The sequence below is a fragment of the Bacillus sp. BK450 genome, assembly GCF_004364885.1.
GTDB classification, from domain to species: domain Bacteria; phylum Bacillota; class Bacilli; order Bacillales; family Bacillaceae; genus Bacillus; species Bacillus safensis.
The window spans coordinates 115,343-173,013 of record NZ_SOBQ01000005.1; the positions used below are offsets into that span (position 1 = coordinate 115,343).

A 57,671-nucleotide genomic window follows, 5' to 3' on the forward strand; every position below is an offset into this window, starting at 1 on the left:
GATTGAACATGAAGCAGTGCAAGATCCAGCATACTGGGCTGATCACTTGCGGCAAGCAGTTCGTTTCCGTGATGGAGCAGAGACATTATTAACGGAGCTTGATCCCATTTTTATTGAAGTTGGACCGGGGAATACGTTAAGCGCCTTTATTCGTCAAGTCTCAAAGGATCACCATCAGCAGCCGATTCCATTGATGCGTCACCCGAAAGAAGAGGCAGCAGATGACCGCTACCTGCTAGGAAGATTGGGTGACATCTGGCTTCAAGGAGTGCCTGTGGACTGGACAAAATTACGAAATCAGAAATCGAATCAAAAAGTATCCCTGCCAACTTATCCGTTTGAACGACAAAGATATTGGATTGAAAAGGTAGATACAGCTGCGTTATCCTCGTCTTCAGGTGTGCAAATGGTCGTGCCGAAGGAAAACAAAGGGCAGGAAATCGAAGAAAGCAATCAATATCAATCCACTGAGGCGAATGGTATAGAAGCAACATTACAGCGGATGTGGAAAGATATTTTAGGAATTGAAAAGGTGGGAAGAGACGATCACTTCTTTGAGCTTGGAGGACATTCGTTAAATGCGACCGGTCTTATTTCTCAAATTCACAAAGAGTTTGGTGTAGAACTAACGCTCACAGATATGTTCAACAATCCGACGATCGACAAGCTCCAAGCATTCATTGAAAAGGCAGAGAAGCATCAATATTTCAAAATTGAACAGGTGGAACAGAAAGACACGTACCCATTATCCGCCGCTCAAAGACGAACATTCCTCATTCATCAGCGTATTGGTCAAGTGACTTCATATAACATGCCAATGGCTCTGAGATGTAAAGGTGAAATCGACGTCGAGCGCTTTGAACAGACCTTTAAGCAATTGATTGATCGTCATGAAACCTTGCGAACGACCTTTGAGTTAAAGGATGGAGAACCTGTTCAGCGCGTCCATGATGATTTTCAATTTGCTGTTGAAATGACTGAGGCTGATGAACAAGAATTAGAAGCACAAATCGATGAATTCATTCGTCCATTTGACTTAAAGGCTGCACCATTGATTCGTGTGCGTTTTGTGAAAATTGTAGAAGATGATCATCTTTTATTAGTTGATATGCATAATATTGTCGCTGATGGAGCGAGCATGAACATCTTTATTAAAGAATTTACTGAGCTCTATCGCGGGGAAACCTTGCCGGAACTTACTGTGCAATATAAAGATTATGCAGTGTGGCAAGACAAATATTTCCGCAGCGAGATGTTTCAAAAGCAGCAGGATTATTGGAAGGAGCAAATGGGCTCAAATGTTCCGACTTTAACAATGCCATATGATTTTGAACGAAAGGAACAATCCTTTTTGGGAAGAGCGATCAAATTTAATATTGAACCGCACATCGTTGAGAAAATTGAACAGCTCGCTGAACGATATCAGCTGACCAATAACGTCATCTTGTTCCAGCTTTATGGCCTGCTGCTCTCACGTTATGCCGATCAGCAAGAACTGATTGTCGGTTCTCTTGTGGCTGGAAGACGTCATGCAGATATTGAGCATACGATCGGGATGTTTACGAACTTCCTGCCAATCAAACTAGACATGGCACAAGAAGCATCCTTTATAGAACAATTGGTACAGACAAAACAAGTACTACTCGATGCGTACGACCATCAAGAATACCCGTTTGACCAAATGGTCGAGCATTTGAATCCAAAAACAAGGCCGCATCGCAATCCATTCTTTGATACGATGCTTATCTATCACAATGAATACGATCCGAATATTAAAATTGAAGCTGATGGACTGACCTTTGAAACGCATGAGTTTGCAAAGGGAATTTCCAAACTCGATATGAAAATGGATGTTGTCAGAGAGGTAACGGGTGAGTTAAAGTGCGTTCTTCAATACAACCTTGCTCTGTTTAAACATGAGACGATGCAAGCTTTCGTCAAGCACTTCCAGCACTTGATCGAACAAGCTGTTCAAACACCAGATCAACTGCTCAAGGATTTCGCTGTGCTTTCACAGGAAGAAGAACAAGCAGCAAAAGAGAAAAGAGATCGTGCAGAGAAAAAAGAACCACTTGTGCTCACAATCAGCTCGACATTTACAGCAGATCCAGTTGCTCCTTACATTCAGTATTGGACCAAGCAGTTTGATGTGCAGTTCGATATTCAGTTTGCACCGTATGGGCAGGTGTATCAGGAGCTGTTAAATGAGCGCAGCCTTATCTCACAGAAGAAAAACGGTGCAAATCTTCTCCTCATTCGTCTAGAGGATATCGCTGGTCCAGCCCATCTCTCACTGGATGAAAAGAAAAAACTGGCTTCAGAGCATGCAGAAGAACTTGTAAACGTTCTGAAATCAAAAACAAAACATAACCTATATTTTGTTGGTATTCTGCCGATAAGTGCGGCTCTTAGGGACACGTTGCAGGACGTGGAACAAGAGTGGATTGCTCAGTTATCTAAGATAGGCGGTGTTCAGTTGATCGACTGTCGTCAGCTTGCTCAGCAATATCAGCTCGATGACATTTTTGATGAAAAAGGAGAGCAAGCCGCACATCTCCCATTCACTGAAGTCTTTTGCGGTGCCATCGGTACAAAAGTCGCGCGAGAGATTGTGGCATGGAAAGGTGCACCATTTAAGGTAGTGGCCATTGATTGTGATCATACGCTGTGGAGAGGTATTGTTTCAGAAGACGGTGTGGAAGGCATCGACATTACGCCAGAACATCAAATACTTCAGCGCTTCTTAAAGCAAAAACAACAAGAGGGAATGCTGCTTGTGCTAAGCAGCAGAAATAATGAAGAAGATGTGTGGCGTGTGTTTGAAAACCACCCAGATATGGTCTTACAAAAAGACGATATTGTCGACTGGCGGATCAATTGGGAAAGTAAACCGGGACATCTAAAAGAAATGGCAGATTCACTGAACCTTTCATTATCTCAGTTTATTTTCTTAGATGATGACCCAGCTCAGTGCTTGCGAATGAATGAAGAGCTGCCAGAAGTGATGACATTGCTCTTACCTGCCAATGAAAAAGCCATTCCATTATTTGTTGAGCATGCTTGGGCTTTTGACCGTTATGATGTGACGGATGAGGATAGAGGGCGAACCATGAGCTACAAGGCTGAAAAAGCTCGTCAAAAAGAGAAAGCAGAGTCGCCGTCAATGGAACAATTTTTACAAGATTTGAACTTGCACATGAGTATAACAGAGTGGGGAGAGCAGCACCTTGCGCGTGTGGCACAAATGAGCAGCCGTATTAACCAATTCCGCTTAAATGATCAGCACTTTGATGAACAGCAGCTGAGAGAGCGGATGGAAAATGAGCATGTTCAGGGCTGGCTCATTGAGGCAGCAGATCGCTTCAGTCATGAAGGGATTGTAGGAGCGATCTTGGCTCATCATGCAGACGACACGTTGAAAATTGATGCATGGATGCTAAGCTGCCGTGCTCTAGGGAAAGGGATTGAGCAAAAATGTCTGACATGGCTCGCCGAATACAGCCGTCAGCACCAGCTTTCTTCCATTGAATTTACGTTTGTATCGACCGGACGTAATGAACTATTCAAGTCATTTATGGAAGAGCACCAGATCCAGGAGATCGAGGGGCAGCAAACGTATCGTATAAAAGTGGGGGAAATCGGTTCATTGAGTGATCACATTCAAATAGCCGGTCACCTGTCACCTCCTCAGCACTCGACTGAAGAAAAAGAGGATCACAAGATGGAGGCAGCAAGTCATCTCGCTTCTAAAGGTTTTACATGGGAAACGGTTCAAACAGATCAAACGCTGCATAGCGGTTATGTAAAAGCCCTTGAGGTACATGATGAAGATAGTCTACGTTCATTATTAACGACAAAATTTACACAGGATCAAGGACTTTATGCACAGCCAACCAATGAACGTGAGGCATTACTTTTAGACGTTTGGTGTGACATTCTTCATGTGGAAAAAGTAGGAATTGACAACGACTTTTTCGATTTAGGAGGAAATTCTTTACTTGCTATCAAAATGGAAGTAGAGATTGAAAAGAAGGGTTGGTATGTTGATGATTTGAATTTTGCTGAAAAACACACTATTCGCGAATTAGCAAAATATATGAAGAGGGAGAATCAGCATGCATAAAGATGTAAAAGCCATATATGAAGAATCAAAAATTTTAGATGAGGCTACTCATTTATACGGGGTCAAGCGAAGTGATATCCACTTTATCGCAGATGCAGAAAACTATGTGTATGAACTAAAAAAAGATGGAGAGTCTTTCATTTTAAAAATTACTCATACCATCCGCAGATCACCTAATTATATTTTAGGTGAAATGGAATGGCTGCATCACTTAGCGAAGGGCGGACTTTCCGTTGCGAAACCAATTGCTTCATTAAATGGCCGTGATATCGAGCAAGTAGACGATGGGCAGGGCGGCGCATTTCTGCTTCGAGTCTATGAAAAAGCACCAGGTCGTAAAGTCGAAGAGGCGGACTGGAACGATGAATTATTTTATGCCCTTGGACAGTACACAGGTCGCATGCACAAACTGACAAAAAGCTATCATTTGTCAGACCCGCGTTATAAAAGACAAGAGTGGGATGAAGAGGAGCAGCTGAAACTGCGTAAATATGTACCGGCAGATCAGACCCTTGTTTTCGAACAAGCGGATCGGTTGATGGAAAAGCTGGCAAAGCTTCCGAAAAATCAAGATACGTACGGATTGGTTCATGCGGATCTTCATCACGGAAACTTCCACTGGGATCAAGGGAAAATTACGACCTTCGATTTCGATGATATTGGGTACAACTGGTTTATGAATGACATTAGTATTTTGCTATACAATGTCTTGTGGTACCCAGTAATTCCATACGAAGACAAAGCTGCTTTTGCAGGAAACTTTATGAAACAGTTCCTTAAAGGCTATCGTGAAGAGAATGAACTTGGAGATGAGTGGCTTGCCTATATTCCTGATTTCCTACGTTTACGTCACATGCTGATCTATGGCTTGCTGCATCAAGCATTTGATTTAGCTGACATCGGAGAAGAAGAAAAGGCGATGCTCGCCGGCTTCCGTTCCGACATTGAAGAAGCAGCACCTATAACGACGTTTGACTTTACAAAGCTAAGTCAATCTTAAAATAAACATCCCCGCCTATATGATGAGGCGGGGATTGTTTTTATGGACGATAGGTGGATGGTGATTCAATGATTTGAAACAGGTTCTTTCCTTGCTTTGTATTATCGATCCAGCCCTGGAAGGCTGTTTTTCCAGGTCCGTATGCATAGACAGGGACATCCTCACCTGTATGGGCAAAGGTTGTCCAGCCTGAGAAAGAACGCTGATCGAAAATATGTTGAATGCTGAGTTGGATCGTACTGGCCTTTCCTGACTGTGCTGCTTTTTCTACCTGTGATATTTCACCTTCTGTGAGAGAAACTTCAATATAGGTCTGAAGGACATCACGTACAGATTGTCCGTCTGCGATTTTCTTAGCCATATAAACAGGTGTTTTCTTAGCAGCTAAGATGGGCACTGGGTCCCATTTGTAGCCAGTCTCACTTGTCATCCCATCTGTGCCAAACGAAAAACCGCCAGTCGCATGGTCTGCCGTGATGACGACAAGTGTTTCTTGATCTTTTTTCGCGAACTGGAGAGCTGTTTGAACTGCTTTCTCAAAATCCTCCATCTCACTCATTGCGCCAACCACATCATTTTCATGTCCTGCAGAATCAATGGTACTGCCTTCAAGTAGCATGAAAAAACCATGCTGATTATCTTGATTCAATTGGGTGAGTGCTGCCTGCGTCATGTCTTTTAACTTAGGCACATGCTTCGGACGGTCGATGGCTCGATCCAGCTCGTCCTCCTGGAATAAGCCGAGCATTTTCGAAGATGATTGAGAGGTTAGATCATCTTTTGATCGCAGAATGGAATACCCGCTCTTCTTAAATTCTTGAACTAGATTACGGTCTTTTCGGTCAAAATATTGCATTCCGCCACCTAGAAGGATATCAACTTTGTGCTCTCCTCCTATTTTCTCATCAAAAAAGTGGTCTGCAATTTGTTCTTTATTTTTTCGGGAGACGTTATGTGTACCAAAAGCGGCAGGTGTTGCATCGGTGATGTCAGATGAGACAACAAAGGCTGTTTTCATTTTTGCTTCCTTCGCTGCTTCAACGACACTTCTAAGAGGTTGTTTTTCATGATTGACGGCGATGGCATCATTGTATGTCTTTTTTCCAGTCGCCATGGCTGTTGCTGCGGCAGCTGAGTCAGTAATATTATCTCGAGGATCATCTGGATGTGTGGTCTGCATCCCGACTAAATAAGGGTCCCAGACGGTTTTTCCTTTTACAGAAGCATGCTTTTCCTGCTTGAATGTACGGTAGGCTTTGATCATGGGCATCCCCATTCCATCACCAACGATAAAAATAATATTTTTTGGTGTTTTCGTTTGTTTCTTGTCTGCTGCATTCGTTGATACGGGAGTGACATAATGTGAGGTGAAAAGGACAGCTAATAAGAGTACTGCTAGAATTCCGCTGAAAAAAAATATACGTTTTTTACGATCCATAGAGCCCATGAAAAATCTCCTTTTATCATTTATTTCATAATTTGTATTTTATTTGAATGTTCAAAATGGTTCAACCCCTTATCCCATAAAAAAGGTGATGAGCCTTTTGTCTCATCACCTTTTATACCGTATCACACTTCACGCCAACGACGCCTTCTAGATCTTTAATATCAAAGTACACATCGGTTGTATAGCGGTCTTTATGCACACGTACGCGTACTTCCATGATCGGATAGTCCTTTTCTTTTAAATCATCAATTCGTACAGAATGAATGCGGATATTGAGGGCTTTCATTTCTTTTAAAATATCGGTCATGCGGTTTCGGTCAGAAAGAGACATTCTGATGCGGATTTCTTTTTCCTGCAGGCGAATCGGTCCGATCCGCTGGAAGAGCCATGGCAGGAATTCGACACTAATGAGAATAAAGAAAAGACTGAGGAAGGCTTCTTTATAAAACCCTGCACCTGTTGCAACCCCAAGCCCTGCTGCTCCCCAGATCATCGCAGAAGTCGTGAGACCTGAGATGACATCATTGCTTTTTCGAAGAATTACACCTGCTCCAATAAAACCAACACCAGATATAATTTGCGCCGGTAACCTGAGTGGGTCCATTTGAAGCTTAGAGACTCGAGGGAAATTGTAGGCTGCATCAATGCTGATGATGGTTAAGACGCAGGAGCTGACAGCAATGACAATACACGTTTTTAAGCCGAGGGGCTTTTTCTTCAGCTCCCGTTCAAGCCCGATAATCAGACCGATTAAGGTGGCCACGGCTAATTTTAAGACTGTATCCCATTCAATTGTCCAAAACATGCATATCGCTCCTTTCACTTCATGTACGTTTCACAACATGTATATGATCTTCTCACAGCCCATATGGCTGCTCAACTCTTATTTTATTCAGTTTCTGAAGAAAGAAAAGCTTTTTATTTTATTTAAAAAGAGAGTCATCCGCATAGGGCAGATGACTCTTCAATTCTTTATTTTGTTTCTTCTTCAAGATGATCTTCCATTTTGTTGAAAAGCTGTTTTGATGCTTTTGACGGCTTACTTGTCAATAAGCTCACAATAATGGCAGCTAATCCACTAAGCGTAAAGCCTGGAATCATTTCATAAATACCTGTGGCATGGTTGAGGCCTGTTGTAATCCATGTCAGAACCACAACTGCACCAACGATCATTCCAACTAGGGCACCGTGATGATTCATTCGTTTCCAGTATAGGCAAAGCAAGATGACTGGACCGAACGAAGAACCAAATCCTGCCCACGCATAACCGACAAGGTCAAGAATGGTGTCACTTGGGTTAAGTGAAAGGCAGAGAGCAATCACAGCGACAACGAGTACAGACATCCGGCCAATCATGACGAGCTCTTTGTCTGATGCTGTTTTTCTAAAGAACGTTCTGTATAAATCCTCTGTCATCGCACTTGCTGTGACAAGCAGCTGAGACGAAATTGAACTCATAATCGCAGCTAAAATGGCAGAAAGTAAAAATCCAGTGATATATGGATGGAACAATACTTTAGAAAATACGATAAAGATGGTTTCAGGGTCAGCCAGGTTCATACTCGTTTCATGAACATAGGCAACACCCACTAAACCGACAGACAGTGATCCAATCACTGAAATAATCATCCAGCTCATTCCGATTCGGCGTGCTGGTTTTAAATCTTTAACGGACGTAATGGCCATAAAGCGCACAATAATATGCGGCTGTCCAAAGTAACCTAGTCCCCAAGCAAGGAAGGAAATAATGCCAATGACGCTCGTTCCTCTAAAAATATCAAGCAATTTAGGGTCAATCTGTTGAATATCTTGGAATGTAGCAACAGGTCCGCCTAATTGTGTAAAGGCAACGATCGGCACGAGCACTAATGCTAAAAACATGATAGCTCCTTGGACAAAGTCCGTTAAGCTCACTGCCAAAAATCCGCCGAACAATGTATACAAAATGACAATACTTGACGTCAAAATCAGTCCAAACATGTAGTGAGCACCGAATGCAGACTCAAATAAACGTCCGCCTGATACCATCCCAGACGATGTATACAGCGTAAAGAAAATTAAAATGATGACGGCTGAAACAGCTTTTAATAAAGCAGATGAACCTTTGAAGCGTTTATCAAAGAAATCAGGAATCGTAATCGCATCATCCGCAATCTCTGTATAAGAACGTAAACGAGGTGCAAGAATGAGGTAGTTCAAGTAAGCACCAACGATTAAACCAATCGCAAGCCAGGCTGTCGATAAACCTGTTTTATACATTTCACCTGGCACACCCATCAGCATCCATCCGCTCATGTCCGCAGCACCTGCTGAAAGGGCTGTAACGAATGGGCCAAGCCCGCGTCCGCCAAGCATATAATCATTTAAATCATGTGTTTTCCTGAATGCATACCAACCAATGGCAAGCATCCCGATAAAATAAATAGATAAGGAAATTGTAACTTCAATACTCATTTTGTGTTCTCACCTTTTTCGTATTAATTTGACATCACCTCAATCAAAATATACAGAAGTGCGAAGGCAGCTTTTTTGCTTGACTGTCCCGCTCACTGCTATGGTTACTTAACCTAACAGAGTATTCCCAAGTGATCAACCTGCCTAAACCTCTTCATTTTGAAGAAAAAATGTACCGATCGATGATAAGAATCAATATGTAAGCGATTACAAAAATAAACAAAAGTAAAAATTTTCTGAAAAATAAAAGTCGCCTGATGAATATTTCCTTTATTGGTTTGATAAAAAGAGGTTTTCAAGAGAACGAACCTTTCACGGCACCTGCGTAAAGTTGCTTTAGAACAGTAAAATTTGATATGATAAAGTGTATATGACTTATGATCATGACCACGAGTACGCATCATTTTTGGAGGTGAACCTGCATGTCAAGAATTTCAATAGAAGAAGTCAAGCACGTTGCCCATTTAGCAAGGCTTGCGATTACAGAAGAAGAAGCTGAGATGTTTACAGAACAGCTTGATAGCATCATTTCATTTGCAGAGCAGTTAAACGAGGTAGATACGGAAAACGTTGAACCTACTACACACGTATTAAAAATGAAAAACGTCATGAGAGAAGATGTTCCGAATAAAGGTCTTTCCATTGAGGCAGTCGTCAAAAACGCGCCTGATCATAAAGACGGCTATATTCGTGTGCCATCAATTTTGGACTAAAGGAGGCCCGAGACATGTCACTGTTTGATCACAAAATTTCTGAATTAAAAGAGCTTTTACATAAAAAGGAACTGTCTGTTTCTGATTTAGTGGACGAGTCTTATAAACGAATCAATGAAGTAGACGGAAAAGTACAAGCATTCCTTGCACTGGACGAAGAGAAAGCACGTGCGTATGCAAAGGAATTGGACGAGGCAGTTGGTGAAAAGGACGAGCTTGGCCTATTGTTCGGTATGCCGATCGGTGTGAAAGATAACATTGTTACAAAGGATTTGCGTACTACAGCTTCAAGTAAAATCCTGCAAAACTTTGATCCAATTTATGATGCAACCGTTGTGAACCGCCTAAGAGACGCTGAAGCAGTCACAATTGGTAAATTAAATATGGACGAATTCGCAATGGGATCTTCTACGGAGAACTCAGGCTACAAAGCGACGAAAAACCCGTGGAATTTAAACACTGTTCCAGGCGGATCAAGCGGTGGATCAGCAGCTTCTGTTGCAGCAGGTGAAGTGCCGTTCTCACTTGGTTCAGATACAGGCGGTTCTATTCGTCAGCCGGCATCTTTCTGCGGGGTTGTCGGTCTTAAGCCGACATATGGCCGTGTATCCAGATACGGATTAATCGCATTTGCTTCATCATTAGACCAAATTGGTCCGATTACACGTAATGTAGAAGACAACGCATATGTTCTTCAAGCGATTGCAGGTGTCGATCAAATGGACGCAACAAGTGCAAATGTCGATGTCCCAGATTTTCTTTCTTCATTAACTGGCGACATCAAAGGCTTGAAAATTGCTGTGCCGAAAGAATACCTTGGCGAAGGCGTTGGCGAGGAAGCAAAAGAATCTGTTCTTCAAGCGTTAAAAGTATTAGAAGGACTTGGTGCTTCGTGGGAAGAAGTGTCTCTTCCGCATTCTAAATATGCGCTTGCGACTTACTACTTACTGTCTTCTTCAGAAGCATCTGCAAACCTTGCACGTTTTGACGGCATCCGCTATGGCTACCGTACAGATAATGCAGACAACCTGATTGATTTATACAAAAATACTCGTTCTGAAGGCTTTGGAGATGAAGTGAAGCGCCGCATCATGCTTGGTACATTCGCGCTAAGCTCAGGATATTACGATGCGTACTATAAAAAAGCACAAAAAGTCCGTACATTGATCAAAAAAGACTTTGAAGATGTTTTCGAAAAGTATGATGTCATTGTAGGACCAACAACACCAACTCCTGCATTTAACATTGGTGAAAAGACAAGCGACCCGCTAACCATGTATGCAAACGATATTTTAACGATCCCTGTTAACCTTGCAGGCGTTCCAGGAATCAGTGTGCCTTGTGGATTTGCAAATGGCCTTCCGTTAGGACTGCAAATCATCGGCAAGCACTTTGACGAAGGAACAGTGTACCGCGTGGCTCACGCTTTTGAGCAAGCAACAGATCATCATAAAGCAAAACCTGAACTGTAAGGGGTGAATCAGAATGAACTTTGAAACGGTAATTGGACTTGAAGTCCACGTAGAGCTAAAAACACAATCGAAAATTTTCTCAAGCTCGCCGACACCTTTTGGTGCAGCTGCCAACACGCAAACAAGTGTCATCGACCTTGGATATCCTGGCGTATTGCCTGTACTGAACAAAGAAGCGGTGAACTTTGCGATGAAAGCGGCCATGGCGCTGAACTGTGAAATCGCAACAGATACAAAATTTGACCGTAAAAACTACTTCTATCCTGATAACCCAAAGGCGTATCAAATTTCTCAATTTGATAAACCGATCGGTGAAAACGGCTGGATTGAAATTGAAGTAGAAGGCAAAACAAAACGAATCGGTATTACGCGTCTTCATTTGGAAGAGGATGCTGGGAAACTGACGCACACAGGCGACGGTTACTCACTCGTCGATTTCAACCGTCAAGGAACACCGCTAGTTGAAATCGTATCTGAGCCAGACATTCGCACGCCAGAAGAAGCGTATGCTTACTTAGAAAAATTAAAATCTATTATTCAATATACAGGCGTTTCTGACTGTAAGATGGAAGAAGGCTCACTTCGCTGTGATGCCAATATTTCTCTTCGCCCAATCGGCCGTGAAGAGTTTGGTACAAAGACAGAGCTCAAAAACTTGAACTCATTCGCTTTCGTACAAAAAGGCCTTGAATTCGAAGAGAAGCGTCAAGAGCAAGTATTGCTTTCTGGCGGCTTGATCGAACAGGAAACCCGCCGTTATGACGAAGCGTCTAAAAAGACGATCCTGATGCGTGTCAAAGAGGGATCTGATGATTACCGCTACTTCCCAGAACCAGATTTGGTGGAACTGTACATTGATGACGAGTGGAAAGAACGCGTAAGAGCATCGATTCCAGAGCTTCCAGACGAGCGCCGCAAACGCTATATCGATGAGCTTGGACTGCCTGCATACGATGCAATGGTACTCACGCTGACGAAAGAAATGTCTGATTTCTTTGAAGCGACCATTTCAGAAGGTGCAGAAGCGAAGCAAGCATCGAACTGGCTCATGGGTGAAGTGTCTGCTTACTTAAACTCTGCTCAAAAAGAGCTGAACGATACAAAGCTAACACCGCAAGGGCTTGCTGGCATGATCAAGCTCATTGAAAAAGGAACGATTTCCTCTAAGATTGCGAAAAAGGTATTCAAAGAGCTCATTGAAAATGGGGGAGATGCAGAAACAATCGTCAAAGAAAAAGGACTTGTTCAAATTTCTGACGAAGGTGCGCTGCTTAAACTCGTTACAGAAGCACTTGATAACAACCCGCAATCCATTGAAGACTTTAAAAATGGTAAAGACCGCGCGATTGGCTTCTTAGTCGGACAAATCATGAAAGCATCGAAGGGCCAAGCTAACCCGCCGATGGTGAACAAGATTCTCCTTGAAGAAATCAAAAAGCGCTAAATCGCAAAAAACCGCCTTATGTAATAGGCGGTTTTTTTTTGCTTGAAATGACAGGGTCTTATCATAGATTCAGACCACCGCCGTATATCAATTTAGAGAATCTTTTCTTATAATGAAGCATAAGCGAAAGTGCACATTCGAAGGGGAAAAGGTGAGCTAAATCGAAAACAGCACGTCATGTTACTGAAGAAACAGCTTCAATTGCTCAACTGCTCTAAGAACAGCAGGGTCCACACACTTTTCTAAATTCGTCAGCATCCCTTTGATGACTGGCTTACGAGGTTCAGCTTTTGCCAGCTCTTCTTCAATCACTTCAATGGATACAACGGTATCATCTGAAAGCAGATGCTCAAGCTTTAACGAACGAAGCTCCTCTTGAAGGGAAGCAGCACTCGGCGCTTCATCATCCCAAATGGTTTGCTTCAAAATCGGCTTCGTCTGAGAACGAAGCAAGCCGTGGACCAGATCATCAAACCGTTCGAGTATAAAGGATGAGAGCTCATCAAATGATAATTGCATTTGATCCTGTAAAAGCAGAACCTGCACATATGATTGGATAATTCCTTGGATCATGACTGACAGGTCAGTTACATATGGTTCGATCTCCTGTCCATAAGTGGTCAAGATGGAAATTTGAATTTCATCGTTCATTTGCTTTTTCACAGTTTTTGAATACTTTTTAATCTGCTGGTTTTCTGGAATAATGTTCTCGCTGAGGATCAGAATGATAAAATCCTTGTTCTCAGCAAAATGCTGGAACTGTTCAGCGATTTGTTTCTGAAAGATCTCTCTTGGCGCGAGATGCTGATTCTCTTTTCGAATCATTTCGATAGTTTGCATCGAAGTGTCGATATAATATTCAAACGCTCGGTTGAAAAGCTGTTCTTTTGATTTGAAATGTAAATAAAATGCGCCTTTTGATATTCCGCATTCATCTGCAATTTCCTGAATGGTCGTAGAAGAAAAACCCTTTTTCGCAAACAATTGGATGCTTGCTTTAATGATTTTTTCTTTTTTTTCGTTCATGAAATAAGGCCCCTTCAGCTTTAGAATGTTACGTCAAACGCAAGTGAAATGGTTGACGGCATTGTATATCACCGTTTATTATGATATAGAATGACCAGTCAGTCAATACATAAAGGAAAATGGAGGATATAATGAATTCGATCATCAATTTTGTATTAAAGAATAAGTTCGCTGTATGGCTCATGACGATTATCGTAACAGTTGCTGGTCTATATGCCGGATTGAATATGAAACAAGAATCAATCCCGAATATCAACACGCCAGTCATTACGGTTTCTACAACGTACCCTGGCGCAACGCCGGACGAAGTATCAGATAAGGTGACAGATCCAATTGAAAAATCGATTCAAAACCTCAATGGGGTCAGCGTGGTCACTTCTAATTCATTTGAAAATGCATCATCCATTCAAATCGAGTACGATTACAACAAAGACATGGATGAAGCAAAAAAGGAAATTGAAGATGCGATTAGCAATATCGATTTCCCTGAAAATGCAGAAAAACCTAAAATCGCACGCTTTAGTATTAATGCGATTCCAATCCTAGCCCTAAGTGTCTCTGGTGATAAAGAATCATTACAAGACCTTACACAAAAAGTAGAAAATGATCTCGTTCCTTCACTTCAAGGATTAGACGGTGTCTCTTCTGTCGAAACTTCAGGACAGCAAATCAAAGAAGTAGAATTTTCGTTTAAACAAAAGAAATTGAAAGAATACGGTCTAGATGAAGATACTGTCCAAAACATGATCAAAGGCTCTGATGTGAATGTACCACTAGGTCTATACACATTTGGCAACAAACAAAAATCAGTTGTCGTGGACGGCAATATTTTAAGCGTCAAAGATTTGAAAAACATGCGCATTCCAGTTACACCAAGTGCAGGCGGCAGTGCGGGAAGCGCTGGAGCTGGAGCACCTTCTAACGGTTCAGAAAACCAAGGTGCGCAAGGTACGGAGCAGCAGGCTGGAAGTGCAAGTCAGCAGCAAGCAGGTGGAGGTGCAGCAAGCAGTCAATCTGTAGAGCTGCCGACGATCAAGCTATCTGAGATAGCAGATATTAAAGTCGTAAAAAATGCAGAATCGATCTCTAGAACGAATGGAAAAGACAGTATCGGTCTGCAAATTGTTAAAGGCTCTGATGCCAACACAGTGAGTGTAGCAGAAGAAGTGACAAAAGAGCTTGAGAAATTCAAAAAAGACAACAAAGGTATTAAAGTAAGCACCACATATGATCAAGCAGAGCCGATTAAAGAGTCTGTCAGCACAATGCTGAACAAGGCGATCATCGGAGCGATCTTTGCGATCATTATCATTCTATTGTTCCTGAGAGATATCAAATCAACATTAATCTCGGTCATTTCCATACCGTTGTCTCTGTTGATTGCTGTTTTACTATTAAATCAGCTGGATATCACGTTAAATATTATGACACTTGGTGCCATGACCGTTGCCATCGGGCGTGTTGTCGATGACTCGATAGTGGTCATAGAAAACATCTATCGACGAATGGCGTTAAAGGATGAACCGTTAAAAGGCAAGGCACTCGTCAGAGAAGCCACAAAAGAAATGTTTATCCCAATCATGTCTTCGACGATTGTGACAATTGCGGTATTCTTACCGTTAGCATTAGTAGGTGGAATGATTGGTGAACTATTCATCCCATTTGCCTTAACGATTGTGTTTGCGTTACTTGCTTCACTGCTTGTCGCTATTACAATTGTTCCAATGATGGCACACACTCTATTTAAAAAGAACTTGTACGGCACAGCGAAAAAGGTAAAAGAACATAAACCAAGCAAGCTTGCTGGCGGTTATAGACGTGTACTTAATTGGACACTCAACCATAAATGGATTACATCAGGGATTGCCATTCTTATGCTTGTCGGAAGCTTATTCTTAGCACCACTTGTCGGTGTCAGCTTCTTACCACAGGAAGCAGAGAAAACGGCCATGGTGACATATACACCTGAACCTGGACAAACGAGAGAGCAAGCAATTGATGAAACGAAAAAAGCTGAAGAATATTTGATGAAACGTGACCATGTCAATACAGTTCAGTATTCACTAGGCTCTTCAAATGCTATGACCGCAAGTGTTGGCGGTAACTCTAACGGTGCGTTATTCTTCGTACAATATGATGATGACACGCCAAACTTTGATAAAGAAAAAGACCGCGTGGTCAAAGCCCTTCAAGACAAAGCGTCTAAAGGGGAATGGAAATCACAAAACTTCTCATCTGCTGGTGCAAATAATACCGTGACATACTATGTGTACGGGGACAAAGCAAGTGATATTGAAGGCACAGTAAAAGATGTTGAGAACATCTTAAAAGATGAGAAAAACCTGAAAAATGTCAGCACAAGCTTATCTGAGAAATACGACGAATATACGTTTAATGCAGATCAAGGAAAACTGGCGAAACTAGGTCTAACTGCTTCACAAATCGCTCAAGCGATTGCACCTCAAAATAGTGAAACAACACTGACGAAAGTCACAGAGGACGGCAAAGAACTTGATGTGAAGCTTCAAACGGAAAAAGATGAATATAAGAGTAAAAAAGATTTAGAAAACAAAAAGATCACCACACCAACAGGGCAAGAAGTCCGAATTGGTGATGTCGTCAAAGTAAAAGATGGTACGACAGCAAATACGGTGACAAAACGTGATGGAAAGATCTACGCAGAAGTGTCTGGTGACATGACAACAGACGACGTCTCAAGTGTAACGCAGGATGTTCAGAAGAAAGTCGACAAGCTTGACCTAAAATCTGGCGTAACGATTGACACAGGCGGCGTAAGTGCGGATATCCAAGAATCCTTTACACAGCTTGGCCTTGCAATGCTAGCAGCGATTGCCATTGTGTATCTCGTTCTCGTCATCACATTTGGCGGAGGTCTTGCACCATTTGCGATTCTTTTCTCACTGCCATTTACGATTATTGGTGCGCTCGCTGGATTGTTTATAGCAAAAGAAACCATCAGCTTAAATGCCATGATTGGATTGCTCATGCTGATCGGTATCGTTGTAACTAATGCCATTGTCTTGATTGACCGAGTGATTCATAAAGAACAAGAAGGTCTCTCAACAAGAGAAGCGTTACTTGAAGCAGGTACAACAAGATTACGTCCAATCTTAATGACGGCACTTGCGACAATTGGTGCACTGCTGCCACTCGCATTAGGATTTGAAGGCGGAAGCCAAATCGTATCAAAAGGACTTGGTGTTACCGTCATTGGCGGTTTAACAAGTTCTACACTTCTCACATTGGTTATCGTTCCAATCGTGTATGAAATGTTAAGCAAGTTTAGACGTAAGAAAAAGTACGCAGAAGAAGAGTAAGAGGAAGCCCCGCCAATGAGCGGGGCTTTTTTTATTTTGAAATCTGACAAACAGCTTTTCTCATAAGCACTTCAAATGCGTGGAAAAAGGCATCACGATCGACATGGTCAATCACTTGAATTGATTTTCCATCTGGATGCTCTTCAGTGCGACCTTGTCTAGGCGTTTCGGTATAAACGATTGCGTTCACTTCTTTTGAGCGAGTAAATGAAGAGGAAGCAAGAGTGATCGTTGTCAGCACGTCCCATAAGTAGTAAGTCGAGTTCGTTTCATGATGAATGAGCGGCGGACAAAAGGCGTAGCACTGTCCGATAAAATCTATTCCAATATGAGAACGAAGAGAAGCCCAGCGCTGACGTACATCAAGTGTAAGCGGGACTTGATTTGTACTTTCAAGCGCGACCATTTCAATAGGAAACGGTTCCTGAAAGACAGTGCTGACAGCATAAGGGTCCCAAAAGGCATTCCATTCTGCTGTCCCATCATGCTCGGGTTCTTCAACATTGCCTTTTTCAAGGAACGTGCCACCCATCCACACCAATTTCTCAATTTTATTAGAGATCGCAGGATCTTCTTCTAAAGCGCGTGCAAGATCTGTGAGCGGACCAGTAAAGAGCAGGGTGACAGGTTCTTTTGCTTTCTTAACCGTTTCAATCAGGTGAAGGTGTGCTGGCAGCTTGGACACTTTTGTATCAACAGTACCTTTTTCATTTAAAATTGGCAGAGCATCTACATAAAAAGCATGCATACGCCACTCCTTTGGAAATGGATTGACGCCTCTAGAAGTTGAAGCAGCAACTTCAATTTCATAAGGACTAAAGCGATCAATGATTTTTTGAGATGCACTGAGAGCAGGCTCTAAATAACAATCAGCAGGAATCACAGACATTCCGATGACTTTCACATGTTCCATTTGAAGGAGAAGAAATAAAGAGACGAGGTCATCAACACCGCCGTCATGATTAAAATAGACAGGCTTTTTCATCGCATATCATCCTTTACAGCGTTTTCTTTTATCTTATCAGAATGCTTTCTTGCTGAGGGAGATTGGCTAGGAGATTTCACATAATTAGGTGGTTGTTTTGTTGCCATTTTCAAATCTCATAGTATAATTAAAGGTTGTTAGTGGTGAAAATAGATTGCATAATGAATATAGGATGATGATGAATGAAACGTGCTCGAATTATATACAATCCGACATCTGGGCGTGAACTCTTCAAGAAGAATTTACCGCAGGTTTTGCAAAAATTTGAACAAGCTGGCTATGAAACTTCTTGTCATGCGACGACATGTGCAGGAGATGCCACGCAAGCAGCAGAAAAAGCCGCACAGAGAGATTTTGATTTAATTGTAGCAGCAGGTGGAGACGGCACGATCAATGAAGTCGTCAACGGACTAGCACCGCTTGAAAAAAGACCAAAACTAGGAATTATTCCAGTTGGAACAACAAATGACTTCGCAAGAGCACTTGGCATTCCACGAGAAGGTGTTTTGAAAGCGACAGATGCCATTATTGAGGGTGTAGCGAAGCCGCTTGATATCGGTAAAGTCAATGGCCATTATTTTATTAATATTGCTGGCGGCGGCCGGTTAACAGAGCTCACCTATGAGGTGCCTAGTAAACTGAAGACCATGCTTGGACAGCTTGCTTATTATTTAAAAGGCATGGAGATGCTTCCTTCTATCCGCCCGACAGAAGTCGAAATTGAATATGACGGCAAATTGTTTCATGGAGAAATCATGCTGTTTCTTGTTTCACTCACAAACTCAGTAGGCGGCTTTGAAAAACTAGCGCCAGATTCCATTTTAGATGATGGGATGTTTGACCTGATTATTTTAAAGAAGGTCAATCTAGCAGAAGCCATCCGAGTGGTCAGCCTTGCACTCAGAGGCGAGCATATTCATGATAACAATGTCATCTACGCAAAAGCGAATCGCGTGAAGGTAGATGTAAAAGATAAAATGCAATTAAATTTAGATGGTGAATACGGCGGCATGCTGCCAGGTGAATTTGAAAACCTGTATCGCCATATTGAATTTATTGTGCCAAAAGCAACAGCTGAAAAAATAGGGTGAAGACTGAACTTGGTTCCTTATGGCGGCCAAGTTTTTCTTTGCAAATGAGGTGATAAAGTTGGTGAAAATGAAACCGCCTGTTGAAAAGAATGAATACTACAATGTAACCTTCGAAGACTTAACGCATGAAGGTGCAGGTGTAGCAAAAATTGAAGGATTCCCTGTCTTTGTACCGAATGCCCTTCCTGACGAACAAGGGAAAATCAAAGTCACACGAGTCAAAAAAGGATTTGCTTTTGGACGACTCATGGAGCTGACAAAGGAAAGTCAGCACAGGCAAGATGCGCCATGTCCCATTTACAAACAGTGCGGCGGCTGTCAAATTCAGCATATGAGCTATGAAGGCCAGCTGCTATTTAAACAGAAACAAGTAAAGGACGTTTTAGAGCGGATCGGCAAGCTTGATATGAGCCGTGTAAAAGTTCATCCTGTACTCGGCATGGAAGACCCTTGGAATTACCGAAACAAAGCACAAGTTCCAGTTGGCGAACGAGAAGGCGGACTTGTTGCAGGTTTTTATCAGCAGCGTACCCATGAAATCATTGATATGGAAAAATGTTTGATTCAACAGTCAGAAAACGACGAAGTGGTACAGGCAGTAAAAGACATATGCAATGCGTTTGGCATCAAAGCATATAACGAAGAGCGGCACAAAGGATGGCTGCGTCATGTGATGGTTCGCTACGGAATGGCAACAGGTGAAATGATGGTTGTGTTTGTTACTAGAACGGCTGACTTTCCGCAAAAGCAGCAGGTGATTGAGCAGATTATAGCACGCTTCCCACATGTTCGGTCAATTGTGCAAAACGTGAATTCAAAGAAAACAAATGTCATTTTCGGAGACGAAACAACCGTTTTATGGGGCGAAGAATACATTTATGACATGATTGGCGACATCAAATTTGCCATTTCGGCCCGCTCATTTTATCAAGTGAACCCAGCCCAAACAAAGGTACTTTACGACAAAGCGCTTGAATATGCAGAGCTGCAAGGCGAAGAAACCGTCATCGATGCCTATTGCGGAATCGGTACGATTTCCTTATTTCTCGCACAAAAAGCAGGCAGAGTTTATGGGGTTGAAATTGTTCCAGAAGCAATTGAAGATGCAAAACGCAATGCTGCCTTAAACGGAATCAATAATGTTGAATTTGCAGTCGGTGAAGCAGAAACCGTCATCCCAAAATGGTACAAAGAAGGCATCAAAGCAGATACCCTCGTCGTCGATCCGCCAAGAAAAGGCTGCGACGAAGCACTGCTTGACACCATTTTAAAGATGAAACCAAACCGAGTTGTTTATGTTTCCTGTAATCCTGGGACGCTTGCTCGTGATTTGAGAATTCTTGAAGATGGCGGGTATGTGACAGAGGAAGTGCAGCCTGTGGATATGTTTCCGCATACCTCACATGTGGAATGTGTAGCAAGTCTTGTGATTAATCAGTAATTTATTGTGACATCCCGATTCTGTGAAAAACATTGATATCGGGATGTTTTTATTTTTGTATGTTCAATCGGCCTAAAAAATGATATTTGGAAGTGGAATTAATATTTTTATCCCGCAATTCATCTCCAAATGTCCTTTTTTGCAATTTTGCCCGGTTCATATTAAAGTATATAATGATAAAAATTGCTGAAAGACTTTATAGAAGGACATGCCCTAAAAGGCGCTATGTCATGAGAGGAATTGGATGAAAGATGAGTAAAAATTTCTGGCGTGATTTACCGCGGCCATTTTTTATATTAGCACCAATGGAAGAAGTGACAGATGTTGTGTTTCGTCATGTTGTGAGTGAGGCGGCGAGACCGGATGTGTTTTTTACAGAGTTTACGAACAGTGAGAGCTATTGCCATCCTGATGGTATTCAAAGTGTGAAGGGGCGTTTAACGTTTACAGAGGATGAGCAGCCGATTGTTGCTCATATTTGGGGAGACAAGCCTGAGAACTTTAGACAAATGAGCATTGGAATGGCGGAAATGGGATTTCAGGGGCTTGATATTAATATGGGCTGTCCTGTCCCGAATGTCACCCAAAACGGAAAGGGCAGCGGCTTGATTCTTCGTCCAGACGTTGCGGCAGAGCTGATTCAAGCGGCAAAAGCAGGGGGATTACCTGTCAGTGTGAAAACAAGACTTGGTTTTACTGAGGTCGATGAATGGCGCGGGTGGCTTAGACATATTTTGGAGCAAGATATTGTGAATTTATCAATCCATCTTCGTACAAGAAAGGAAATGAGCCAGGTGGATGCGCATTGGGAGCTCATTCCTGAGATTAAGAAACTTCGTGATGAAGTAGCACCTGATACTCTTTTGACGATCAATGGTGATATTCCTGATCGTCAAACAGGCTTAAAGCTCGCTGAACAGTATGGAGTAGACGGCGTGATGATTGGGCGCGGAATTTTCCATAACCCATTTGCTTTTGAAAAAGAGCCGAGGGAGCATACAAGTGATGAACTGCTTGGTCTTTTAAGGTTACATCTTGATCTCCATGATCAATACTCATCACTAGGTTTGCGTCCATTCAAGGCACTGCACCGTTTCTTTAAGATTTATGTAAAAGGATTCAGAGGAGCGAGTTTCTTAAGAAATCAATTAATGAACACATCATCAACAGATGAAGTGCGTGCCATGTTGGATGAATTTGAAGCGAGAAATCAAGAACAATCATGACCAACAAGAGGAGGAGGGGGAACCCTTCTCTTTTTTATTAAACAGGACTATTAAACTAGTTCTCTTAAATGGTAAAATAATATAGAAATAACAATTGGAGGTATTTTATTTGAAACCATTTTGGGATAAAGATAGAGAAAGCGAAGAAACATTTAAGAAAATCAATGAGAAAGGCATTGCAAAAGCGGAAAAGAAGCTAGGCGTTATCCTGCCTGATACATATAAGCAACTGATCCTCGAACAAAATGGCGGGTATACATTGCATAATGCTTTTCCAACGGATCAGCCGAATGGATGGGCAGAGGATCATGTGTCATTTGATCATTTAAGAGGAATTGCCAAAGATGAAGGCATTATGGATAGTGATTATTTAATAGAAGAATGGGAATTGCCTGAGGGACTTGTGCTCATTTGTGGGGATGGTCATACGTGGATTGCATTGGATTACAGAGAAACAAAGGAGCATCCGCCGGTTCATTACTTTGATCTAGAAGATGAGACGGATTTCAAATTAGCGGATTCGTTTGATGAACTGATTGCTGGGCATTATACCGCTGAATAGCATGAATAGGAAAAGGCAGCAGCAAGTAGATATATTTCATTAAAACCGTTGTTATACAGTGTTTTTTGAGAGAGACAAAAGAGTCTCTCTTTTTTTTGCGAAGCAACATTGAATCTCTCTCCAAAACTGTATCTGTTATGTTTAAGTCTTATTATTCAATTGGTTCACTTTCCACTCACTAAATTTTCTGACGATAATATCTGCCACAATGTAAAATGGCAGAAAGCTGGAGTTGTCCACTTTGTTATATAAGTGAAACGGGGTGCTGCTTACATAGATGTTAAACATGGCATTTTGTGCAAGGAGGTTATTCCTTAATGTGGTCATGCTGATAAATTTGATATGTCTCGTTTTCACCAATTGAATGATTTCATCTAAATTCTTCGATTCACCCGATAAAGAAATGATAAATAAAAGGTCATCCTCACCAAATTCAATGATTCCATCTGTTAAATCCCGCTTGCTTCGTAATACTTGAGATTTCTTATGCAGTGACCATAGCTGCCGCTGTATATCATTTGCTAAATCAAGCTGTGCAGTTCCTGTCCCATAAATATAAATATACGGTGCACGATCAATCAGTTGATTTAATTGATGAAAGTCCAGCTGCTCCATATATTTTCTTGTCTGCCGGATGTCTTGATCAAGCAGCTGCATTAAATCCTGTGTGGTCTCTTCAGTGAAAGCATTTAATTTCACATAAGACTTTAAGTCACTGTAGCCGTCGAACCCTATTTTCTTGGCAAGCCGATGGATGGATGAGATGGAAGTATGAGCATATCGGGCAAGGTCCTGAATTTTCATTGTCTTCATTTCTTCAAGATGATCATGGATCGTTTTAATAATGTGCAGGTCATTCTTATTTAAATCTTCGAAGTGTTTATTAACCAGCTTGTCCAGTATCATGCGATGTGCCCTCCAACATGAAAATATTTTCTTCCTGTGAAAATATAATCTAATGTTACAACTTGATTTCTAAATACGTCAAACCTATTGGTTTTTGTAAGCGCTACCTTTACAGTGATGATATGGATCAAGCAAAGGGGTTATGCTTATGAATGCAATCAAGCGGTTTGGCAGTGCTATGGTAGTTCCTGTACTTTTATTCGCGTTTTTTGGTATTGTTGTCGGCCTCGCGACTTTATGTAAGAATCCAGCGATTATGGGAGAAATGGCTGGAGAAGGTACGATGTGGTACAAGGTTTGGTCACTGATTGAAAGCGGGGGATGGGCGATTTTCAATCATATGGAATTAGCCTTTGTGATTGGATTGCCCATCTCACTTGCAAAAAAAGCGCAAGCACGTGCGACGCTCGCAGCTTTGATGATTTATCTTGTATTTAACAATTATATTCATGCTATTTTGACACTTTGGCCGTCTACTTTTGGCGTTGATTTATCGCAAGGTGTCGAGAACGTAGCGGGTGTAAAAGAAATTGCGGGTATACCTACGCTGGATACAAGTATCATTGGTGCGGTGATGATATCTGGAATCGTCATTTGGATCCATAATCGTTTTTATGATCAAAAGCTGCCTGAAATGCTTGGGATTTTCCAGGGGCTTGTATTTGTTGTCATCATCGGATTCTTTGTGATGATTCCTATTGCTTTTATCGTTGCTTTTGTATGGCCCTATGTTCAGCAGGGGATTCAATCTCTCCAAGGGTTCATGGCACAGTCTGGTTATATTGGTGTCTGGCTGTTTCATTTCTTGGAAAGGGTGTTAATTCCAACAGGACTTCACCATTTTATTTATACACCTTTTGAGTTTGGTCCAGCGGCTGTAAATGGGGGGTTAAAACCATATTGGATTGCTCACTTAAATGAATTTGCGTCCTCCACTTCTGATTTGAAGGATCTTTATCCATACGGATTTTTATTGCATGGGAATATTAAGATGTTTGGCTGTTTAGGGATAGCTTTAGCCATGTATTTTTCAACACCGAAAGAAAACAGAAAAAAGGTTTTGGCATTGGTATTACCCGCCACATTAACAGCGGTATTTGCCGGAATTACAGAACCGCTTGAATTTACATTCCTATTCCTCGCGCCTTATTTATTTGTAATACATGCACTTCTTGGTGCGACCATGGTGACAATCATGAATATGTTTGGTGTTGTCGGAATGATGGGTTCCGGGCTTATTGAAATAGCTGCATTGAACTGGATTCCGCTCTCTTCAAATCATGGAGGGACTTATCTGATCCAAGCGATGATTGGACTTCTTTTTACAGCCGTGTATTTTGTCATATTTAGATGGATGATTGTGAAATTCGATATTCCATTACCAGGACGAAAACATGAGGAGGAGACGAGGCTATATACAAAACAGGATTATGAGAATGCTCATAAAAAAGGTCATGACCAAAAAGAAGCGCCCGTTTATGCATCTGAGTATGAAGAGAAAGCCGTGTATTTCTTAGAAGGCCTTGGCGGTAAAGAAAACATTAAAGATGTGACAAACTGTGCCACACGTCTGCGTATTACAGTGATTGACCCTAGCTTGGTGAAAGATAGGGACTACTTTACAAAAAATAAACTGGCCCACGGCATGGCGAAGAGTGGTCAAAGCATTCAAATCATTGTTGGCTTAAGTGTACCGCAAGTAAGAGAGTCCTTTGAGACAAAACTTTCATTAGATTAAAAAAGGAGCTGGATATCATGAAAAAATTTAATATTACCATCGCTGGAGGCGGAAGTACATTTACACCGGGGATCATTTTGATGCTGTTAGACTATCTAGATGAGTTCCCAATTCATACAATTAAACTCTATGATAATGATGAAGCTAGACAAAAGACGATTGCAGATGCATGTGAGATTATGTTAAAAGAACGGGCACCAGAAGTGCGATTACTGGCAAGCACGGATCCAGAAGAAGCCTTTACTCAAGTCGATTTTGTGATGGCACATATTCGTGTCGGGAAATATGCAATGCGAGAATTAGATGAGAAAATTCCATTGAAGCATGGAGTCGTCGGACAGGAAACATGCGGCCCAGGCGGGATAGCTTACGGAATGCGGTCCATTCCAGGTGTATTAGAACTTGTCGATTATATGGAAAAATACTCACCTGAAGCTTGGATGTTAAACTATTCGAACCCTGCAGCGATAGTCGCAGAGGCAACACGTAAGCTAAGACCGAATGCCAAAATTTTAAACATATGCGATATGCCAATTGGCATTGAAGAATTAATTGCAAAAAATTTAGGCTTATCTTCGCGGAAAGAACTAGAAGTCGATTACTATGGTTTGAATCATTTTGGCTGGTGGACAGATATTCGAGATAAAGCAGGAAATAGCTTAATGCCTGAGGTAATTAAGCATGTAAGCCAGCATGGTTATGCAACAGATGGAACATCTGAGCTAGAACAGCAGAAGAGCTGGAACAGCACATTAAAAAAGGCCAAAGATATTCAAGCGCTTGATCCAAAAACGATACCGAATACGTATTTGAAATACTATCTATTTCCAGATGAAGAAGTGGCACATTCAAATATCGAGTTCACGCGTGCCAATGAAGTGATGGAGGGGCGGGAAGCTTTTGTTTTTAGTGAATGTCAGGCCATCATTGATAAAGGAACTGCAAAGGAAACAAAGCTGACCATTGATGAACACGCTTCCTATATCGTTGATTTGGCACGAGCCATTGCTTTTAATAAAAAGGAACGGATGCTGATGATCGTAGAGAACAATGGCGCTATTAGGAACTTTGATCCAACAGCCATGGTCGAAATTCCTTGTATTGTTGGCAGCAATGGTCCAGAAAAATTAGTAGTTGGAGAGATTCCTAGATTTCAAAAAAGTCTTATGGAGCAGCAAGTTGGCGTAGAAAAACTAGTAGTAGAAGCATTTGAAGAAGGGTCCTATCAAAAATTATGGCAGGCCATCACATTATCGAAAACGGTGCCGAGTGCTAAAGTAGCAAAAGATATTTTAGACGACTTAATTGTGGCAAATCAAGCATTTTGGCCAGAGTTAACATAACACGAGAATAAGCAATATGGGCGTGACAGCGCTCATATTGCTTATTTGTTTTTTCAACCGATGTATTGTAAAAAGCCTCCTTACCAAAAGGGGGCCGCCATTCCTTACTCTGCGGTCTCCTCAACCTCACGGCTATCCTCTGTTTCACCAATATAAATAGGGCCGTTTGCGTGGTCGATTCGGATTGGCCACTCGTACGGAATTTGAAGACGTCTAGCAATGGCTCTCCAGAATTTTGTGGAATCCATTTCGAATTCTTGAAAGTCTTTTAATAAGTCTTTGTAAGACGAGCCATCAAATTGAATGAACATATCTTGAAGGCGCATGAACGCGACATGTCTCACTTCAAGTGCTGCTGCGGCATCCATTTCTTCTTCTGTTGCTTCTCCGATGATTGTACCTGCGGGCGGAAGCATGTCGTATACGTTAAATTCCTCTTCTTCTTCGTGTGCTGCATTGTGCTGTTGATCTGACATTTTTCTTCACTCCTTCTAGTTCTCAATCAAAACTTTATTTCGTGCTTACTTCTATTATCGGAAGGAAATGTGAAATGTGGAATGAAAAGTGGAGCAGATTCACAACTCTTGCTTTTTTCTCTTGAATCATCTATGATCAATTACAGATATAAAAGGTCTATAATAGATAGAAAGGGGTTTCCTTATGAAATATTCTAAAGCAACCAACTATGCGCTGCATACGATGGTGTTTTTAACTCTTGCGTCAAAGGGTAAAGCGATTGGCGTTGAGCCTCTTGCTAAGATGCAAGACCTTTCACCAACCTATTTATCAAAAATTTTAACAAAGCTTGTGAAGGCGGGATTGATTGAATCAACTCCTGGTGCAAAGGGAGGTTATACCCTTATCAAACGAAAGGAGGACATTTCGTTTTTAGATGTCATTCAGGCTGTAGAAGGACAAACAAATTTATTTCGCTGCTCCTTAGAGCATGACTCCTTTATGCCTCATGATGGCTGTTTGATTGAACAAGTTATGCAGGATGTTGAAACGAAAATGCAGGAGACATTAAGTAAAAAACGGTTAATTGATATTGCGAGCCAAATTGAACAGACAGAAAAAAATCCATTTTTCAACATGTGATTTTTTTGAACTAATTATAGATATTAAGAGTCTTTAAAGTCTTGGATAGAAAAGGAGAGATTGATATGTTATTAGATTGTGCCATTATCGGAGGCGGGCCAGCCGGATTAAGTGCAGCACTTGTTGTAGGGAGAGGCAGAAAGCAAGTCATTGTATTTGATGATGAGCTGCCAAGAAATCGAGTGACGCAGGAATCACATGGATTTATTACAAACGATGGAATGACACCGATTGAGATCAGACGAGCGGGAGAGGCAGATCTTCAAAAATACCCTAATATCAAAATCAAACGAAGTCGAATTGTTGATATACAAAAGAAAGAGGAAAGCTTTACGTTACTGACACACGAGGGGGATACATTCGAAGCGAAAAAAATCATTTTAGCAACAGGACTTCAGGATATTCTCCCAGAGATCGAAGGAATTCATGATGTGTACGGAAAAACGTTGTTTAGCTGTCCTTTCTGTGATGGATGGGAATTAAAGGACAAAGCACTTGCCCTCATTGCAGAGAATCAGCGAGCCTTGCATATGGCTAAGCTTCTTTCCAATTGGACAAAGGATTTGATCGTGTTTACGAATGGGCACGTGTTGGCTGAAGAGGACAAGGTACTTCTGACCGCACATTCTATTCAAATCATTGATGTGCCAATTGTGTCGATTGATCATGACAATGGGCAGCTGCGCTCTCTCCAGCTTGCAAATGGGGAGACAGTGAAAAGGGAAGGCGGTTTTGTCGCAAGTGAATTCAAGCAGTCAGCCCCATTTGCCGAAAAGCTTGGCTGTCAAATGACGAAGAATGCGGGTATTGAAACAGATATCCTTGGACGTACAACCGTCAGTGGTGTCTTTGCATGTGGTGATAATCTAGGCGGTCCTGCTCAGTTAGTTCTCGCAGCAGCAGCTGGAAGCCAGGCAGGAATGGGTGTCATTCATGAACTTGTGCAAGAAGAGTTTCAAGATAAAACATCTCTATGAAAAGAGATGTTCAGCGATGAACGGTTTTCCGTTTTGCTAAGACGTGAGCTGTCCATTCAAAAAGTGCGTAGATGACAAAGAAGATCAGGATCCAGCTGCTGACATCGACTCATACATTGGTGATCTGAATGACGTTCGCCTGATCAAGTCCAGCCTGTATCCACATGGTGATCAGTGCTGTAAGGAACACTTGTAAAAACCATTTTGATGTTTTCAATTGACCACACCTCCATCTCTTTCTATCATATAAGAAATGACAGTTTATTTCCAATTTGTTTCCCTATATGTTTCAACGGTAAAATGAAAAATAAAACGAGTGAAAGGAAAGCAAATGAGTGATCAAACAAATAGATTTTTAAAAAATCATTTTCCTCATCTTATCCTCACGCCGCCTCTTTTTTATGAATGGCCTATTGGGCTTCGGTTTGAAGTGGCAGATTGGTCATTAGGAAAAGAATCGATTGTATTAGAAAAAGCGGGAGATCGTGCTTTAGAGATTGTGAAATATGCTTTTGATCCAGAAGACGAGATGCTGCTTGTGACGGATGTGTATACAGATCATGAACATAAATTAACGAAGCGTAAGCTCCTTGTCTATCAAAAATATGTGCATCGGCAAGTAAGGAACAGATTGCGCCACGAGCTTTTGACTTATGTACGTCCAGAAATAGAAGATTCACTGACATTAGAGAGATTTACACTCAAATGCCAGCTGCAAGACATTCGATTGCGTCCGCTTCTCCATGCGATGTGCCAGGAGGACTTCTATACGCCGAATCAAATCTTGAAGGGAAAACTAGGGTATGAAATTTACCTAATGAATCTCTCAAAAAAAATGATTTTTCACTTATATGATGATCGAGGCTGTGATCTCATTGCGGCAGATGCTGAGCGTCTACGCCCAGTCTATGAAGGCTTACAGCACTGGCTATTAGACTATGATCGTCCTAAGATGGACCGGCTGTTTGCAGCCAAATAAAAAAACCGCACTTTCGACAAGTGCGGCTTCTTTTTATGCTTCTACTTTATTGAAGAACTGTGGCAAATATTCTTTGTGTGCTTCGAGCATTTCATCGAGGATGCTTTTTGCAATGGCATCTGATGGAACAAGCGGGTTGATGGTCATTGCGACAAGTGCTGTGTTGTAATCGCCTGTCACGGCAGCTTCAGCAGCTACACGTTCAAAGGATTTAATTTGAGAAATAAGTCCTTTGACAGCGACCGGCATTTCACCAACAGCGATTGGTTTAGGACCGTCTTTTGTGATCACGCAGTTGAGTTCAACCGCAGAATCATTTGGAATGTCACTAATAGCCCCATTATTAATGGTGTTTACAGGCTGAATGTCATGCTTGTCGTTATAAATGGATGCAATCAAGTTACAAGCCGCATCACTGTAGTAGGCACCGCCTCGTTTTTCAAGCTGTGGCGGCTTGATGTCGAGATCAGGGTCTTTGTAAAGCTCGAACAAATCATTTTCTAATGCGCGAACGACTTCAGCACGAGTTCCTTCATTTGCTGCTGCTTTCTTTTCCTCAGCCAGCATATCACTTGTTTTGTAGTAGTAACGGTGATAAGGACAAGGAATGACGCCAAGCCCTTTTAAGAAATCAGCATCCCACGGAATCGCTTGAATGTTGTTCATCGACATGCTGGAGTTTGGATCAGCCATGTCTTCAATGACTTGATCCATGATGCTTTTGCCATCTAAGAATACATTGAGCCCAAAGACCATATGGTTTAATCCAGCAAAGCTGACTTCGACTCTGCTTGCGTCGACACCAAGCCCTTTGGCGATTCCCATGCGAATGCCGATCGGCACGTTACATAAACCAACGACTTTACGATGGTTTGAATAACGAAGAACGGCTTCAGTGACCATACCAGCTGGATTTGTGAAATTCACAAGCCATGCATTCGGGCAAAGCTCTTCAATATCTTTGACAATATCAAGAATGACAGGAATGGTGCGAAGTCCTTTGAATAGACCTCCTGGACCATTTGTTTCTTGACCTATGACATCATATTTTAAAGGAATGCGTTCATCCTTCATACGTGCTTCAAGAAGTCCGACACGGAATTGTGTTGTGACAAAATCAGCATCTACAAGTGCTTTCCTGCGATCTAATGTTAAATGAACCTCGATTGGAAGCCCTGCTTTTTTGACCATGCGTTTTGCAAGATTTCCGACGATCTCAAGCTTTTCTTTTCCCGCTTCAATATCAACGAGCCACAGCTCGCTAATCGGAAATTCATCGTATCGTTTAATAAATCCTTCTACAAGCTCTGGTGTATAGCTTGATCCTCCGCCAATTGTGACAACCTTTAATCCTTTTGCCATGTTCTGCACCTCCGAATAATGTAACGCGCAATGTTATAATAGAGAAAAGTCTTTTTTCTTGTTTGTACATCTATAGCTTATCGTGAGAGCATCATGTGCGTAAATGACTTCAGCGTCTTTAGGCAAGGGTGCCCTATTTAGAGATTTGTTACATAAAAGAAACACATTGTGACATGTAGTTGGAGAAAGGGGAAGTCAGATGTTTTCAAGTGAGGTCATTTCCAGCTTTAATGAACTAGAAAGCGCTTTATACCGATATATCATGGAAAACAGTGAAAAGGTCGTGTACATGAGAATTCGAGATCTTGCAGATGCTGCACATATTTCCACCTCGTCTGTCCTTCGCTTTTGCCGAAAAGTAAATTGTGAAGGCTTTTCAGAGTTTAAAGTGAAGCTCAAAATGTATTTAGAATCAGAGCAGACACCTTCTTTAAAAAGCACACAGCACTTTCTATATGAATTTATTGAACGAACATTGAAGGGAGACTTTGAGGGGAAAATTAAGGAGGCCGCGAAGCTCATTGCTGAGGCAAAAAATGTGCTGTTTATCGGAACTGGCAGTTCTGGCATTTTGGCGCAGTATGGGGCGAGGTACTTTTCCAGTCTTGAGAAATTTTCATTTTACATCAACGATCCGTTTTTCCCGATGAATATGCAGTATTTAGACAATAGTGTCACCATTGTGCTGTCTGTATCAGGGGAGAACAGTATTACGATTGATCATATTTCGAAGTTAAAAAGAGAAGGCAGCAAGATCATTAGTATTACGAATAACCAGCACTGCACGATTTCGCGCATTTCAGATTTAAATATTGCCTACTACGTCACAGATGAGCGGGTCCACAGAGCGAATATCACCACACAGACGCCAGTTGTGTATATTTTAGAAGCCATGGCCCGTGACATGTTTGCGATGTTAAAAGAAAAGTAAAAGAGCCGCTGCATACATCAGCTGCTCTCTTTTTTCTGCTTCATAAAAGCAAGGATGGCAATGCCGGAACAAACGAGCACAAATAGACCGCCCAGCAAATACACAGACCTCGCCCCGTATACATCTGCAATCAATCCAACAAAGAAAATAGATAAACCGACCGATACTGAAGAAAGGACGTAGTGAGCCGAATACACCTTTGATAAATCATCTACTGGCGTTTCCGTTTGAAGAATGGTTTGCTGCGAAACATCTCGGATTTGGTAGGCAGGCCCCATCAAAATACAAAGCACCAAAGCAAGCCACGGAAGGCTGTTCAGTGAATAGACAATGGTCAGCACTGCATAAATGAATGAACCAGCTGCCATATAGAGGAGAAGCTGTTTTTGAATAAACTGACTCATCCATGCAGCTAAGAGCCCGCCTATGATGGCACCTGTATAATAAGCGGCATTGATAAATCCCCACCATTCCTCACCTTGCTTTAAATCATGGCTGACAAAGGCAAGCGTAATCGCCCCGATCCACACAGCACCCGCAATATTTTCACAAACATCCATAAAGGTCAGGGTGCGCACCGTTTTATTTCTCCAAATGATCGTCCAACCATCTTTGAAGCTGTTCATCTTATTTGCTTTTCGAACCGTCTCTTCTTGCTTGAGAAGAGGAAAGACAGGGATGAATAATAGATAAGACAACACAATCATGACACAGGTGATCCACATTAAATAAAATGGCCCGATCCATAGGACGAGCATTCCAGTGAACGAATAACCGGCGATTTGAACCATTTGATGAAAAATGGAGGCTGTACTGTTTGCTTTCACAAGCTGATTTGCTGGTACAAGCATCGGCATGATGGCCTGCATTAAAGGACTGATGAACCCGCCTGTGAGGGAAATCAAAATAAGCGCACTAAACAACCAGACCATATGCTGCTGAAAGAAATGAAATTGGGCTGTAAACACGATGAGCATCCCAAGACGTAAAAGCGGGACCCATTTCAATAGCCGGCCAGCTTGAAAGTAATCGGTTAAAACAGGAGAGAAGAGCCCAGCCAATAGCTGGCATATTGTTCTAATCAGCGGAAATACAGCCGCATAGGCAACAGATTGTGTATCTTGATAAATGACAAACGTGATCGTCATCACAAATAAAATATCACTCAGCATGAGAAGGCTTTTACTGCTTGTATAACACCAAAACTTGTTTCCCATATCAAACCGGCTCCTTTTCAAAAACAAGTTCAGTATAGCATGGTGATGGTGTGTCCAGAGGCTTTTCATTGAAAAATACATCTTAAGGATGAGAAGATTGTGATAAGCTAAATGAAGGACATTGTAAGGAAAGGGGTTCAATCGATTGAAAAAATTACCGGCACATGACTTTTTGGACAAACATGGCATCCCATATGAGGTCAAAACATTTTCTGCCGAAACAGAAAAGGGAGCAGCAAATGTAGCAGCAGCTCTTGGTTTTCGTGAAAGACAAATGATTAAAACATTGATTTTTGAAACAGGAGAAGGAGAGCAGCTGCTTGTGATGGTTGGCGCTGACCAGCATATTAAGTCAGGGAAACTCAAGAAAGCAGCCGGCTCCCGTAATATTAAAATGGCTTCACCGGAGAAGGTTCTTGAAGTGACGGGCTATCGAATTGGTTCGATTCCGCCGTTTTGCTGGCAGCCAGAAGGATTCCGCACCATTATTGAGGCTTCGTTATTAGAAGAGGAAATATTAGGTGTTGGGGCAGGCGAATGGGGAAATGAAATCCTCATCAACCCAGAACAATTGGTGAAAGCCTCAAAAGCTGTACCGTTTGACATCGTGCAGCCAGCTGAATAGAGAAAAAAAGTGCCTGTTTCAGAAGCAGGCACTTTTTTAATTGGCAGCAGGCGTAGTAAATGGACCGATACCTTTCATTTGCAGGAAGGCATCCACGGTTCTATTTTCTTCAAGATCATTCGCCCGTTTGCACACAACAACCGGTCTGACGATCTCAATGCCTTCAATGTACACGCGCCCAATTTCTTGCCGCTTGAGACTGCCATGAACCGCATCACGGGGAACAAGTGTGATGCCATATCCAGCTTTGATCATTTGAATCGCTTCATGAACACCGCTGAATTGTAAATCAACGGTCGGTTTTTTGATTCCTTTCGAGGTAAAAAGAGAAAAGAGCTTATCTCTTGTGGAACTGCCTTCTTCCCGCATCAAAAAAGGCTCCTGACTCAGGCGCTCCAGCGGGACCGTTTTTCCGTTCAACGGATGGTCAGCCGGCACAATAAAATCATAGCTTAAATTCGTTAAATGAGAAGTGAGGATCTCCTCATGGTGCAGATCCTCGATCACAGCGATGGCCACATCTGATTCATATTGAAGCAGGCTCTCTAAAACTTGAGCGGAGTTTCCGCTTTTTAATTCAATTTCTGTCTGTGGTGAAGATGTTTTAAAAGCAGCAAGCCAATCTGGCAGTAAAAAGTTGAGTGGTACATAGGTAGAAGCGATGCGGAGCCGCCCCTTTTTTCCGTTTTGTAAAAGTGTGATCTGATATTCTACTTCTTTTTCAGCCTCGAACACTTGCCGGGCATAAGGGTATAGAATTTTTCCCATTTCCGTAAGTGTAATGCCTCTGCCATTTCGTTTAAAAAGACGGAAACCGATCTCACTTTCAATGCTTCTAAGCTGAGCCGTCACAGCTGGCTGTGTCAAAGATAGCACGTCTGCTGTTTGTGTAACGCTTTTTGTCTCTGCGACCTTTGCAAAAATCCGAAGGGCATGTAAATTCAACTTTGCACCACCTATTAATTATTTTGATGGTTTAATCAAAAACATTCATTAGATTTATTATAAGGCATCCCTTATTGTAAAGATAGCGAAGGGGGAAGGAAAAATGGATCATCGTCAAAAGCAAGTGGTGTCAATATCGCTTATCACAGCATTTGCACTGATTGGGGATTCAATGCTTTATATTGTTCTTCCGATCTATTGGAAAGAGGTTGGTTTATCATCTATTTGGGAGGTCGGGCTGCTGCTGTCCATTAACCGATTCATCCGCATCCCGCTAACACCTGTCGTTTGGTGGCTCTATCGGTTTGTCCCAATGAAGACCGGTGTATTGATCGCTATTTTGATTGCATCAGTGACCACAGTGCTATATGGTGTGAGCGGTTTTTGGCTCCTGCTGATCTGCCGCTGCGCTTGGGGGCTGGCATGGACGTTATTGCGTATGAGTGGAATGAGATTAATTGCTGAGATGGAGGAAAGCTCTCAAGGGCATTATACGGGCATTTATAATGGCCTTTACCGGCTTGGCAGTTTATTCGGCATGTTATGTGGCGGAATATTCGCCAGCCTGATCGGCTTCCAGTTCATGACGCTTGTTTTTGGTTTACTCTCATTACTAGGAATCATTTTTTATGTCTCTTTGGATGAGATTGAAAAGGGAGAAGAGGGGCAGGTGTATCAAGTCATCAAACAGAGGTGGCTTGCACGAGATGTTGTAAAAGTATTAATGACAGGTATGCTGATCGCACTTGTGATCCAAGGGTTATTCGCATCAACCCTCAGTCATGTCATTGAAGCAAGGATCGGTCATGGTGAATTTGCTCTGTTCGGCTTTGTTATCGGAGCTTCGGCTTTAAGTGGAATCATTCAAGCGCTCAGATGGGGGTGGGAACCATTTGTAGCACCGAAAACGGGCAGATGGTTTGATGGGCTTGTAATGAAGGAACGAACGCTTTGCTGGATGTTTCTTTCATTTGGAGGTCTCAGTTTTCTGGCGGTCATGCTGAAGGTAAGCGGCTGGTTTCTTGTGATGCTGCTTTTGATCCAGCTGCTCTCAACAATCTTAACGACATTAACGGATACGCTTGCTTTTCAAAAAGCGTCTGCTCAAACAGATAAAAACCGCTTCCTCGCAAGCTATTCCTTTGTTCAAGATATGGGAGCGGCTCTAGGACCCTTGTGCGGATATACGATGATTCAGTTTTTTGGGTCAAGCAGCGTCTTTTGGCTGATGCTCATCATAAGCTTATTGCTTGTCAGCATGTGGGCAAGAGGCAGGGAGCTGAATGTTTCTTCTGATCCAGCGTAATAAATCAAGCGTTATACAAAAAAACTGCCTCATGCGCTGAATGCAAGAGGCAGTCGTGTGTTTTTATTCTAGATCTGAATCATAGGCTTTTTGCGTCAGCTGGCTGACCACCTCTTTTAACCCATTTGGTTTATGAAACTCAACAGGTGTGCTTCCTTTTTCGAAGACGATTTGATCTGCTTCAACGAGCACGACATATCGATTGTTGAGCTTTGCAATATGGATCGAGTGGCCAAAGTCTGCTAGAAGACCTTTGATTTCCGTTTCGCCTAGACGCATTTTCATTGTGATATCAGGGGTTTGTTCAACAATATGGGAGGCCGCTTGTGTGACCTGCTCTGTATCGAGTGTTTCTCTAATTTCTCGCTTTTCACTCGCTTCCCATATTTCAAGATCCTCTTCAAACTGCTTTAATTCTTCACTTTCATCCTGTAATGTTTCAAAAACCTGTTCCTGTACCATATTCATAACCTGTGATTTCATAATTTCAGGCATGGATTCACCGTATTCGACGAATTTCAAAAAGTCCTCAAAATAACGAGCGTGTGAAGATTGGTGAATTTTCACTTCAGCTTCCTCAGTCATTCCCTCTTCTGGCATAAACGGGTATTGAATCGATTTCATGTTTTTTGTCGTAATAGCCATTTCGACTTTTCTAATCAAGGTAGATGTATCAGCGATAGAAGCCACTTTTTGTTCGAAATCGCATTTCATAATAAAGACAAAGGAATCATCGAAATACTTTTTAGGAACAGCAGAAGCAACTAAAAAAACGCCGCCTCTGACAGCACTTGTATCTAAATATGTGCGAACAAACTGTTCACTGCATTCATTAAACAATTCTTTTGTATCTGCAAATCTCGTTTGATGAAATAGGTTGTAGTTTGGGTTTGAATCGAGCTCATGACCGGGTTCTACAATAAATCGGCCAATTTTGGTCGGTACTTGTTCAGATTTAGGGTGTCTGTCCACTTTTCGTTTGACGATTTTTTTCAGTTCACCGTCTAAAAAGTCCTTCAGCTCACTTTGTTCAAATTCTTCTTGATCTAGTGTTTGATAATGTTTAAATCGTTTATTTGCTTGTTCATCTTTGCCTTCGACTTCCACGACAAAGAATGATAGAAAACGTATCGTAAAATCCATTGATTGGTCACCACTTTTTCTTCTTCGGATATGTTGAGTATAGAAAAAGGAGTGAAAATCGTCAACGAATGGAGAAATATCGTGTCATTATTTCCCGAGAAATGTTTATTGAAAAACACTTGATAATAATTATCATTCTTGATAGAATGGTAAAAGAAAAGAAGGAACCTGCCAGTTCCTTCATCTCAGAGAAAAATATTATTTTGTTTCAAATGTTTCGCAATCAGTTTCAGCATTGCGAGTCACTTCAGTCATCGTGTTTTTACCGATTTTAATGGTAGAAGCGGTACAGCTGTTTTCAGCCCAAAAACGGCAAGAGTTCACTTCACAAAGAACGTTTTGTGCCAAGGGAATTCACCTCCGTAATTCATATTGAGAATGAAACAAGCTGCCACTTGAATTCATTCAATCTAGTAGTCTCTTTGTAGAAAGAGGCTGTTTGTGCTGGTTATGCACATGTTTATCATACCATCTACCCTGAAAATATACAATTTAAACTTTGGAAGAGCGAGAATATGAATCTCGCTCTTTTTTTATTTGTAAAAATAGTTAAATGCTAGGTGGCACACTCTCTCATTTCGACATATGAATAGAGTAGATTCAAAACCTGATGTCGGACAAAGTATGGGGGTACATGTACTGACTTTCCGCATAAAGATAGGGTTTTTAATCAAAAATCTTCATAGAGAGATGAGGGGAGAAGATGAAAGCAGTCATTCTCTGCGGAGGAAAGGGAACGAGAATGAGTGAGGTCACACAAGCGCTTCCTAAACCACTTGCTATGATCGGAGATCGGCCTATTCTATGGCATATTATGAAAATCTATCAGTATTATGGTGTAGACGAATTTATCCTATTGCTTGGATATAAAGGAGAGAAGATCAAAGAGTACTTTCTGAACTACGACTGGCAGCATCACAGCATTCAGCTCGATATGGCGACAGGAGAAATGAAGCTTTTAGGGAAAAAGGAGAACTGGAAAATCACCTTTTTAGATACAGGTGAAGATACGATGACAGGCGGACGTTTAAAGCAGGCACAGGATTACATTGGTGATGAGACCTTTATGATGACGTATGGTGATGGACTGGCCAATATCAATATGTTTCATTTGCTGAAACGTCATCAGGATCTTGGAGCAGCTGCGACTGTCACAGGCATTGAAAAGAAGTCCCAGTACGGGACACTGAAGGTGTATAACGGGATGGCACAATCCTTCTCTGAGAAGACAGACAGTATCGGGATGATCAATGGAGGATTTTTTGTGTTGTCTCCAAAGGTATTTGATTATTTGACAGATGATGATCAATGCGTGTTTGAAGCGGAGCCTCTTCAAAACTTGGCGGATGATGGAGAGCTTGCCGTTTATGAGCATCACGGATTTTGGACAGCAATTGATACGTATAAAAACCTGAAGGAAATCAACGACATGTGGACAGATGGAAAACAACCATGGAAGGTTTGGTGACAGCATGAGCGGATTTTGGAATGGAAAGAACGTATTTGTAACTGGATGTACAGGGCTGTTAGGGAGCTATCTCGTTAAGGAATTGATTGATCAAGGGGCAAACGTGACTGGACTTGTGCGTGATCAGGTGCCTCGATCGAATTTATATCAAGGCAGTCAATTTGAAAAAATGAATGTGGTGCAAGGTGCATTAGAGGATATGCAGACGATTGAACGTGCGTTAGGAGAATATGAAATTGACACCGTCTTCCATTTGGCTGCCCAAGCCATTGTTGGGGTCGCAAATAGACATCCTGTTTCTACATTTGAAGCGAATATTTTAGGGACATGGAATGTACTGGAGGCATGCAGAAGACAGCCGCTGATCAAACGAGTGATCGTGGCATCAAGTGACAAAGCCTACGGTGATCAAGAGCAGCTGCCATACGATGAAGACATGCCGTTAAACGGGAAACACCCGTATGATGTCTCGAAGAGCTGTGCAGATCTCATTTCTCATACGTACTACAACACATATGGTCTTCCAGTTTGTATTACACGCTGCGGTAATTTATATGGAGGCGGAGATTTGAATTTCAACAGAATCATTCCGCAAACCATTCAGCTTGTGTTAGAAGGAAAGGCGCCGGAAATTAGAAGTGATGGGACATTTATTCGTGATTATTTCTACATTGAAGATGCAGTGAAGGCTTATTTACTGCTAGCTGAGAAGATGGAGGAAAAAGGGCTGGCGGGAGAAGCCTTTAACTTTAGTAACGAGATTCAGCTGACAGTGCTAGAGCTTGTGGATAAGATTTTAAAGGCAATGGGAAGTGAACTGAAGCCTCGTATTCTCAACCAAGGAACACATGAAATTAAGCATCAATATTTGTCAGCAGAGAAAGCGAGAAAGCTGCTTGATTGGAAGCCTGATTACTCCATTGATGAAGGCTTAGAGAAGACGATTGAATGGTACCGCGAATTCTTTCAAAAATAGAGGTGTAAAAAGATGAACAGCATATATTGTACGGTTCTTTCAAGTGGAAGACTTTATCAAGCCATTGCGTTTTTCTTATCGTTGAAGCAAGTAGAAGATGATGCTGTCATCAAGACGTTATGCATGGATGATGCTGCATTTGATTTGCTTCATCAAATGAATTTTCCGCATGTGGATCTTGTTCATGTACGGGAGATCGAAACACCAGAGCTGCTGGAGAAAAAAGAGGAACGGGATGCATCGGAATATTGCTGGACCTTAAAGCCGATTTGGATTGAGTGGTTATTTGAACAGGAGCAGGCAGAGAGCGTGACCTATCTTGATGCGGATTTGTTCTTTTATGAGAGCCCTCAGGTGATTTTTCAACATCAGCCGAATGCTTCTGTTTTAATTTCGAGAGGGGATATTGTCATTCCAAGCTTTGATGCAGAGGAAGTGAGGATGCTTCAGAAGCTTTTAGGACGCTATAACTCAGGCTTTCTGCATTTTAAAGGAGATGAAGCCGGACGAAAATGCCTCAGCTGGTGGAAAGAAGAATGCTTAAAAGAATGTAAAAATGCACCGGGAGAAGGCAAGTTTGGCGATCAAGGATATCTAGATCATATGCCGAGGCTGTTTGACAAAGTAGAAGATATTGAGACAAAAGGCGTGAATATTGGTCATTGGAACTATGGGCAGCATTCTTATCGGGAAGAGAATGGACGTATTCTTCTGGAGGATGGGCACCCGCTCATTTGCTATCATTACAGCGGCTTTCGGATTGTGAGCAAGGATGAGATGCAGCAAATTCATGAAAAAGGACGAAATGACCTGCCGTTCTTTCAAGAAGCCTATCGGCAAGTGCTTCGCCATGTGATTGAATCTGTGGAGCAGGTCGATCCGCTGTTTAACGGCTATGCCAAAAGGGAGGAGGATGACGCATGAACGAAAAACCAAAGGTAAGCGTCATTATTCCAAGCTATAATGCCAAAGAGCGTTTAGAAGGAAGCCTTTTTTCCTTAACGCTTCAGGAAACAGATATTCCATTTGAGGTCATTGTTGCCGATAATGGCTCAACGGATGGCACGATGGAAATGCTCGAGAATATTGAGGTGAACTTCCCATTTAAAAAGGTGCGTATTCCTGTCAATCAAGGGATTGCAAAGGGGCGTAATCATGCCATTCGCGAGGCGGAGGGCGATCTGCTCATTTTTCATGACAGTGATATGCTGGCAGAACCGAGATTTATTCAAAAGCATGCAGAGGCTCATGCTGACAGGGAGGATCTTGTCATTTGCGGTGTGTGCTGGAAGCGGATTTATCGCTATTTTTACAAAGCGTTTGATAAGGATCATATGAAGCGGTTGAAAAAGCAAGGACTGTATAAACGGAAAATGGAGGACAAAACGCCTCTTTTATCATTGGAAGAAGTCGAAAATGGTGCATTTTTAGAGAAAAGCTTCGATTTGCAGTCTGAGTTTATTGATATTCTGAAAGACATTTTGGAAACGTACCACTATGATTTAGGTTCTTATGAGCTGCCATGGCGATTTTTTATTACAAATAACTCCTCTGTTAAACGTAAGCATGTCATGGCATTAGGGATGTTTGATGAAAATATCGTTCGGTACGGATTTGAGGATTATGATTTAGGGATTCGATTGAATCAGCTTGGTCTCTCCTTTGAATTGCGAGAGGATATCATGAGTGTGCATCAAGAGCATCCAAGTAATTTAACGTCATTTGATGACATCAAATACAACATTTTGTATATGTGTGAGAAGTATAACAATATTGATTCCATTGATGTCCACTTGGCTTTCTCTGGTCCGTTTTCTCACACTGTGACAAATGATATTGTGAAAGAAGTTCGGCAGCTGCGTGAGAAGCCAGCATTTGATGACCTGTTATCCTATTTTTTAGAGCTGCTTCATTTGATCACAGAACGGAATGTAGGGATCAAGCGGGATAAAAAAGATATGCTGACAGCCAAGCATGTTCCTTTGAAAAAGCTGGCAGAAGCGGCGCAGCTTGCACGTGAGGAGTATGGCTGCATGGTGCTAGTAGAAGCCATTCAAGGGCTGACGAAAGAGCTGTTGCGCGTTGATTTGTTCCAAGTGGATGTGTTGTAAATGGCGTCTTATCACTTTACAACCATTGTGTCGAATACCCATGTTTTTAAGCTTTTGGCGCTGATTCATTCGCTTGAACAAAACGCGCATGCCTTCAAGCTGTCCGTTTTATGTGCAGACCCTTTGGCTTATAAGGTATTAAAGGAGTTCCCTCACCCGCATGTTCAATATGAACAGCTTGAGGATATTGAAGATGATACGCTGCGGAAGGCAAAAGAAGATCGAACGTTTCATGAGTATTGCTGGACCTTAAAGCCTGCTTTTCTGCTCAAAATTCTTGAGTCCTCAGATGCAGATTATCTGGCCCATCTGGATACGGATTTGTATTTTTATCATGATCCGGAGGCGATTTTTGCAGAAAATCCAAGCGCTCATTTATTTTTGACGGATCATATGAATTCCAAGCGGTTCTATCATTTTTATGAGCTGTCTGGCCGCTTTAATACAGGGTTTGTAGGCTGCCGTAACACAGATGTTGCCAAACAGGCAGTCACGCAATGGAAAGAAAACTGTCTTGCCCATTGTACAGTAGAAATGGATACAGAAAAAAAGACGTACGGAGATCAGCGGTATGTGGAAAGATGGGTTGATGATTTTGAAGGGGTTCATATCGTTGCATCTAAAGGAGCCAATGCGGCGATTTGGAACATTGAAAACTACAAGCTTTCAGTTGTAAAAGGAGATATGTATCTCGACGAATGTCCACTCTTGTTCTATCATTTTTCTGCCTTTACGATCATTGACGAGAATACCTTTAACCTTAATTGGTATTATTATATGAAAGAACAGAAGCTTGTGGATCATTTGTATATTCCGTATGCCGACTTGGTTCATCAAAAGATTAAGCAGGTACAAAAGGTATTTCCAGAATTTAAGCAAGGATTTATTGCGAAGAAGCATGTTCCTGACACGCATTTTTATGAGAGATGAAAAAACCGCTCATTATTGAGCGGTTTTCTTTTTATGATTCATTCCATTTGGAGATGGTTTGGTCGCTAGGAAGTAAGAAGGCTAGGATGCCTAATATCGGTAAAAAGGCAACACCGATCATGGTAGGTGTTAAGCCGAAGGCATCAATGAATGAGCCGAGGGCAACCGATCCGATTGCACCCATACCAAACGCCAGCCCAACAGTTAAACCAGACATTGTGCCAATTTTCCCGGGAAATAGTTCTTGGGCATAAACCACGGTGACAGAGAAGCTTGATGTCAAAATGAGCCCAATCAGCCCGAGTAAAACATAAGCAAAAACGGGTCCGGCAAATGGCAGCAGCAGGGCAAGTGGGAAGGATGCCAATAAGGAAACTAAAATGACGTTTTTCTTGCCAAAGCGGTCTGCAAGCGGCCCGCCTAAAAATGTCCCAATTGCACCTAGAATGAGAAATAAGAAAATATAAGTCTGTGATTCTTTAATCGTCAAACCATATTGTTCAATGGCATAAAACGCATAGAAATTCGAAATGGCATTTCCATACCAAGAGCGAGCAAAGATGAGAAAGACGATAATGCCAAGTGCAATGAGTGCTGATTTACGATGAATATCAGATCTGACAGCTTTTGCAGGAGCTTTTTTCGCTTCGGCCCGAATGGTTTGAAGCCTTCCTGCGTACCATCTTGAAATATAAAGAAGAAAACCGACCGCCATCATTCCAACAATCGTAAACCAAGCCACGCCTGTCTGACCGAGCGGGACGAGCATTAATGCAGCGATAAGCGGAGCAAAGGCTTGACCTGTATTCCCGCCTACTTGATAGATGGACTGTGCAAGTCCTCGTCTTGGACCAGCTGCCATGTTGGCAACACGGGAGCCCTCTGGATGGAAGATCGCAGAGCCAAGTCCGATAAAGACAACGCAAAGCAGAATGGTGGCAAAGGATGGAGCAAACGCGAGTCCGAATATACCGACAGCACTTGAAAATAAAGCAATCGGAAGTGCATAAGGCATCGGCCGTTTATCTGTGTACCACCCAATTGCAGGCTGCATCACGGAGGAGACCATATTTAATGTAAAGGCAATCAGCCCTAATTGTGTAAAGGTCAGCCCCATTGATCGTTCTAAAATAGGGAACATCGCAGGAATAACGGCTTGCAATGTGTCGTTCAGCATATGACAAATACCAATAATCAGTAAGATGGGATAAACCGTTGAGCCGGTAACAGAATGTTGAGGTTTATCCTTTGTACGAGCAGCAATGGCCAATGAGACTTCCTCCCTTCATTTATCTGTTTTCTGTTTTTTGCATTCTTCTCATTTTATTCATAAGGTGAACTATAAAACAATAGCAAATTGTCATGATTTAGAAAAAAAGAGACACAAGCGCTTGATGAAGCGTGTGTCTCTAAAGGGTTATTTATAAAAAGAAGCGATTACAGGCTTCATTTTTTGAACGACGAGTCCACTGCCGCCCCGGTTTTTCACACCTTCAATCATGCCGACGAGGACGTAATCTTCTTTTTTAGGATTAAACGCAAGTAAAAATCCATTTTCAGTGCCGTCTGTTGCACCTTGTTTGCTTTTTAATTCTGCCGTTCCCGTTTTAGCGGCAATATCCGCTCCTTCGATTTGTAAGGAGTGGGCTGTTCCGTTTGGACTGGTCACGACCTTAGTCAATGCGTCTTTCACTGTGTTTGCCGAACCTTCTTTGATGATTTGTTTTGGTGATGCTGTTTTTTCATCTTGAATCACCCGTGGGTAGACAAGCTTGCCTCCAGTAGCAAATGGAGAATAGGCATGTACTTGTTCAATCGGTGACATGAGTAATTCGCCTTGCCCATACGCCGAGTCAGCCAGTAAGATATCCGATTGAATACCATCGTTCGATACTTGTGCAGGCTTCATTGTAAATGGCATGTGTAAGTCTTCGCCAAATCCAAATGCTTTTACTTTTTTCTCGTAGGTGTCTTTGCCGATTTCGAGTGCTTCCTGTCCAAAATAAATATTGTCTGAGTACACAAGGGCATCGACCATATTTACTTTTTCTTTATCGTGAACCCGTGTGATGCGATAATTTCCCCAAGATTGATCCTTTTGCCATTTCAGTCCGTGAATGGTGCGCACTTTGTCAGGCTTTGTGACACCTGTTTCCAGCCCAATCGCTGCTGTAATGGTTTTGAATGTGGACCCTGGTGCATACCGGCTCGCATATCGAGCTTGGAATGGAAGGTCTGGATTTTCACTGTATGCCTGATATTGCTTAGGTGTAATCCCGTTTGTCATGAGATTGACATCGTAGGAAGGGGCGCTGACAAGCGCTAATAGATCACCTGTTGATGGATTCATGATTGTGACGGCCCCTTTTTCACCTTTCAGCTGATCATAGGCTTTTTTCTGTAAAGAAGCATCAATCGTCAGCTTCACTGTTTTTCCATCTTTTCGAGCTGATTTTTGTAATGTTTCTTCAATGCCTGTTTCATCATGGACGATGAGAATGCTTCCGCCATCTTGTCCGCGTAAGTTTTTGTCAAATGTGAATTCAAGGCCGGTTTTGCCGATGATTTGATCTGCCTTTAATGCTGGATTTCTTTTGATATCATCCGCATTTGCTTTTCCGACATATCCGGTGAGATGAGCGGCGGCTTTGTTATATGGATAGTAGCGCATTTCCTTCGTTTGATAGGTAACGCCATTTACGTCCTTTGGAATTGGCTTTTGTTTTAACATCGATTTGAGCGGGACAAACGTGTCGTCTGTGACCCATGCTTGTTTCAGCTGATTGTTGATTAGTTCTTCCTCTATATCAAAAGCTTTGCTGATCTTTTTGATATTGCGTTCTTTTTCTTCTCCTGTTCCGAGCTTACCTGGGATGATGCCAAGTGCGTTTCCACCAGTTGTTTCTGCGAGCGTACGTCCTTTTCGGTCGACAATGTTTCCGCGGACAGCAGGGTCAGATTTGACCTTGATGGTATCTCCTTTTTCCATTTGCGGGAAGATGAGATTTGGTTTCCAGTTCACTTTCCACTTGTCATCTTCTTCGGTGAGAATGCCCTTGTAAGACAGCTTATGCAGCTTGCCAAGAGACGTTTTCATCGTTACATCATAGGAGAATTGATACCCATCTCCTTTGTCCTGTTTTTCAACGTTGAGCTTTGAAATGTTCAGATCATAAGCACCAATGCCGTTGAAAATATTGTCGTATTTTTCGGCTAGTTGTTTTTTTGAAAAGTCATTGGCTTTCAAAGATGCACTTGTCACCTCATCTGCCAGCTTCGTAAAGTCTTTCTTCTCCATATGTTTCGTAAAGCTTTGAGCGGCTTTTAAAGCCTCTTTTTCTTTTGAGAAAAGAGTATCTTTTAATAAAAAGAAAGCAGCAACAACGACGATGATGCTAAGGAGAGGGATAATGACTTTTTTCTGTTTCCAAAATGATTTTTTTTGATCCGTATACAATGAAAACACCTCAATTTTTTGATTAGATCCTCTATATTTTACAGTGATTGGTCGTGATTTGTATAGTTTCTCCTATGAAAATAGACCAAGGGATCATGTCATGGTTTGGGTAACGGGAGTAAAATAACAGCTAATCATCATGAAAGATATCTTCATTTTTTCTTATGATTTAAAGGATTTCTTAAAAGATCATCGAATGTTAGAAAAAATATGACAAGCGCTTTCAATAGGGGGGAATTGTTATCGTTTATAAAAAGGTGAATTTGATTGGACTTGTTCTTGGACCGACACTCTTTTTGCTCGTTCTTTTTCTCATACCTGAAGATGAATTGACCTATGCTGCGAGGGTAGTCTTGGGTATTACGGCTTGGACGGCTACATGGTGGGTGACTGAAGCACTGCCCATTCCTGCTACATCTTTATTGCCCATCATCCTGCTGCCGACACTTGGCGGGCTTTCTATGGAACAGGCATCAAGGTCTTATGGAGATCCGATCGTTTTTATGTACATGGGAGGATTTATGATCGCAATTGCCATTGAAAAATGGAAATTACATAGAAGAATGGCTTTACACATTTTAAGGGTGATTGGCACAAGAAGTGACCGCATTGTCTTAGGTGTCATGATCGCGACTGCTTTTTTATCTATGTGGATTTCGAATGCAGCGACAGCACTCATGATGCTGCCAGTGGCCCTTGCAGTGATTAAAGAGGTCAAGACAAATGAAATCTTATCTGGCCCATCTCTTGATCGATTTAGTAAAAGCATTTTATTGTCGGTAGCGTATTCAGCGTCAATTGGTGGTTTGGCGACACTTGTCGGGTCTGTGCCAAATGCGGTGTTTGCTGCGATGTCAAAAAAACTGCTAGATCGAGAGATTATGTTTTTCGAATGGTTTTTGTTTGGTTTTCCTGTTGCGATGATTTTGCTTATTCTCTTATTTTTGTATTTGACGAGGGTACAGTTCAAGGTAGAACACAAAGGTGAAATGAGTGCAGCGTTCATTCAAAAGGGATTAGAGGATTTAGGAAAAATGAAAAGAGAGGAAAAATGGGTATTTGTTGTTTTTCTCATGACGGCGTTCTTATGGATTTTTAAGCTCTTTTTGTTTGGAGGGATGACCGTATCTGATACGTCTATCGCCATTTTCGGTGCCATGCTGTTATTTCTCATCCCAGCAACAAATGGAGAGAGAATATTAGAATGGCAGGATATGAAAGAACTGCCGTGGGGGCTTTTGCTTTTGTTTGGAGGAGGGCTTTCGCTCGCTACGGGCTTTGCAGAAACCAATCTAACAGGATGGATCGGAGAAAATTTACAGCATTTAAACGGGCTTTCGTATATCATGCTGTTGATTATTTTAACGGGAGCGATTCTGTTTATGACTGAAATTATGTCTAATACGGCTGTTGCCAATATGATTATTCCGATAACGGTAGGACTTGGTCTTGCGATTGGAATCGAGCCGTATGGGTTAATGGCCGCGGCTGCTTTGGCTTCCTCCTGTGCGTTTATGCTGCCGATTTCCACACCGCCAAACGCCGCTGTCTTTAGTGCGGACGTGCTGAAAATATCTGATATGGTCAGAGCGGGTTTTTGGTTAAATATCATCAGTATTGTGGTGATTGTTCTTGCGGTCTATTTCTGGCTGCCGGTCGTGCTGAAGAGCTGAGCGAATTAAGAAGAGGAAGGCTTTGATCGAATCGAGACAACCGGTGTTTTTGTTTCTTTTGGCTTCGGTGTTTGTGTGGATTTTTTGATGCATGTGTCCTTTGGCGTGTAATAGGTTGCCCCAATATTGAGCCTGCCTTGAAGCTGGTCAATAGAAAGCTCCCCAAATTCTAAATGATAATCAATTTTGTCCACGCGCAGGGATTCAATATGGATGTGTGTATCCTCTGAGACAGGAGCAGCTGGTGCAGACATTTTTTGCTCAAGAGCGGCGAGCCTTTTTTCTAGCTCAATGACAGATGGGGATGGATTGGATTCAGTTTTTTTTAAGAGTGATTGAATGAAATGTTTCAAGTAGACCACAACCTTTTCTTCCGCCTTACTCTAGTCTATGGAAAAGCTATCTGATATATACTTATAGAGATGACAAGAAAGGGGAGACGCACATGCTGCCTACTCAGATTCACATTGCTCATATGAAAACGAATTCGATTGGCACAGGATCATCTATGACGTTTGGCTCGACGTTTGTTCGCAATCATTGCAGTACGATCAAACGAAACAATGGCTTTGGGGAACAGAATGCTGATGGCGTGATCACGATCCTGCCAATTGAAACAATTGATGATCGTGATCAAATAGACGCAGTGAGTATCAATATTCGTCATCTATGATGATAGCCGTTGCTTTTCCTTCATCTTTTTGCAGGCGGATGTAAAGTACACCGTCTTTAAAGGCAGCATTCATTTGACCAAGAATCATTTCTGGAAGGCGGATTTTCTTTTCAAACGGCCCATACTTCCCTTGCTTTTGGCGAAAGTCCTGCTCGTTAAAAAAGGAAAAACGCTGTCCTTTCACAACCAAATATTCACCATATGATAACACCTGAACATCTTCCTTTCGGTAGCCAGGCAAGTAAATTAAGTATTGAATTTCTGCATGGGTTTCCACCATGTCGATTGGAGGAAACGACGCATCTGATCCCCGCTGATCCTGCTGTGTGAATGTAAATGGAGATGGACCGTTTGCCATAAAGGGGGATCTTTGCTCATCATCGAAGATCATTTTCCAAAAATCATCTCCATGCATTTGCTGGGCAATATCCATCCACTGCTTCATTTTTTCGAAGTCCATGTGAAGACCTCCCGTTAACATACTTGATGGGTGCTTGCATATACCTATAAAAAGGAGGTTTATCTGTGGTTCAACCAACTCCGTATATCAATATTAATATTTTCATGTTAAAAATTAATTCCTTTGAAAATGCGTCGGCGGTGAATGTCGGACAAAATTTGTTAGCAGAGTGGCAAAACTCAGATAAAAAAAATCAGGGTTACGGACAGAATTTTGGAGATGCCAGCGGTTTTGTCGGTACAAAAAGCCATGTAGATGATCGAGATCAAGTGGACTCACCTGCCTCTTTTTCGCCAGCAGCTAAACCCATTCAAAGGAAGTGACGTGTGATGTTATTTTCACCCTCAGTCGTCAATGTCGGTGCTTTTAAAATCAATACAATGGATCGGGGTGCATCACTGACGCTAGGACCTTATCAGCAGATTGATTATTTTCTCTCAATGAAATTGAACCAAGGTTTTGGTGAGGACAATGGAGATTGTTCACCGCTTGTCATTCCGATTTCAAGCGTGTTAGATCCAGATATGGTGGACTCAAATTCAGTCAAAAACAGCGTGATTTAAGCAAAAAAAAGAGACCGGGAACCCCGTGTCTCTTTTCTAATGTGTTTCATTAAGATGGCTTTTTCGTCTTGCATAGGTGAAATAGACAACAACACCGATGACGATCCAGATGAGGAAGGCTCTCCATGTTTCCCATTTCAGTGTGAAAGCCAAGATCATACAAATGACCGCACTAATTATAGGAAGGACAGGGACAAAGGGTACTTTAAACGCTGTATTCATATTCGGATGTTTTTTCCGGAGTACGATCACAGCGATAGAGATCACCGTAAAGGCCGCAAGTGTACCGATGCTGACTAAATTAGCAAGTGTTGATAAGTTGACGAATCCAACGATACAGGCTGCAACAGCGCCTGTCAGCCAAGTGTTGGCAACCGGTGTCTTAGATTTTGGATGAACGTTTGAAAAGATTTTCGGCATGAGCCCATCTCGGCTCATGGCAAAGGTTAAACGAACCTGAGCGTAGACAAGTGCAATTAACACTGTCGTAATCCCGATAATAGCACCTGCGGATATAATGCCAGCGACACTATTCAGGCCAACCACTTGAAGAGCAAAAGCGACAGGATCACTGACATTCAGCTTCGTATAGTGAACCATGCCTGTTAAGACGAATGAAACCCCGATGTATAAAATCGTACAAACACCGAGCGCACCGATGATTCCAATTGGCATCGCTTTTTGCGGGTTTTTGACTTCTTCAGAAGCATTAGCGATTGCATCAAATCCAAGGTAAGCAAAAAAGACAGTTGCCGCTCCAGCAATCACGCCATGGAAGCCCATTGGCATAAACGGTGTCCAGTTTTCAGGTTTGACGTAAGCAAAGCCTGAAATGATAAAGAGCAGGACGATGGCAATTTTGATCAGCACAATAATGTTATTCAGCTTTGTGCTTTCTTTGACGCCTCTTGAGACGATAAAGGTGATGAGCAAAATAATGAGTGCGCCTGGAAGGTTAAAGACGGCCCCGTCAGCGGCTCCAGGTGCAGCTGATAAAGCCTTCGGTATGTGCAGGCCAAATCCGCTGAGCAGTGATTGAAAATAGGACGACCATCCACTTGCTACAGCAGAGAGCGCAATAACATATTCCAGCATGAGATCCCAGCCCATTAAGAAGGCAAGAAATTCCCCAAGTGTTGCGTAGGAATACGTATAGACGCTTCCTGACACAGGAATGGATGAGGAGAATTCAGCGTAGCAAAAAGCAGCAAGGGCGCATGCGATCGCAGCCAAAATAAAAGATATAATAATCGCAGGTCCCGCATCATTTGCCGCAGCAACCCCCGTAATGACAAAGATTCCAGTCCCGACCACACAGCCAATGCCAAGCAAGATTAAATCAAACGTATTCAACGAACGGCTGAGCCGCTTTGTTTGACTTTCAAGCATGAGCTGGTCGAGAGATTTTTTTCGAAATAAAGAACTCATGTTGACCTCCTAATGGATAAATCTTTTCGTAAGACGAATGTTAGTATATGCGCAAATGACAATTTAGTCAATTGGTTGAAAAACGCTTTAAATCACTAAAGTGTTAAACGTCAAAACCGAATAAGTATATAAAAAGAGACATCCGCCGTGAAATCGAAGGCGGATGTGGTGACAGACGATCTATGTCTGTGCAGCAAATATTTTTTCATTGTACAGGACACTTGGATGAGTTGGATGATGGGCGGAGGAGGCATGGTGATGTATTTTGGCTTTTTCCAGGTCGCCGAGCTGATAATAACAGTAGCAAAGCTGAAGGTGAGGATACCACGTTTTATATTGTGTAAGTGTGAAGGCTGTTTCGTTTTCAGGCGCCTTCAGCGCCTGCTCATACCAAAAGATGGCCGCCTGATGTTTATTTTGTATTTTTAGATGATCCCCGATCCGGCAGCAAAACTCTGGCCGGGGCTGATCATATAAGAAGGATCGTAATAATGAGGATAAGGCCGCTTCCTCGAAACCTACCGCATAATAGCAGTCCGCTAAATATTGGCATGTGCGAATTTCATCCTCAATCCAGCACTGTTTTGTGTTTAAAAATTCATGATAAAAACGAATCGCTCTGACATGCTGCCCGTTGTCTCTTAATTCATTGGCAAAATAAAAGAGATCACGGGGCGTCATATCCTCTCCTTTTGCCAGCATGTCTTCATAAATTCGCAAGTTGCGCCCAGGCTCACCAGGAGTTATTTTCTTGCGTTTTTGATGTGTGACGGCGATATCTGCTGGAAGGATGTTTCCATACACTTGAAGAAACTCATGAACGGCCCCGTACCACTGAAAGTTCAACGAACGCTTCACAAGGCGATTTCTTCTATATTTGAAATTGACTTGACCGCTTTCATCGAATCCCACATGATAAAACATCGAAACGGCATCCACCGAGGGATCAAGTGTCTGCTTGAGCTGAAGCAGTTTTTGGCGGTCTTCTTCAAGCAGAACATCGTCAGCATCGAGCCATAAAATATACTCTTTCGTTGCATGTGAGAAAGCAAAGTTACGTGCTTTTGCAAAATGCTGCACCCATTCAAAATCGAGTACCTTTGCTGAAAAAGAATGAGCGATCTCCTTCGTTTGATCTGTTGATCCGGTATCAACGATGATCATCTCATCGACAATGTCTTGAACAGAAGAAAGACAGTCCGCCAGCACTTCCTCTTCATTTTTCACAATCATACATAAGCTAATGGTTATCATCTTTAGATCACCTCTTCATAGTGTATCGAGCATCAAAAGGAAACATTCTTTTCAGCAGCGGGTTTTTTAAAACTAGTTTTCTGCTACTGGCTGATTTAAAATAAAGGAAGAATCTATGTAAGGGCTGATAAAATGAGTTTATTGAATGTTGAAGGATTATATAAAACCTATGGCGAGAAAACGCTGTTTGATCATATTTCGTTTCATATAGAACCGAAGGAGCGCATCGGATTGATTGGACCAAATGGTACAGGGAAGTCAACGCTTCTAAAAGTCATCGCGGGGCTTGAATCGTTTGAAGAAGGTGACATCACGAAATCAGGGACACTTGATATCGAATTTCTTGAGCAAGATCCTGAAATGAGCGGAACTGAAACCATTCTTGACTACATTTTTTCTGGAACGGCACCAATGATTCAAACGATGAAGGCGTATGAACAGGCACTCGCCGATTTAGAGCATGACCCGCAAAATGAAGCAAAACAAGAAGCGCTGATGCGCATGCAAAACCGAATGGATCAGGAAGACGCTTGGGATGCGAACCTTTCAGCAAAAACGATTTTGACAAAGCTTGGCGTGAAAGATGTGAGCCGCTCTGTCCATGCATTATCAGGCGGACAGAAGAAACGTGTCGCCATTGCTAAAAATTTAATTCAGCCTGCAGGTTTGCTGATTTTAGATGAGCCAACCAACCACCTTGATAATGCCACCATTGAATGGCTTGAAGGATACTTAAGCCAATATAGCGGTGCTGTCATTCTCGTGACGCACGATCGTTATTTCTTAAACCGGGTGGCCAATCGGATTTATGAGTTAAATCAAGGTCAGCTTTATACGTATAAAGGAAATTATGAAGTCTTTTTAGAAAAAAGAGCGGAGCGGGAAGCAGAAGCTCAGGTGAAAGAAACGAAGCGTCAAAACTTGCTTAGACGAGAGCTTGCATGGCTGAGACGAGGAGCGAAAGCAAGAACGACAAAGCAGAAAGCACGTATCGGCAGAGTCGAAGAGCTGAAGGACCAAAAAGGACCTGATGCGAAGGGAGAGCTTGATTTTGCCATCGGCTCGCACCGCCTAGGAAAACAAGTGATCGAGGCAGAAGACTTATCGATTTCATTTGCTGGCCAGACCCTTGTGGAGCGGTTTACAGATTTAGTCGTCCCGGGTGATCGTATCGGATTCATCGGACCGAATGGAGTCGGCAAAACCACTCTGCTGAACTGTTTAGCGGGTAAAATCGAACCGACCTCAGGACAATTGACCATTGGACAAACCGTTCGTATTGGCTATTACACGCAGGATCACAAGGAAATGAATGATGAGCTGACCATCATTGAGTATATCAAGGAAACAGCTGAGATCGTCAAGACGTCTGATGGCGCCATTGTCACAGCAGAGCAGATGCTGGAGCGCTTCCTTTTCCCAAGATCGATGCAGCGGACGTTTATCCGTAAGCTGTCAGGGGGAGAACGCCGCAGATTGTATTTATTGAAAGTCTTAATGGAAGAGCCGAATGTTCTCTTTTTAGATGAGCCGACGAACGACCTTGATACAGAGACCCTCAGTATTTTAGAGGATTATTTAGAGCAGTTCCCTGGCGTCGTCATCACCGTGTCCCATGATCGATATTTCTTAGACCGAGTGGTTCACCGTCTGCTTGTCTTTGAAGGAAATGGCCGCATTTCACACTTCCAAGGTGCTTACAGCGATTATATGGAACAGGAAAAAGAGCAGAAACGGACAGAGACAAAGCCTGCTGAAAAACAAGTAGAAGCTGCGCCGAAAAAGAGAAAAAAACTTTCTTATAAAGACCAGCTTGAATGGGACGGGATTGAAGACCGGATACAAGCATTAGAGGAAAAACATCAGCAGCTCGAAGCCGGCATTGCGGAAGCAGGCAGTGATTTTGGAAAAATTCAAGAGCTAATGGACGAACAAAAAGCCGTTGCGGAAGAACTAGAACAAGCAATGGACCGCTGGACAGAACTGTCGCTTATGATTGAGGAATTAAATGAATAAAGAAAAAAACCTGTAGAGCGATCTACAGGTTTTTTTCATAGGAGCATTTGGCATACGCATCATGCTGGTGAATGGATTCCTCATTACGACACTCGACTTGAAAGGATTTAATCCATGGCTGCTCATATAATTCGATGGCAATTAATCTTGTGATATCTTCTACAAAGCGCGGATTTTCATAAGCCTTTTCCGTCACTTTCTTTTCATCAGGTCTTTTGAGCACGGGATAAAGCGGTGCGCTCGCATTGGACTCAATGATATGTAAAAGAGCGGCCTTGATGTCGTCAGGATGTGATGCTTGTTCAAACAACCCTACTAGAATGGAAACAGATCCGCGCTGATTATGTGCACCATATTCACTGATTTCCTTGGAACAGGGACATAATGTCGTGACCTGTGCATCACAGCCGACGTGACAGGTCCATCCGTCCTTTTCATGAAAATGGACGTCATATTTGATAGTCGCATGCATCAAGCCTAACTGACCGGTGACTGGGCTCTGTTTTTCCATGTACCATGGAAAGGCAACTTGAACGGAAGCACAGGGCTGATTCATTTCCCGGGCGAGCGCTGCTGTCAATTCTTTTAGGCTATTCACATCAAGCGGCTTGCTGCTCTCATAAAACGAGTGCAGCTGTTCAGTGAGCCGGCTCATATGAATGCCTTTTTGATGAGCTGGCAGGGATGTACTCAGTGAAAATTCAGCAGTGGTTGTCTGGCGCTGTGGTGCTGTTTTAGATACGATATGCACCGGATAGGACATGCGGCAGATCCCGACCTGTTCAAGATGAAAATAAAAGTCCTGCTCTGTTTTTTGAATGTCCGTCATGTCCTCTTTTTGCCAAGGCTTTGTGCCAAGACTTGGCGGTACAGATCCGAATAGCTGGTGCCGTTCTTCTTTAGATAGAAATGAGCGCATATAGTACCTCCTTTAAATCGTAATAATTCCTATTTATTTTGCAATAAAACACGAAGGGAATCAAGTGTTAAAACTTTGACGTTTACGTTAAGGTTATAAAAGTGTATAATAAAACATGAATTGATGAGCAGGAGGCACTGGTGATGGAATGGATGAAAATTGATCAAGTGGCGAAAAGAAGCGGACTGACAAAACGGACGATTCGTTTCTATGAAGAGATTGGTTTATTATCAGCACCAAAGCGGACAGAGAGCGGAGTCAGACTTTATTCAGAGGACGACATGGAAGAGCTAGAGAAAGTGATGCAGGCAAAAGAGGTACTCGGCTTTTCTTTACAGGAGCTTCAATCGTTTATGGAAATCGGAAAGCAGCTAGAGCTGAATAAAGAAGGCTACTTGCTGTCGCTTGATCCGAAGGAACGATTAGAGAAGCTGTTAGATATTGAGGCGCAGCTGACTGTGCAGCATCAATTGATTTCAAAAAAGCTTGAAACCATTCAATCCTTTAAAAAGGATCTTGAAGCGATGAAAGAAAGAGCGGCTCATGCAATTGAGCAATTACAAAAATAAACACCTCTGCGTGTTTATTTTATTTTGTCAACATTTGAAGGAAAGGTTCTGATGGAATGAAGGAAGAAGAAGTGTTGAAACAGCGTACAAGTCTGCTTAGGCAGCCAAAAGCCGTTTGGGCTGTTGCCTTTGCGTGTGTGATTTCGTTTATGGGAATAGGACTCGTGGACCCGATTTTGCCAGCCATTGCATCGCAATTACATGCATCTCCAAGCCAGGTGTCTCTTTTATTTACAAGCTACTTACTTGTGACCGGCTTTGTGATGTTTTTCACCGGCTTTATTTCTAGCCGGATTGGTGCGAAATGGACATTATTAGTAGGACTCATTTTTATTATTGTTTTTTCTGCTTTAGGAGGTACTTCTTCAACGATTAATGAATTGATTGGCTTTAGAGGCGGATGGGGCATTGGGAATGCTTTATTTATTTCAACTGCACTCTCTGTCATTGTCGGTGTATCTGTTGGAGGAAGTGCGAAGGCTATTATTTTATACGAGGCAGCACTAGGTCTTGGGATATCGGTTGGACCGCTGCTTGGCGGTGAGCTTGGCACAATTTCTTGGCGCGGGCCTTTCTTTGGCGTTGCCGTGTTAATGCTTATTGCTCTTTTAGCGATTACCTTTATGCTTCCACCTATGCAAAAGCCGCAGAAAAAAGTGAAATTTTTCGAGGCTGTCGGGGCGTTAAAATATAAAGAACTTTTAACGATGGCATCTGCCGCTTTCTTATACAATTTCGGTTTCTTTGTGCTTTTAGCGTATTCACCATTTGTGCTCCATCTTGATGAGCATGGACTTGGTTATGTCTTTTTTGGTTGGGGGCTATTTTTGGCTGTGACCTCCGTCTTCTCAGCGCCGGTCATTCATCGCAAACTTGGGACATTGACCTCACTTGTGGTTCTGTTTGCTTCGTTTGCTGTAATCTTATTCGGCATTGGGGTATGGACGGCTCATGTTGTGGTCGTGATATGCGGAATTGTCATTGCTGGGGGAATTCTCGGTATGATCAATACAGTGCTCACAACAGCTGTGATGGGGTCAGCACCGGTTGAACGTTCAATTGCTTCATCCTCTTACAGTGCTGTACGGTTTATTGGGGGCGCGATCGCTCCTTGGATTGCCGGAGTTCTCGCTGAATCGTATACAGCAAGTACACCTTATTATGTCGGGGCTGCTGTTGTTCTTCTAGGCATGATTATTCTGCTCCTTGGACGTAAGCATTTGGTGAATATCCAAGCAGGTCATTAATTAGAAAAAAGCCTTATATCTTTTGAAGATATAAGGCTTTTTTGTCGTTATAATACTTTTGTCGTCCAAGATTCGCAATTCCAAGTTTCGGTTGCCACATCTTGATAAAATTCAGGTTCGTGAGAAATCAATAAGACGCTGCCTTTATATTCTTTTAACGCGCGTTTTAGTTCTTCTTTTGCATCGACATCTAAATGGTTTGTCGGCTCATCGAGAACAAGTAAGTTGGTTTCTTCGTTGATCAGCTTGCAAAGACGGACCTTTGCTTTTTCTCCTCCGCTTAATACAGACACACGGCTTTCAATATGTTTTGTCGTTAATCCGCATTTTGCAAGAGCGGCTCTGACTTCATATTGCGTGTAAGAAGGGAAGGTGCTCCATACTTCTTCAATACAAGTATTGCTGTTTTGCTCTTTTACTTCTTGCTCAAAGTAGCCAATATGCAAGAATTCTCCACGTTCCACCTCACCAGAAATAGGTGTGATTTCCCCAAGAAGACTTCGGAGCAGCGTCGTTTTTCCGATACCGTTAGCACCGTACAGCGCAATTTTTTGCCCGCGTTCCATTTTCAAATTCAATGGGCGAGAGAGCGGTTCATCATAACCGATGACCAAATCTTTCGTTTCAAAAATCAGTTTCCCAGACGTACGTGCCGGTTTAAAGTGGAATTCTGGTTTTGGCTTTTCTGCTGCCAGTTCAATCATATCCATCTTATCCAATTTCTTTTGACGGGACATCGCCATATTTCTTGTGCTGACACGTGCTTTGTTTCTTGCGACAAAATCCTTTAGTTCAGCCACTTCCTGCTGCTGTCTTTTATAGGCTGCTTCAAGCTGCTGCTTCTTAACTTCGTACACTTGTTTAAATTGATCATAATCGCCAACATAGCGCGTGAGCTCTTGATTTTCAACATGATAAATCAAGTTGATGACACTGTTTAAAAACGGAATATCATGTGAAATGAGGATAAACGCATTTTCATACTCCTGTAAATAACGCTTCAGCCATTCAATATGCTGCTCATCCAAATAGTTG

At 42.2% G+C, this 57,671-nt stretch carries 49 protein-coding genes and 1 pseudogene (2 of these 50 running past the window's edge); 30 read left to right on the forward strand and 20 right to left on the reverse strand.

Going from position 1 to position 57,671, the window contains the following annotated elements:
* Window positions 1-4,123, forward strand: the 3' portion of a protein-coding gene (locus EV579_RS16110; RefSeq protein ID WP_133744833.1) for a type I polyketide synthase. The gene continues 2,288 nt to the left of window position 1, outside the view; 4,123 of the gene's 6,411 nt are visible here — the last part of the coding sequence; its start codon lies beyond the left edge, outside the window; the stop codon is at window positions 4,121-4,123.
* Window positions 4,116-5,123 carry a phosphotransferase enzyme family protein gene (locus EV579_RS16115; RefSeq protein ID WP_056767571.1) on the forward strand — a complete coding sequence of 336 codons (1,008 nt, stop codon included), beginning with the start codon at window positions 4,116-4,118 and terminating at the stop codon, window positions 5,121-5,123. Before EV579_RS16110 ends, EV579_RS16115 begins: the two co-directional genes overlap by 8 nt.
* A 40-nt stretch (window positions 5,124-5,163) precedes the next feature.
* Here the strand turns inward: EV579_RS16115 and EV579_RS16120 are convergent, their stop codons facing one another.
* The 3 genes from EV579_RS16120 to putP form a co-directional block, all read right to left on the reverse strand.
* Window positions 5,164-6,570, reverse strand: a complete 1,407-nt coding sequence (locus EV579_RS16120; RefSeq protein ID WP_024424546.1) for an alkaline phosphatase — start codon at window positions 6,568-6,570, stop codon at window positions 5,164-5,166.
* A gap of 112 nt (window positions 6,571-6,682) precedes the next feature.
* Window positions 6,683-7,375: an MgtC/SapB family protein gene (locus tag EV579_RS16125; protein WP_024424547.1), complete on the reverse strand. Its 693-nt coding sequence runs from the start codon at window positions 7,373-7,375 to the stop codon at window positions 6,683-6,685.
* A 167-nt stretch (window positions 7,376-7,542) separates the two neighbouring features.
* Complete coding sequence (gene putP / locus EV579_RS16130) at window positions 7,543-9,024, reverse strand: sodium/proline symporter PutP (RefSeq protein ID WP_133744834.1); 1,482 nt, start codon at window positions 9,022-9,024, stop codon at window positions 7,543-7,545.
* Between the two features lie 422 nt (window positions 9,025-9,446).
* On the opposite strand from putP, the gene gatC reads away from it, so the two are divergent.
* The 3 genes from gatC to gatB are packed head-to-tail and all read left to right on the forward strand — an operon-like array spanning window position 9,447 to window position 12,653.
* Window positions 9,447-9,737 carry an Asp-tRNA(Asn)/Glu-tRNA(Gln) amidotransferase subunit GatC gene (gene gatC, locus EV579_RS16135; protein ID WP_024424549.1) on the forward strand — a complete coding sequence of 97 codons (291 nt, stop codon included), beginning with the start codon at window positions 9,447-9,449 and terminating at the stop codon, window positions 9,735-9,737.
* 14 nt (window positions 9,738-9,751) lie between these two features.
* Window positions 9,752-11,209 (forward strand): Asp-tRNA(Asn)/Glu-tRNA(Gln) amidotransferase subunit GatA, encoded by a 1,458-nt coding sequence (gene gatA, locus EV579_RS16140; protein WP_024424550.1) that lies wholly within the window; start codon window positions 9,752-9,754, stop codon window positions 11,207-11,209.
* Between the two features lie 13 nt (window positions 11,210-11,222).
* Complete coding sequence (gene gatB / locus EV579_RS16145) at window positions 11,223-12,653, forward strand: Asp-tRNA(Asn)/Glu-tRNA(Gln) amidotransferase subunit GatB (protein WP_024426678.1); 1,431 nt, start codon at window positions 11,223-11,225, stop codon at window positions 12,651-12,653.
* A gap of 180 nt (window positions 12,654-12,833) precedes the next feature.
* Here gatB and EV579_RS16150 read toward each other — a convergent pair whose 3' ends face one another.
* A complete protein-coding gene (locus tag EV579_RS16150) occupies window positions 12,834-13,679 on the reverse strand; it encodes a TetR/AcrR family transcriptional regulator (RefSeq protein ID WP_122631741.1) in 846 nt (281 codons plus the stop codon).
* A gap of 131 nt (window positions 13,680-13,810) precedes the next feature.
* Here EV579_RS16150 and EV579_RS16155 point away from each other — a divergent pair, with 131 nt between their 5' ends.
* On the forward strand, window positions 13,811-17,017 hold the full coding sequence (locus tag EV579_RS16155) for an efflux RND transporter permease subunit (RefSeq protein ID WP_133744835.1): 3,207 nt from the start codon (window positions 13,811-13,813) through the stop codon (window positions 17,015-17,017).
* 31 nt (window positions 17,018-17,048) lie between these two features.
* Here EV579_RS16155 and EV579_RS16160 read toward each other — a convergent pair whose 3' ends face one another.
* Window positions 17,049-18,002 (reverse strand): nucleoside hydrolase, encoded by a 954-nt coding sequence (locus tag EV579_RS16160; protein ID WP_133744836.1) that lies wholly within the window; start codon window positions 18,000-18,002, stop codon window positions 17,049-17,051.
* 182 nt (window positions 18,003-18,184) lie between these two features.
* Here EV579_RS16160 and EV579_RS16165 point away from each other — a divergent pair, with 182 nt between their 5' ends.
* From EV579_RS16165 to EV579_RS16180, 4 genes and pseudogenes are all read left to right on the forward strand, one after another.
* Entirely contained in the window at window positions 18,185-19,093 is a 909-nt protein-coding gene (locus EV579_RS16165) for a diacylglycerol kinase (protein WP_024424554.1), read from the forward strand.
* A gap of 61 nt (window positions 19,094-19,154) precedes the next feature.
* Entirely contained in the window at window positions 19,155-20,534 is a 1,380-nt protein-coding gene (gene rlmD, locus EV579_RS16170; RefSeq protein ID WP_133744837.1) for a 23S rRNA (uracil(1939)-C(5))-methyltransferase RlmD, read from the forward strand.
* Between the two features lie 251 nt (window positions 20,535-20,785).
* Window positions 20,786-21,760, forward strand: a complete 975-nt coding sequence (locus tag EV579_RS16175; protein WP_122631743.1) for a tRNA dihydrouridine synthase — start codon at window positions 20,786-20,788, stop codon at window positions 21,758-21,760.
* A gap of 109 nt (window positions 21,761-21,869) precedes the next feature.
* Window positions 21,870-22,319 (forward strand): annotated as a pseudogene (locus tag EV579_RS16180) (SMI1/KNR4 family protein); the annotation flags it as partial.
* Window positions 22,320-22,463: 144 nt separating this feature from the next.
* Here the strand turns inward: EV579_RS16180 and EV579_RS16185 are convergent.
* Complete coding sequence (locus EV579_RS16185) at window positions 22,464-23,228, reverse strand: MurR/RpiR family transcriptional regulator (RefSeq protein WP_125587227.1); 765 nt, start codon at window positions 23,226-23,228, stop codon at window positions 22,464-22,466.
* A gap of 148 nt (window positions 23,229-23,376) precedes the next feature.
* Here EV579_RS16185 and EV579_RS16190 point away from each other — a divergent pair, with 148 nt between their 5' ends.
* Together EV579_RS16190 and EV579_RS16195 are read left to right on the forward strand one after the other, a co-directional pair.
* Window positions 23,377-24,966 (forward strand): alpha-glucoside-specific PTS transporter subunit IIBC, encoded by a 1,590-nt coding sequence (locus EV579_RS16190; RefSeq protein ID WP_133744838.1) that lies wholly within the window; start codon window positions 23,377-23,379, stop codon window positions 24,964-24,966.
* A 17-nt stretch (window positions 24,967-24,983) separates the two neighbouring features.
* On the forward strand, window positions 24,984-26,309 hold the full coding sequence (locus EV579_RS16195) for a 6-phospho-alpha-glucosidase (RefSeq protein WP_034623075.1): 1,326 nt from the start codon (window positions 24,984-24,986) through the stop codon (window positions 26,307-26,309).
* Between the two features lie 104 nt (window positions 26,310-26,413).
* On the opposite strand, the gene EV579_RS16200 is transcribed toward EV579_RS16195, so the two are convergent.
* Window positions 26,414-26,785, reverse strand: a complete 372-nt coding sequence (locus EV579_RS16200; RefSeq protein ID WP_133744839.1) for a hypothetical protein — start codon at window positions 26,783-26,785, stop codon at window positions 26,414-26,416.
* 184 nt (window positions 26,786-26,969) lie between these two features.
* Between EV579_RS16200 and EV579_RS16205 the strand changes: the two genes are divergently transcribed.
* From EV579_RS16205 to EV579_RS16215, 3 genes are all read left to right on the forward strand, one after another.
* Window positions 26,970-27,407, forward strand: coding sequence for an Rrf2 family transcriptional regulator (locus EV579_RS16205; protein ID WP_133744840.1), 438 nt, complete (start codon window positions 26,970-26,972; stop codon window positions 27,405-27,407).
* Window positions 27,408-27,472: 65 nt separating this feature from the next.
* Window positions 27,473-28,384, forward strand: a complete 912-nt coding sequence (locus EV579_RS16210; RefSeq protein ID WP_133744841.1) for an NAD(P)/FAD-dependent oxidoreductase — start codon at window positions 27,473-27,475, stop codon at window positions 28,382-28,384.
* A 331-nt stretch (window positions 28,385-28,715) separates the two neighbouring features.
* On the forward strand, window positions 28,716-29,363 hold the full coding sequence (locus EV579_RS16215; protein ID WP_133744842.1) for a DUF3885 domain-containing protein: 648 nt from the start codon (window positions 28,716-28,718) through the stop codon (window positions 29,361-29,363).
* Window positions 29,364-29,396: 33 nt separating this feature from the next.
* On the opposite strand, the gene EV579_RS16220 is transcribed toward EV579_RS16215, so the two are convergent.
* Entirely contained in the window at window positions 29,397-30,725 is a 1,329-nt protein-coding gene (locus EV579_RS16220; protein ID WP_024424565.1) for a 6-phospho-beta-glucosidase, read from the reverse strand.
* A 199-nt stretch (window positions 30,726-30,924) separates the two neighbouring features.
* Between EV579_RS16220 and EV579_RS16225 the strand changes: the two genes are divergently transcribed.
* Window positions 30,925-31,656, forward strand: a complete 732-nt coding sequence (locus EV579_RS16225; RefSeq protein WP_024424566.1) for a MurR/RpiR family transcriptional regulator — start codon at window positions 30,925-30,927, stop codon at window positions 31,654-31,656.
* Between the two features lie 17 nt (window positions 31,657-31,673).
* Here EV579_RS16225 and EV579_RS16230 read toward each other — a convergent pair whose 3' ends face one another.
* Window positions 31,674-32,873 carry an MFS transporter gene (locus tag EV579_RS16230; protein WP_133744843.1) on the reverse strand — a complete coding sequence of 400 codons (1,200 nt, stop codon included), beginning with the start codon at window positions 32,871-32,873 and terminating at the stop codon, window positions 31,674-31,676.
* A 145-nt stretch (window positions 32,874-33,018) separates the two neighbouring features.
* On the opposite strand from EV579_RS16230, the gene EV579_RS16235 reads away from it, so the two are divergent.
* The gene (locus tag EV579_RS16235) at window positions 33,019-33,498 is read left to right on the forward strand and encodes an aminoacyl-tRNA deacylase (RefSeq protein WP_133744844.1); all 480 of its coding nucleotides are present in this window, start codon (window positions 33,019-33,021) and stop codon (window positions 33,496-33,498) included.
* A 36-nt stretch (window positions 33,499-33,534) separates the two neighbouring features.
* Here EV579_RS16235 and EV579_RS16240 read toward each other — a convergent pair whose 3' ends face one another.
* Window positions 33,535-34,443 carry a LysR family transcriptional regulator gene (locus tag EV579_RS16240; RefSeq protein WP_024424569.1) on the reverse strand — a complete coding sequence of 303 codons (909 nt, stop codon included), beginning with the start codon at window positions 34,441-34,443 and terminating at the stop codon, window positions 33,535-33,537.
* 103 nt (window positions 34,444-34,546) lie between these two features.
* On the opposite strand from EV579_RS16240, the gene EV579_RS16245 reads away from it, so the two are divergent.
* Window positions 34,547-35,749, forward strand: coding sequence for an MFS transporter (locus EV579_RS16245; RefSeq protein ID WP_044334999.1), 1,203 nt, complete (start codon window positions 34,547-34,549; stop codon window positions 35,747-35,749).
* A gap of 63 nt (window positions 35,750-35,812) precedes the next feature.
* Here the strand turns inward: EV579_RS16245 and EV579_RS16250 are convergent, their stop codons facing one another.
* Complete coding sequence (locus tag EV579_RS16250) at window positions 35,813-36,892, reverse strand: DUF3900 domain-containing protein (RefSeq protein ID WP_044335001.1); 1,080 nt, start codon at window positions 36,890-36,892, stop codon at window positions 35,813-35,815.
* A gap of 198 nt (window positions 36,893-37,090) precedes the next feature.
* On the reverse strand, window positions 37,091-37,240 hold the full coding sequence (locus EV579_RS16255) for a DUF1540 domain-containing protein (protein WP_073204211.1): 150 nt from the start codon (window positions 37,238-37,240) through the stop codon (window positions 37,091-37,093).
* A gap of 355 nt (window positions 37,241-37,595) precedes the next feature.
* Between EV579_RS16255 and rfbF the strand changes: the two genes are divergently transcribed.
* From rfbF to EV579_RS16280, 5 genes are read left to right on the forward strand one after another with little or no spacing between them, the layout of a single operon-like run.
* A complete protein-coding gene (gene rfbF / locus EV579_RS16260; protein ID WP_073204214.1) occupies window positions 37,596-38,360 on the forward strand; it encodes a glucose-1-phosphate cytidylyltransferase in 765 nt (254 codons plus the stop codon).
* Between the two features lie 4 nt (window positions 38,361-38,364).
* Entirely contained in the window at window positions 38,365-39,336 is a 972-nt protein-coding gene (locus EV579_RS16265) for a GDP-mannose 4,6-dehydratase (protein ID WP_025092661.1), read from the forward strand.
* Window positions 39,337-39,348: 12 nt separating this feature from the next.
* A complete protein-coding gene (locus EV579_RS16270) occupies window positions 39,349-40,260 on the forward strand; it encodes a putative nucleotide-diphospho-sugar transferase (protein WP_133744845.1) in 912 nt (303 codons plus the stop codon).
* On the forward strand, window positions 40,257-41,447 hold the full coding sequence (locus EV579_RS16275; protein WP_133744846.1) for a glycosyltransferase family 2 protein: 1,191 nt from the start codon (window positions 40,257-40,259) through the stop codon (window positions 41,445-41,447). The genes EV579_RS16270 and EV579_RS16275 overlap by 4 nt, the downstream gene beginning before the upstream one ends.
* Window positions 41,448-42,377 (forward strand): putative nucleotide-diphospho-sugar transferase, encoded by a 930-nt coding sequence (locus EV579_RS16280; protein WP_044335009.1) that lies wholly within the window; start codon window positions 41,448-41,450, stop codon window positions 42,375-42,377.
* Between the two features lie 31 nt (window positions 42,378-42,408).
* On the opposite strand, the gene EV579_RS16285 is transcribed toward EV579_RS16280, so the two are convergent.
* Complete coding sequence (locus EV579_RS16285) at window positions 42,409-43,647, reverse strand: MFS transporter (protein ID WP_095407927.1); 1,239 nt, start codon at window positions 43,645-43,647, stop codon at window positions 42,409-42,411.
* Between the two features lie 147 nt (window positions 43,648-43,794).
* The gene (gene pbp4, locus EV579_RS16290) at window positions 43,795-45,834 is read right to left on the reverse strand and encodes a penicillin-binding protein PBP4(5) (protein ID WP_133744847.1); all 2,040 of its coding nucleotides are present in this window, start codon (window positions 45,832-45,834) and stop codon (window positions 43,795-43,797) included.
* Window positions 45,835-46,091: 257 nt separating this feature from the next.
* On the opposite strand from pbp4, the gene EV579_RS16295 reads away from it, so the two are divergent.
* A complete protein-coding gene (locus EV579_RS16295; protein ID WP_044335015.1) occupies window positions 46,092-47,507 on the forward strand; it encodes an SLC13 family permease in 1,416 nt (471 codons plus the stop codon).
* Window positions 47,508-47,512: 5 nt separating this feature from the next.
* On the opposite strand, the gene EV579_RS16300 is transcribed toward EV579_RS16295, so the two are convergent.
* Window positions 47,513-47,869: a hypothetical protein gene (locus EV579_RS16300; protein ID WP_133744848.1), complete on the reverse strand. Its 357-nt coding sequence runs from the start codon at window positions 47,867-47,869 to the stop codon at window positions 47,513-47,515.
* Window positions 47,870-47,952: 83 nt separating this feature from the next.
* Here EV579_RS16300 and EV579_RS16305 point away from each other — a divergent pair, with 83 nt between their 5' ends.
* Window positions 47,953-48,180 (forward strand): hypothetical protein, encoded by a 228-nt coding sequence (locus tag EV579_RS16305; protein WP_039177063.1) that lies wholly within the window; start codon window positions 47,953-47,955, stop codon window positions 48,178-48,180.
* Here EV579_RS16305 and EV579_RS16310 read toward each other — a convergent pair.
* On the reverse strand, window positions 48,161-48,640 hold the full coding sequence (locus EV579_RS16310) for an Hsp20/alpha crystallin family protein (RefSeq protein WP_024424582.1): 480 nt from the start codon (window positions 48,638-48,640) through the stop codon (window positions 48,161-48,163). The genes EV579_RS16305 and EV579_RS16310 overlap by 20 nt on opposite strands.
* Before the next feature lie 65 nt (window positions 48,641-48,705).
* Between EV579_RS16310 and EV579_RS16315 the strand changes: the two genes are divergently transcribed.
* Both EV579_RS16315 and EV579_RS16320 read left to right on the forward strand, forming a co-directional pair.
* Window positions 48,706-48,963 carry a hypothetical protein gene (locus tag EV579_RS16315; RefSeq protein WP_003213975.1) on the forward strand — a complete coding sequence of 86 codons (258 nt, stop codon included), beginning with the start codon at window positions 48,706-48,708 and terminating at the stop codon, window positions 48,961-48,963.
* A gap of 6 nt (window positions 48,964-48,969) precedes the next feature.
* On the forward strand, window positions 48,970-49,203 hold the full coding sequence (locus EV579_RS16320; RefSeq protein WP_034623095.1) for a hypothetical protein: 234 nt from the start codon (window positions 48,970-48,972) through the stop codon (window positions 49,201-49,203).
* A 36-nt stretch (window positions 49,204-49,239) separates the two neighbouring features.
* On the opposite strand, the gene bcaP is transcribed toward EV579_RS16320, so the two are convergent.
* Both bcaP and EV579_RS16330 read right to left on the reverse strand, forming a co-directional pair.
* On the reverse strand, window positions 49,240-50,631 hold the full coding sequence (bcaP, locus tag EV579_RS16325) for a branched-chain amino acid transporter BcaP (RefSeq protein WP_133744849.1): 1,392 nt from the start codon (window positions 50,629-50,631) through the stop codon (window positions 49,240-49,242).
* 180 nt (window positions 50,632-50,811) lie between these two features.
* On the reverse strand, window positions 50,812-51,885 hold the full coding sequence (locus EV579_RS16330; protein ID WP_133744850.1) for a tetratricopeptide repeat-containing glycosyltransferase family 2 protein: 1,074 nt from the start codon (window positions 51,883-51,885) through the stop codon (window positions 50,812-50,814).
* Window positions 51,886-52,017: 132 nt separating this feature from the next.
* Here EV579_RS16330 and EV579_RS16335 point away from each other — a divergent pair, with 132 nt between their 5' ends.
* Entirely contained in the window at window positions 52,018-53,901 is a 1,884-nt protein-coding gene (locus tag EV579_RS16335) for an ABC-F family ATP-binding cassette domain-containing protein (RefSeq protein ID WP_133744851.1), read from the forward strand.
* A gap of 22 nt (window positions 53,902-53,923) precedes the next feature.
* Here EV579_RS16335 and folE2 read toward each other — a convergent pair whose 3' ends face one another.
* Window positions 53,924-54,820: a GTP cyclohydrolase FolE2 gene (gene folE2, locus EV579_RS16340; protein WP_133744852.1), complete on the reverse strand. Its 897-nt coding sequence runs from the start codon at window positions 54,818-54,820 to the stop codon at window positions 53,924-53,926.
* A gap of 143 nt (window positions 54,821-54,963) precedes the next feature.
* Here folE2 and EV579_RS16345 point away from each other — a divergent pair, with 143 nt between their 5' ends.
* The gene (locus EV579_RS16345; RefSeq protein WP_133744853.1) at window positions 54,964-55,389 is read left to right on the forward strand and encodes a MerR family transcriptional regulator; all 426 of its coding nucleotides are present in this window, start codon (window positions 54,964-54,966) and stop codon (window positions 55,387-55,389) included.
* A gap of 56 nt (window positions 55,390-55,445) precedes the next feature.
* A complete protein-coding gene (locus tag EV579_RS16350) occupies window positions 55,446-56,636 on the forward strand; it encodes an MFS transporter (protein ID WP_133744854.1) in 1,191 nt (396 codons plus the stop codon).
* Window positions 56,637-56,683: 47 nt separating this feature from the next.
* On the opposite strand, the gene EV579_RS16355 is transcribed toward EV579_RS16350, so the two are convergent.
* On the reverse strand, window positions 56,684-57,671 hold the 3' portion of the coding sequence (locus EV579_RS16355) for an ABC-F family ATP-binding cassette domain-containing protein (RefSeq protein ID WP_024426645.1). It continues 566 nt past the right edge of the window; only the last 988 of its 1,554 coding nucleotides appear in the window; its start codon lies off the right edge, out of view; it ends in the stop codon at window positions 56,684-56,686.

Coding starts and splice junctions, on each gene's coding strand:
- EV579_RS16115 (WP_056767571.1), top strand. CDS start 4,116: ATGCATAAAGATGTAAAAGCCATATATGAAGAATCAAAAATTTTAGAT.
- EV579_RS16150 (WP_122631741.1), bottom strand. CDS start 13,679: ATGAACGAAAAAAAAGAAAAAATCATTAAAGCAAGCATCCAATTGTTT.
- rfbF (WP_073204214.1), top strand. CDS start 37,596: ATGAAAGCAGTCATTCTCTGCGGAGGAAAGGGAACGAGAATGAGTGAG.
- EV579_RS16230 (WP_133744843.1), bottom strand. CDS start 32,873: ATGGGAAACAAGTTTTGGTGTTATACAAGCAGTAAAAGCCTTCTCATG.
- EV579_RS16200 (WP_133744839.1), bottom strand. CDS start 26,785: ATGTCAGATCAACAGCACAATGCAGCACACGAAGAAGAAGAGGAATTT.
- putP (WP_133744834.1), bottom strand. CDS start 9,024: ATGAGTATTGAAGTTACAATTTCCTTATCTATTTATTTTATCGGGATG.
- EV579_RS16120 (WP_024424546.1), bottom strand. CDS start 6,570: ATGGGCTCTATGGATCGTAAAAAACGTATATTTTTTTTCAGCGGAATT.
- EV579_RS16250 (WP_044335001.1), bottom strand. CDS start 36,892: ATGGATTTTACGATACGTTTTCTATCATTCTTTGTCGTGGAAGTCGAA.
- EV579_RS16335 (WP_133744851.1), top strand. CDS start 52,018: ATGAGTTTATTGAATGTTGAAGGATTATATAAAACCTATGGCGAGAAA.
- EV579_RS16215 (WP_133744842.1), top strand. CDS start 28,716: ATGAGTGATCAAACAAATAGATTTTTAAAAAATCATTTTCCTCATCTT.
- EV579_RS16245 (WP_044334999.1), top strand. CDS start 34,547: ATGGATCATCGTCAAAAGCAAGTGGTGTCAATATCGCTTATCACAGCA.
- EV579_RS16225 (WP_024424566.1), top strand. CDS start 30,925: ATGTTTTCAAGTGAGGTCATTTCCAGCTTTAATGAACTAGAAAGCGCT.
- gatC (WP_024424549.1), top strand. CDS start 9,447: ATGTCAAGAATTTCAATAGAAGAAGTCAAGCACGTTGCCCATTTAGCA.
- EV579_RS16310 (WP_024424582.1), bottom strand. CDS start 48,640: ATGGACTTCGAAAAAATGAAGCAGTGGATGGATATTGCCCAGCAAATG.
- EV579_RS16175 (WP_122631743.1), top strand. CDS start 20,786: ATGAGTAAAAATTTCTGGCGTGATTTACCGCGGCCATTTTTTATATTA.
- gatB (WP_024426678.1), top strand. CDS start 11,223: ATGAACTTTGAAACGGTAATTGGACTTGAAGTCCACGTAGAGCTAAAA.
- folE2 (WP_133744852.1), bottom strand. CDS start 54,820: ATGCGCTCATTTCTATCTAAAGAAGAACGGCACCAGCTATTCGGATCT.
- EV579_RS16330 (WP_133744850.1), bottom strand. CDS start 51,885: ATGATAACCATTAGCTTATGTATGATTGTGAAAAATGAAGAGGAAGTG.
- EV579_RS16125 (WP_024424547.1), bottom strand. CDS start 7,375: ATGTTTTGGACAATTGAATGGGATACAGTCTTAAAATTAGCCGTGGCC.
- EV579_RS16160 (WP_133744836.1), bottom strand. CDS start 18,002: ATGAAAAAGCCTGTCTATTTTAATCATGACGGCGGTGTTGATGACCTC.
- EV579_RS16320 (WP_034623095.1), top strand. CDS start 48,970: ATGTTATTTTCACCCTCAGTCGTCAATGTCGGTGCTTTTAAAATCAAT.
- EV579_RS16280 (WP_044335009.1), top strand. CDS start 41,448: ATGGCGTCTTATCACTTTACAACCATTGTGTCGAATACCCATGTTTTT.
- EV579_RS16220 (WP_024424565.1), bottom strand. CDS start 30,725: ATGGCAAAAGGATTAAAGGTTGTCACAATTGGCGGAGGATCAAGCTAT.
- EV579_RS16350 (WP_133744854.1), top strand. CDS start 55,446: ATGAAGGAAGAAGAAGTGTTGAAACAGCGTACAAGTCTGCTTAGGCAG.
- EV579_RS16210 (WP_133744841.1), top strand. CDS start 27,473: ATGTTATTAGATTGTGCCATTATCGGAGGCGGGCCAGCCGGATTAAGT.
- gatA (WP_024424550.1), top strand. CDS start 9,752: ATGTCACTGTTTGATCACAAAATTTCTGAATTAAAAGAGCTTTTACAT.
- bcaP (WP_133744849.1), bottom strand. CDS start 50,631: ATGAGTTCTTTATTTCGAAAAAAATCTCTCGACCAGCTCATGCTTGAA.
- EV579_RS16270 (WP_133744845.1), top strand. CDS start 39,349: ATGAACAGCATATATTGTACGGTTCTTTCAAGTGGAAGACTTTATCAA.
- EV579_RS16205 (WP_133744840.1), top strand. CDS start 26,970: ATGAAATATTCTAAAGCAACCAACTATGCGCTGCATACGATGGTGTTT.
- EV579_RS16275 (WP_133744846.1), top strand. CDS start 40,257: ATGAACGAAAAACCAAAGGTAAGCGTCATTATTCCAAGCTATAATGCC.
- EV579_RS16185 (WP_125587227.1), bottom strand. CDS start 23,228: ATGATACTGGACAAGCTGGTTAATAAACACTTCGAAGATTTAAATAAG.
- EV579_RS16345 (WP_133744853.1), top strand. CDS start 54,964: ATGGAATGGATGAAAATTGATCAAGTGGCGAAAAGAAGCGGACTGACA.
- EV579_RS16305 (WP_039177063.1), top strand. CDS start 47,953: ATGCTGCCTACTCAGATTCACATTGCTCATATGAAAACGAATTCGATT.
- EV579_RS16265 (WP_025092661.1), top strand. CDS start 38,365: ATGAGCGGATTTTGGAATGGAAAGAACGTATTTGTAACTGGATGTACA.
- EV579_RS16155 (WP_133744835.1), top strand. CDS start 13,811: ATGAATTCGATCATCAATTTTGTATTAAAGAATAAGTTCGCTGTATGG.
- EV579_RS16190 (WP_133744838.1), top strand. CDS start 23,377: ATGAATGCAATCAAGCGGTTTGGCAGTGCTATGGTAGTTCCTGTACTT.
- EV579_RS16165 (WP_024424554.1), top strand. CDS start 18,185: ATGAAACGTGCTCGAATTATATACAATCCGACATCTGGGCGTGAACTC.
- EV579_RS16195 (WP_034623075.1), top strand. CDS start 24,984: ATGAAAAAATTTAATATTACCATCGCTGGAGGCGGAAGTACATTTACA.